This window comes from Paenarthrobacter aurescens, from assembly GCF_041549525.1.
Classification (GTDB): domain Bacteria; phylum Actinomycetota; class Actinomycetes; order Actinomycetales; family Micrococcaceae; genus Arthrobacter; species Arthrobacter aurescens.
The window spans coordinates 679,968-736,523 of sequence record NZ_CP157456.1; the positions used below are offsets into that span (position 1 = coordinate 679,968).

The 56,556-nt window shown below is 62.6% G+C and carries 52 protein-coding genes and 1 pseudogene (2 of these 53 running past the window's edge); 13 read left to right on the forward strand and 40 right to left on the reverse strand.

Annotated features, from left to right (window positions below):
* Both ABI796_RS03345 and ABI796_RS03350 read left to right on the forward strand, forming a co-directional pair.
* Positions 1 to 403, forward strand: partial view of a glycosyltransferase family 4 protein gene (locus ABI796_RS03345; protein ID WP_141283322.1) — the end only. The gene continues 671 nt to the left of window position 1, outside the view; 403 of the gene's 1,074 nt are visible here — the last part of the coding sequence; its start codon lies off the left edge, out of view; it ends in the stop codon at positions 401 to 403.
* A gap of 41 nt (positions 404 to 444) precedes the next feature.
* Positions 445 to 2,580 carry a glycogen debranching N-terminal domain-containing protein gene (locus tag ABI796_RS03350; RefSeq protein WP_141283245.1) on the forward strand — a complete coding sequence of 712 codons (2,136 nt, stop codon included), beginning with the start codon at positions 445 to 447 and terminating at the stop codon, positions 2,578 to 2,580.
* 7 nt (positions 2,581 to 2,587) lie between these two features.
* Here the strand turns inward: ABI796_RS03350 and ABI796_RS03355 are convergent, their stop codons facing one another.
* The 8 genes from ABI796_RS03355 to ABI796_RS03390 form a co-directional block, all read right to left on the reverse strand.
* Positions 2,588 to 3,118 (reverse strand): GNAT family N-acetyltransferase, encoded by a 531-nt coding sequence (locus tag ABI796_RS03355; RefSeq protein WP_141283244.1) that lies wholly within the window; start codon positions 3,116 to 3,118, stop codon positions 2,588 to 2,590.
* Between the two features lie 97 nt (positions 3,119 to 3,215).
* Complete coding sequence (locus tag ABI796_RS03360) at positions 3,216 to 4,718, reverse strand: glycoside hydrolase family 32 protein (protein WP_141283243.1); 1,503 nt, start codon at positions 4,716 to 4,718, stop codon at positions 3,216 to 3,218.
* Entirely contained in the window at positions 4,711 to 5,664 is a 954-nt protein-coding gene (locus ABI796_RS03365) for a carbohydrate kinase (RefSeq protein ID WP_141283242.1), read from the reverse strand. The genes ABI796_RS03360 and ABI796_RS03365 overlap by 8 nt, the downstream gene beginning before the upstream one ends.
* 47 nt (positions 5,665 to 5,711) lie before the next feature.
* Complete coding sequence (locus ABI796_RS03370; protein WP_141283241.1) at positions 5,712 to 6,800, reverse strand: LacI family DNA-binding transcriptional regulator; 1,089 nt, start codon at positions 6,798 to 6,800, stop codon at positions 5,712 to 5,714.
* Positions 6,801 to 6,869: 69 nt separating this feature from the next.
* Positions 6,870 to 8,282, reverse strand: coding sequence for a right-handed parallel beta-helix repeat-containing protein (locus tag ABI796_RS03375; RefSeq protein WP_141283240.1), 1,413 nt, complete (start codon positions 8,280 to 8,282; stop codon positions 6,870 to 6,872).
* A 10-nt stretch (positions 8,283 to 8,292) separates the two neighbouring features.
* On the reverse strand, positions 8,293 to 9,258 hold the full coding sequence (locus ABI796_RS03380) for a carbohydrate ABC transporter permease (RefSeq protein WP_174754510.1): 966 nt from the start codon (positions 9,256 to 9,258) through the stop codon (positions 8,293 to 8,295).
* A complete protein-coding gene (locus tag ABI796_RS03385) occupies positions 9,258 to 10,145 on the reverse strand; it encodes a carbohydrate ABC transporter permease (protein ID WP_141283239.1) in 888 nt (295 codons plus the stop codon). Before ABI796_RS03385 ends, ABI796_RS03380 begins: the two co-directional genes overlap by 1 nt.
* Before the next feature lie 72 nt (positions 10,146 to 10,217).
* The gene (locus ABI796_RS03390; RefSeq protein ID WP_141283238.1) at positions 10,218 to 11,495 is read right to left on the reverse strand and encodes an ABC transporter substrate-binding protein; all 1,278 of its coding nucleotides are present in this window, start codon (positions 11,493 to 11,495) and stop codon (positions 10,218 to 10,220) included.
* A gap of 348 nt (positions 11,496 to 11,843) precedes the next feature.
* On the opposite strand from ABI796_RS03390, the gene ABI796_RS03395 reads away from it, so the two are divergent.
* Positions 11,844 to 13,196, forward strand: coding sequence for a NosD domain-containing protein (locus ABI796_RS03395; RefSeq protein ID WP_141283237.1), 1,353 nt, complete (start codon positions 11,844 to 11,846; stop codon positions 13,194 to 13,196).
* A 110-nt stretch (positions 13,197 to 13,306) separates the two neighbouring features.
* On the opposite strand, the gene ABI796_RS03400 is transcribed toward ABI796_RS03395, so the two are convergent.
* The 4 genes from ABI796_RS03400 to ABI796_RS03415 are packed head-to-tail and all read right to left on the reverse strand — an operon-like array spanning position 13,307 to position 16,777.
* Positions 13,307 to 13,699: a universal stress protein gene (locus ABI796_RS03400; protein WP_011773451.1), complete on the reverse strand. Its 393-nt coding sequence runs from the start codon at positions 13,697 to 13,699 to the stop codon at positions 13,307 to 13,309.
* 32 nt (positions 13,700 to 13,731) lie between these two features.
* Positions 13,732 to 15,270 carry a tripartite tricarboxylate transporter permease gene (locus tag ABI796_RS03405; RefSeq protein WP_141283236.1) on the reverse strand — a complete coding sequence of 513 codons (1,539 nt, stop codon included), beginning with the start codon at positions 15,268 to 15,270 and terminating at the stop codon, positions 13,732 to 13,734.
* A complete protein-coding gene (locus tag ABI796_RS03410) occupies positions 15,270 to 15,773 on the reverse strand; it encodes a tripartite tricarboxylate transporter TctB family protein (RefSeq protein WP_141283235.1) in 504 nt (167 codons plus the stop codon). Before ABI796_RS03410 ends, ABI796_RS03405 begins: the two co-directional genes overlap by 1 nt.
* Positions 15,770 to 16,777 carry a tripartite tricarboxylate transporter substrate binding protein gene (locus ABI796_RS03415; protein ID WP_141283234.1) on the reverse strand — a complete coding sequence of 336 codons (1,008 nt, stop codon included), beginning with the start codon at positions 16,775 to 16,777 and terminating at the stop codon, positions 15,770 to 15,772. Before ABI796_RS03415 ends, ABI796_RS03410 begins: the two co-directional genes overlap by 4 nt.
* 311 nt (positions 16,778 to 17,088) lie before the next feature.
* Between ABI796_RS03415 and ABI796_RS03420 the strand changes: the two genes are divergently transcribed.
* Both ABI796_RS03420 and ABI796_RS03425 read left to right on the forward strand, forming a co-directional pair.
* Positions 17,089 to 18,687: a sensor histidine kinase gene (locus ABI796_RS03420; RefSeq protein WP_141283233.1), complete on the forward strand. Its 1,599-nt coding sequence runs from the start codon at positions 17,089 to 17,091 to the stop codon at positions 18,685 to 18,687.
* Positions 18,684 to 19,352 carry a response regulator gene (locus ABI796_RS03425; protein WP_141283232.1) on the forward strand — a complete coding sequence of 223 codons (669 nt, stop codon included), beginning with the start codon at positions 18,684 to 18,686 and terminating at the stop codon, positions 19,350 to 19,352. The genes ABI796_RS03420 and ABI796_RS03425 overlap by 4 nt, the downstream gene beginning before the upstream one ends.
* A gap of 69 nt (positions 19,353 to 19,421) precedes the next feature.
* Here ABI796_RS03425 and ABI796_RS03430 read toward each other — a convergent pair whose 3' ends face one another.
* The 8 genes from ABI796_RS03430 to ABI796_RS03465 form a co-directional block, all read right to left on the reverse strand.
* Positions 19,422 to 19,964, reverse strand: coding sequence for a hypothetical protein (locus tag ABI796_RS03430; protein WP_246095758.1), 543 nt, complete (start codon positions 19,962 to 19,964; stop codon positions 19,422 to 19,424).
* 368 nt (positions 19,965 to 20,332) lie between these two features.
* Complete coding sequence (locus ABI796_RS03435; RefSeq protein ID WP_141283230.1) at positions 20,333 to 21,379, reverse strand: LLM class flavin-dependent oxidoreductase; 1,047 nt, start codon at positions 21,377 to 21,379, stop codon at positions 20,333 to 20,335.
* 29 nt (positions 21,380 to 21,408) lie between these two features.
* Complete coding sequence (locus tag ABI796_RS03440; RefSeq protein ID WP_141283229.1) at positions 21,409 to 21,879, reverse strand: heme-degrading domain-containing protein; 471 nt, start codon at positions 21,877 to 21,879, stop codon at positions 21,409 to 21,411.
* Complete coding sequence (locus ABI796_RS03445) at positions 21,876 to 22,904, reverse strand: Gfo/Idh/MocA family protein (protein WP_141283228.1); 1,029 nt, start codon at positions 22,902 to 22,904, stop codon at positions 21,876 to 21,878. The genes ABI796_RS03440 and ABI796_RS03445 overlap by 4 nt, the downstream gene beginning before the upstream one ends.
* Before the next feature lie 4 nt (positions 22,905 to 22,908).
* A complete protein-coding gene (locus tag ABI796_RS03450; RefSeq protein ID WP_141283227.1) occupies positions 22,909 to 23,910 on the reverse strand; it encodes a sugar phosphate isomerase/epimerase in 1,002 nt (333 codons plus the stop codon).
* 1 nt (position 23,911) lies between these two features.
* A complete protein-coding gene (locus ABI796_RS03455) occupies positions 23,912 to 25,093 on the reverse strand; it encodes a Gfo/Idh/MocA family protein (RefSeq protein WP_141283226.1) in 1,182 nt (393 codons plus the stop codon).
* A gap of 17 nt (positions 25,094 to 25,110) precedes the next feature.
* Entirely contained in the window at positions 25,111 to 26,232 is a 1,122-nt protein-coding gene (locus ABI796_RS03460; RefSeq protein ID WP_141283225.1) for a Gfo/Idh/MocA family protein, read from the reverse strand.
* Positions 26,229 to 27,005, reverse strand: coding sequence for a sugar phosphate isomerase/epimerase (locus tag ABI796_RS03465; RefSeq protein WP_141283224.1), 777 nt, complete (start codon positions 27,003 to 27,005; stop codon positions 26,229 to 26,231). The genes ABI796_RS03460 and ABI796_RS03465 overlap by 4 nt, the downstream gene beginning before the upstream one ends.
* Before the next feature lie 218 nt (positions 27,006 to 27,223).
* On the opposite strand from ABI796_RS03465, the gene ABI796_RS03470 reads away from it, so the two are divergent.
* The gene (locus ABI796_RS03470; RefSeq protein ID WP_141283223.1) at positions 27,224 to 28,441 is read left to right on the forward strand and encodes an ROK family transcriptional regulator; all 1,218 of its coding nucleotides are present in this window, start codon (positions 27,224 to 27,226) and stop codon (positions 28,439 to 28,441) included.
* 82 nt (positions 28,442 to 28,523) lie between these two features.
* Positions 28,524 to 29,717, forward strand: a complete 1,194-nt coding sequence (locus tag ABI796_RS03475) for a CynX/NimT family MFS transporter (RefSeq protein ID WP_141283222.1) — start codon at positions 28,524 to 28,526, stop codon at positions 29,715 to 29,717.
* Between the two features lie 114 nt (positions 29,718 to 29,831).
* Here the strand turns inward: ABI796_RS03475 and aceB are convergent, their stop codons facing one another.
* Both aceB and aceA read right to left on the reverse strand, forming a co-directional pair.
* Positions 29,832 to 31,484: a malate synthase A gene (gene aceB / locus ABI796_RS03480; RefSeq protein ID WP_141283221.1), complete on the reverse strand. Its 1,653-nt coding sequence runs from the start codon at positions 31,482 to 31,484 to the stop codon at positions 29,832 to 29,834.
* 301 nt (positions 31,485 to 31,785) lie between these two features.
* Entirely contained in the window at positions 31,786 to 33,117 is a 1,332-nt protein-coding gene (aceA, locus tag ABI796_RS03485; RefSeq protein ID WP_141283220.1) for an isocitrate lyase, read from the reverse strand.
* 144 nt (positions 33,118 to 33,261) lie between these two features.
* Here aceA and ABI796_RS03490 point away from each other — a divergent pair, with 144 nt between their 5' ends.
* On the forward strand, positions 33,262 to 34,776 hold the full coding sequence (locus ABI796_RS03490) for an XRE family transcriptional regulator (protein WP_141283219.1): 1,515 nt from the start codon (positions 33,262 to 33,264) through the stop codon (positions 34,774 to 34,776).
* A 145-nt stretch (positions 34,777 to 34,921) separates the two neighbouring features.
* Positions 34,922 to 36,223, forward strand: a complete 1,302-nt coding sequence (locus ABI796_RS03495; protein WP_141283218.1) for a serpin family protein — start codon at positions 34,922 to 34,924, stop codon at positions 36,221 to 36,223.
* A gap of 28 nt (positions 36,224 to 36,251) precedes the next feature.
* Here the strand turns inward: ABI796_RS03495 and ABI796_RS03500 are convergent, their stop codons facing one another.
* The gene (locus ABI796_RS03500) at positions 36,252 to 36,866 is read right to left on the reverse strand and encodes a TetR/AcrR family transcriptional regulator (protein ID WP_141283217.1); all 615 of its coding nucleotides are present in this window, start codon (positions 36,864 to 36,866) and stop codon (positions 36,252 to 36,254) included.
* A 303-nt stretch (positions 36,867 to 37,169) separates the two neighbouring features.
* Here ABI796_RS03500 and ABI796_RS03505 point away from each other — a divergent pair, with 303 nt between their 5' ends.
* The gene (locus ABI796_RS03505; RefSeq protein ID WP_141283216.1) at positions 37,170 to 38,102 is read left to right on the forward strand and encodes a cytochrome b/b6 domain-containing protein; all 933 of its coding nucleotides are present in this window, start codon (positions 37,170 to 37,172) and stop codon (positions 38,100 to 38,102) included.
* On the opposite strand, the gene ABI796_RS03510 is transcribed toward ABI796_RS03505, so the two are convergent.
* The 6 genes from ABI796_RS03510 to ABI796_RS03535 all read right to left on the reverse strand — a co-directional run bounded on the left by ABI796_RS03510 (position 38,099) and on the right by ABI796_RS03535 (position 44,223).
* Complete coding sequence (locus ABI796_RS03510; protein WP_141283215.1) at positions 38,099 to 38,935, reverse strand: hydroxymethylpyrimidine/phosphomethylpyrimidine kinase; 837 nt, start codon at positions 38,933 to 38,935, stop codon at positions 38,099 to 38,101. The two genes, ABI796_RS03505 and ABI796_RS03510, sit on opposite strands and share 4 nt — an antisense overlap.
* Before the next feature lie 43 nt (positions 38,936 to 38,978).
* Positions 38,979 to 39,965, reverse strand: coding sequence for a TAXI family TRAP transporter solute-binding subunit (locus tag ABI796_RS03515; RefSeq protein WP_141283214.1), 987 nt, complete (start codon positions 39,963 to 39,965; stop codon positions 38,979 to 38,981).
* The gene (locus tag ABI796_RS03520; protein WP_141283213.1) at positions 39,958 to 41,370 is read right to left on the reverse strand and encodes a HAMP domain-containing sensor histidine kinase; all 1,413 of its coding nucleotides are present in this window, start codon (positions 41,368 to 41,370) and stop codon (positions 39,958 to 39,960) included. Before ABI796_RS03520 ends, ABI796_RS03515 begins: the two co-directional genes overlap by 8 nt.
* The gene (locus ABI796_RS03525; RefSeq protein ID WP_141283212.1) at positions 41,367 to 42,029 is read right to left on the reverse strand and encodes a response regulator transcription factor; all 663 of its coding nucleotides are present in this window, start codon (positions 42,027 to 42,029) and stop codon (positions 41,367 to 41,369) included. The genes ABI796_RS03520 and ABI796_RS03525 overlap by 4 nt, the downstream gene beginning before the upstream one ends.
* 118 nt (positions 42,030 to 42,147) lie before the next feature.
* On the reverse strand, positions 42,148 to 43,551 hold the full coding sequence (locus tag ABI796_RS03530) for an MFS transporter (protein WP_141283211.1): 1,404 nt from the start codon (positions 43,549 to 43,551) through the stop codon (positions 42,148 to 42,150).
* Positions 43,552 to 43,905: 354 nt separating this feature from the next.
* Positions 43,906 to 44,223, reverse strand: coding sequence for a hypothetical protein (locus ABI796_RS03535; protein WP_246095764.1), 318 nt, complete (start codon positions 44,221 to 44,223; stop codon positions 43,906 to 43,908).
* Here ABI796_RS03535 and ABI796_RS03540 point away from each other — a divergent pair.
* Positions 44,146 to 44,358, forward strand: a pseudogene (locus tag ABI796_RS03540) (methyltransferase family protein); the annotation flags it as partial. The gene ABI796_RS03535 and the pseudogene ABI796_RS03540 sit on opposite strands and share 78 nt — an antisense overlap.
* A gap of 92 nt (positions 44,359 to 44,450) precedes the next feature.
* Here ABI796_RS03540 and ABI796_RS03545 read toward each other — a convergent pair.
* The 3 genes from ABI796_RS03545 to ABI796_RS03555 form a co-directional block, all read right to left on the reverse strand.
* Entirely contained in the window at positions 44,451 to 44,936 is a 486-nt protein-coding gene (locus tag ABI796_RS03545) for a hypothetical protein (RefSeq protein ID WP_246095763.1), read from the reverse strand.
* A 78-nt stretch (positions 44,937 to 45,014) separates the two neighbouring features.
* The gene (locus ABI796_RS03550; RefSeq protein ID WP_141283210.1) at positions 45,015 to 45,926 is read right to left on the reverse strand and encodes a TIGR01777 family oxidoreductase; all 912 of its coding nucleotides are present in this window, start codon (positions 45,924 to 45,926) and stop codon (positions 45,015 to 45,017) included.
* Positions 45,923 to 46,585, reverse strand: coding sequence for a TetR/AcrR family transcriptional regulator (locus ABI796_RS03555; protein ID WP_141283209.1), 663 nt, complete (start codon positions 46,583 to 46,585; stop codon positions 45,923 to 45,925). The genes ABI796_RS03550 and ABI796_RS03555 overlap by 4 nt, the downstream gene beginning before the upstream one ends.
* Positions 46,586 to 46,858: 273 nt before the next feature.
* On the opposite strand from ABI796_RS03555, the gene ABI796_RS03560 reads away from it, so the two are divergent.
* Positions 46,859 to 47,569, forward strand: a complete 711-nt coding sequence (locus ABI796_RS03560; protein ID WP_141283208.1) for a queuosine precursor transporter — start codon at positions 46,859 to 46,861, stop codon at positions 47,567 to 47,569.
* A 27-nt stretch (positions 47,570 to 47,596) separates the two neighbouring features.
* Here ABI796_RS03560 and tgt read toward each other — a convergent pair whose 3' ends face one another.
* From tgt to ABI796_RS03600, 8 genes are all read right to left on the reverse strand, one after another.
* On the reverse strand, positions 47,597 to 48,868 hold the full coding sequence (tgt, locus tag ABI796_RS03565; protein WP_174754518.1) for a tRNA guanosine(34) transglycosylase Tgt: 1,272 nt from the start codon (positions 48,866 to 48,868) through the stop codon (positions 47,597 to 47,599).
* Between the two features lie 107 nt (positions 48,869 to 48,975).
* Complete coding sequence (locus ABI796_RS03570) at positions 48,976 to 49,683, reverse strand: SRPBCC domain-containing protein (protein ID WP_141283206.1); 708 nt, start codon at positions 49,681 to 49,683, stop codon at positions 48,976 to 48,978.
* Between the two features lie 71 nt (positions 49,684 to 49,754).
* The gene (locus ABI796_RS03575; protein WP_141283205.1) at positions 49,755 to 50,741 is read right to left on the reverse strand and encodes a DUF6707 family protein; all 987 of its coding nucleotides are present in this window, start codon (positions 50,739 to 50,741) and stop codon (positions 49,755 to 49,757) included.
* A gap of 73 nt (positions 50,742 to 50,814) precedes the next feature.
* On the reverse strand, positions 50,815 to 51,354 hold the full coding sequence (locus ABI796_RS03580) for an NUDIX hydrolase family protein (RefSeq protein ID WP_091465301.1): 540 nt from the start codon (positions 51,352 to 51,354) through the stop codon (positions 50,815 to 50,817).
* Between the two features lie 77 nt (positions 51,355 to 51,431).
* Positions 51,432 to 52,040, reverse strand: a complete 609-nt coding sequence (locus tag ABI796_RS03585) for an RraA family protein (RefSeq protein ID WP_141283204.1) — start codon at positions 52,038 to 52,040, stop codon at positions 51,432 to 51,434.
* Positions 52,037 to 52,459 carry a RidA family protein gene (locus ABI796_RS03590; protein WP_141283203.1) on the reverse strand — a complete coding sequence of 141 codons (423 nt, stop codon included), beginning with the start codon at positions 52,457 to 52,459 and terminating at the stop codon, positions 52,037 to 52,039. The genes ABI796_RS03585 and ABI796_RS03590 overlap by 4 nt, the downstream gene beginning before the upstream one ends.
* Positions 52,456 to 53,820, reverse strand: a complete 1,365-nt coding sequence (locus ABI796_RS03595; RefSeq protein WP_170224903.1) for an MFS transporter — start codon at positions 53,818 to 53,820, stop codon at positions 52,456 to 52,458. The genes ABI796_RS03590 and ABI796_RS03595 overlap by 4 nt, the downstream gene beginning before the upstream one ends.
* 155 nt (positions 53,821 to 53,975) lie before the next feature.
* Complete coding sequence (locus tag ABI796_RS03600) at positions 53,976 to 55,187, reverse strand: CdaR family transcriptional regulator (RefSeq protein WP_141283202.1); 1,212 nt, start codon at positions 55,185 to 55,187, stop codon at positions 53,976 to 53,978.
* Between the two features lie 137 nt (positions 55,188 to 55,324).
* Here ABI796_RS03600 and ABI796_RS03605 point away from each other — a divergent pair, with 137 nt between their 5' ends.
* On the forward strand, positions 55,325 to 56,556 hold the 5' portion of the coding sequence (locus tag ABI796_RS03605; RefSeq protein ID WP_090824798.1) for an MFS transporter. Its footprint extends 100 nt past the window's final position; only the first 1,232 of its 1,332 coding nucleotides appear in the window; the start codon lies at positions 55,325 to 55,327; the stop codon falls past the right edge of the window.

Genomic DNA, 56,556 nt, shown 5'->3' on the forward strand with positions numbered 1-56,556 from the left:
GGAGTTCCTGGGGGAATTGTCCGATCCCGAAAAGTACGAGCTGATGGGCGATGCCATAGCGCTGCTCAACCCCATCCAATGGGCAGAACCATTCGGGCTGGTGATGATCGAAGCACTTGCCACAGGAACCCCGGTCCTTGCCACGCCCATGGGTGCTGCACCGGAAATCGTCCGGCACGGAATCACCGGCTTCGTGGGCTCAGCCCAGGAGTTGGCCGAGTATGCGGCCCTGGCCCCGGAGCTGAGCCGGGAGGCCTGCAGGCGCTCCGTGGAAGAGTCCTTCAGTGCTCGGCGCATGGCGGCCGATCATGTTCAGCTCTACACCAAAGTGATTGAACAATTCCGGGCAAAATCCCTTCCCGACGACGGCCTGTTGCAAGAGAATCAGAGTCGAACCCTTTAGAGTTCCCACCCTCAAGCAAGACCCGAGGAGGCCTGCCGGCCATGACTGCTTGGAACGAAGACACTGAGGCCGGGGCGTCGGAACTGGGCGCCGTGACGGTCGTCGAAGGTTCGTCTTTCTGCATCTCCGCCCACTCCGGTGACATCCACGGCGGCGGTTCTCAAGGTTCCTACTATCAGGACACACGGATCGTCTCGCGTTGGATCCTGCGGATCAATGGCGCGCTCCGGGAACCACTGGTGGCACGGAACCCCACTGCTTTCCAGGCTGAATATGTGGGGCGTGCATGCTCGGCGGACGGCCGCTTTGACAGTCCTTTGGTAGTCCAGCACCAGCGGAACGTGGGCGCTGGCCTGCGGGATGACATCACTATCAGGAACTACTCAGGCCAGGACGCCCCTTGCGAGATTGAACTGCTGCTCGACGCCGATCTGGCGGACCTTTTTGACGTCAAAGGCGGCAGAACCAGCAAAGCCGGGGTGCCATCCCGGAAAACGCATAAGAAGGAACTTCACCTCGAATCCCTGCATTCCACAGGTCAGCGCAGGGGAGTGTCCTTCCGGGCCTCCGGGGCCAAAGTCTCCGAGGACGGTTTGCGGTTCCACATCACCATCCCCGCACGCAGCCAATGGTCCACCAGCATCATCGCGCTCCCGCTGGTGAATGGAGCGGGCCCCAAGGATCCCTTCACGGAAACCACACCGCTGCATCACACACCCGGCGTACGCCGTCACGTTGCCTGGGAAGAACACGTCCCGCGGATCTCGGTGACGGACAGCAACGTGGAAGAAGTCCTGGAAAGGAGCCAACGGGACCTGGGCTCGCTGCGCATCTTTGACCCCGAACATCCGGACCGTGTGGCAGTAGCGGCCGGAGCGCCCTGGTTCATGGCACTGTTTGGACGGGACTCCCTCCTTTCTTCCTACATGTCCCTCATGGTGGACCCGAGGCTGGCGGCCGGAACCCTGCAGACGCTGGCCGCACTGCAGGGCAGCAAAGTGGATGTTGATTCCGAGGAAGAACCCGGCCGCATTCCCCACGAGGTCAGGCTCGGAGTCACCGCCGGACTCTCCCTGGGCGGAACCGCCTACTACGGGACCGCAGATGCCACGCCACTCTTTGTTTCAACGCTTGGCGAGCTCAGCCGGTGGGGTCTTGGTTCTGACATCATCGAGTCCCTGCTTCCGCACGCTGACCGCGCCATCGAATGGATGGAGCAGTACGGGGACCGCGACGGCGACGGCTTCCTCGAATACCAGCGCCCCAATGAACACGGGCTTCTCAACCAGGGCTGGAAGGACTCCTGGGATGGCGTCAACTTCGCCGATGGTCGGATGGCGGAGGCACCCATTGCCCTCTGCGAGGTGCAGGCCTACGCATACGCGGCCTACGTGGGCCGCTCGCTGCTGGCCCGCGCGGCCGGGGACACCGCCGTCGAACGCCGTTGCGCTGACCGTGCCGAAGCGCTGAAGGCCGCCTTCAACGAGGCCTTTTGGCTCCCGGACCGCGGTTATTTTGCGCTGGCCCTGGACAAGGACAAGAAGCCCGTGGACTCGTGCACCTCCAACATGGGGCACTGCCTGTGGGTGGGCATTGTGGACGAGGACAAGGCACCCCTGGTTGCCGAACGGCTGATGTCCCCGGAAATGTTCACCGGTTGGGGCATCCGCACCCTGGGCTCGGACATGGGCGCGTACAACCCGGTCAGCTACCACAACGGCTCCGTGTGGCCACACGACACCGCCCTGGTTGCCACCGGCCTCATGCGGTACGGATTCGTGAAGGAAGCCAGCCGGGTTGCGAGCGGACTGTTCGACGCCGCCGAACACTTCGGCGGCAGGCTCCCGGAGCTTTTCTGCGGCTTTGATCGGGCCGACTTCGCGGAGCCGGTTCCGTACCCGACGGCGTGTTCGCCCCAAGCATGGGCGGCTGCAGCTCCGGTTCAACTCGCCAGGATCCTGCTGCGGTTCGATCCCGATTTCACCCGGAACGTCCTGCACCTGGCGCCAATTCTGCCCGATGCTTATGGGTCCTTCCGCGCCGACAACGTGCTGTTGGGGCGCTCGCGGATTACGGTGCATGCCTCCGGTTCATCCGGTTCGGTGACCGGGGTACCTGCCGGGCTGGAGCTGCGGAGTGACCCCCGGCCGCCGCTGACGGGAGACCTGTTCGGCTAGCTGTTTTTCAAAGCCGGCGCTCCATTACGTAGTCGTGCTCCACGGTGTTGCCGAGCTTGAAGGACTTTGTGCCTACCCGTTGGAAGCCGCTCTTGTCATAGAAGCGAATGGCCTTGGCGTTCTCGCTGTTGACGCCAAGCCACACACCGGCCGCGCCCTTGTCCGCGGCGTTGGCCAAGGACGCCTGGATGAGCCTTGATGCGGCACCCTTGCCGTGGTGCTCCGGGTGGACGTAGCACTTGCTCAACTCGGTGGAGGGGAGCGCGGACAAGACCGAGGCGACGTCAGGGTCGCTGGCCGGTTTGGCAATCAGCATGGTGTACCCGTTGAGCTGCCCGTCCTGGTCCAGCACCAGGATGGCGATGTTGGCATCGGCGAGGTAGTCCTTGAAGTTCTCTTCGCTCAGCGTTTTCTCCAGATGCGCCTGGATGTCCTCCGGGGAAGAACCGGGCGGGCACGCCAGCGGAAAGGTGATGGCGGCAAGCTCTGCCAGCTTCCCGGCGTCGTGCGTTGTTGCGGTGCGGATGGTTTCAGTCACGTGGCCCCCTTGCGAGTTTTTGTACAGCTAATGCCCCTAAGAACGAATCTTAGGGGCATTAGCTGTACAAAAACTCCCAGGTTCGGGGGGTCCAGGCTCAGGACAAGGCTGTGACCGTCAGTTTCCGCACTGTGGCTGTGCCGCCCTCCGCGCTCAGTTGGGTGCCCACGCTCCCGTTGCTGGGGAACACGAGATCGGTCAACGCAACCTTGCCGCCTTGGGCGAAGACTTCCACGGAGCCATGGTCCACGATCACTTGAAGCTTCAGCACGCCGTCCTCCAGAACCACGGGTGCCGATTCTGCGGAGGCGAACTTTTCGTGGAAAGAGGTGTCACCGGAGTTTCGGCGATCCAGGGTGAGCCGGTGAGCGGCGGCGTCGAAACTCAGGTGAGTGGCCCCGAAAAGTGTCAACGAGACAGCCCGGGCCGTACCCGGCAGGATCTCGGCATTGATCACTTGGGCTGTGTCAAAGTCCGGTAGTGCGAGAGGGGAAGAACCAACCTCCACGTCCTGCACAGTGTGGATGTTCCTCCCGAAACCCGGGGACAGAACAGGGCGCTGGACCAAACGGGGTAGTCCGTCAATCGTGGCCAGTTCCACCTCCCGCGCCAGTGACATGCTTGACCGCCACGGCGATGTTGGGAGGGAGTTGGCGTAATCCCAGTTGTTCATCCATCCGATCATGATCCGGCGGTTGTTGGGAGCGTTGCTGAAAGAGACGGCAGCGTAGTAGTCGCGGCCCCAATCCAGCCAAAGACAATCCGGGAGGTTCACGGTTCCGTCCGCACTGGCTTGCACTAAAGAATCGGGATCAGGGATGAATCGGACGCCATCGAAGTGGCCCACAAAGTACTGCCCTCCCGATCCGCCGGCCACGGCACCGGGATTGATATTGACCACCAGCACCCACTTGAGCTGATGGGGATCCCCATCCACGGGAAGGGCGAACAGATCAGGACATTCCCACTCGCCGCCAGTGGCATTGGCAGGGCCGAAGGTGCTCAGGTACTCCCATTCCTTGAGGTCGGCGGAACGATACAAAACCACTTGCTGATGCTGGGCCTCCACCGCAACCATCACCCAGAAAGCACCGTCGGATCCCTCATGGCGAAATACCTTGGGATCCCTGAAATGGGCTGAGCCCCGGTTCAGTACCGGATTGCCCGAGTATTTATGCCACGTCATACCCGCGTCCGTGGAGAAGGCAAGCGACTGTGCCTGGGTCCCCTGCAGCCCTGAGCCTTCCTTGAAAGCACTGGTGTAGATGGCAATCAGCGGAGGGTTCTCCAGTGTGCCCAAACCGGACGTGTTTTCTTCATCCACCACCACGCTGCCGGAGAACACGTCCTCCTGCTCGTCGCAGGCGATGGCCACCGGGTGTTCGGTCCAGTGCAGTAGATCCTCCGAGGTGGCGTGACCCCAAGACATGTTGCCCCAGACGTTATCGAACGGGTTGCTCTGGTAGAAGAGGTGGTAAACACCCTGGTAGTACACCAGCCCATTGGGATCGTTCAGCCAGGTGCTGTTGGCCGTGTAATGAAGCGCCGGCCGGGTCACAAGGTGGGCAGCACCGGCAGGGTGAGTGGTTGTATCAGTCATTGGAGTTCTTTCGGGAAGTGTGTGCCAGTTCCAGCGATCCGCTCAACTCGGTCCGCGTTGGCGGGTTGGCTCCGTGCCGTCCCACGGTGATGGCCGCAGCGAGGGAAGCGGCCGTTCCCAGCCTGGTGAGTTCGGCGTCGTGGAAAACGGCCTGCGGGTTCTCCACCAGTCCTGCGATCAGGGCGGACATATAGGAATCGCCCGCGCCGACAGTATCTTTAACCACCACAGCTGGCGCCGGCACATGGACCTCGGCGGTCCTGGACCATAGATACGACCCCGACCCGCCATCGGTGATGATGGCCGCTGCCGGCCCCAGGCCAAGAAGGTGGCGCCCGACGGCGGCAGGAGACCACCGTGGGTAGAGCCAGAGGGCATCTTCCGAACTGAGCTTCACAACAGTAGCCAGTGCCGCCGTGCGCTCAAAGGTTTGCAGGGCTGCAGCATGGTCCGGGATGAGCGTGGGGCGGATATTGGGATCGTAGGTGATGGTGCAGCGTCCGGAGAACAGTTCCAGCACGGACCGGACCTGAGTTGCCCCGGGCTCCATGAACGCGGCCAAAGACCCTGTGTGCAGTACCTTCGGGAGGAACGTCGGACTGATATCGGGGAGATCCCACTGGAAGTCGAACTCGTACTCCGCGGAGCCGTCGCTGTCCAGGATCGCCCTGGCAGTTGACGTCCTGGGGAGGTGTTCGGCTCCCGGCATCATGGACACGCCAGCGCTCGCCAAGTGCTCTTGAATCCGCGCGCTGCGGTGGTCCTTGCCCAATGCTGTGAGAAACGAAGTGCTGATACCCAGGAGACCGAGCCCGAAGGCAACGTTGAGCCCGGAACCGCCCGGGAACTCGACGGCCCCTGCCGCTGTGTCAATGACGTCGATGAGGGCTTCGCCAACTACTACGACCTCCGTTTCAGGGCAGGAGGGGACAGGGCGGCTGTGCATTGATGATCCTTCGTGGTGGGCGCGTCCGAGGCCGGACGCGGTGGAAGTCAGGTGGTGGTGCGCGCAATCTGTTCTGCGCTGCCTTCGCGAGGCCCGGGCTGCGGGGGCGCGACGGAATTGCGCAGGACCAACGGGCAGGGAAGAACAGTGGGGTGGGCCGTCAACAGTTGCAGGTCCGTTTTTCCCTCGATCGCGTCAATCAGGTTTTTGGTTGCCCACGCGCCCATTTCATAGTGCGGAAGGGCCACAGTGGTCAGTGATGGGTAAAGATTTTCCGCGATGAGCTGCTGGTTATCGAATCCCACAATGGAGAGGTCCTCCGGTATTCGCAGCCCAAGCTCCCCGGCTGCCCTGTAAGCACCCATGGCCATACGGTCGTTGTAGCAAAAGATGGCCGTGGGGCGGTTGGGCGATTGCAGAACCCGCAGTGCCGCTTCATGGCCGCCTGGTACCTCGGACAATTCCGAGTGGACCAGCTCTTCATGGAACGTCAGCCCGGCGTCGGCCAGCGTGTCTTGGAAAGCCTTGAGCCTGGAGTGCGTGGCCGGCACGTCATCGGTGTTGTTAATCATCCCGATCCGCGTGTGACCGGCGTCGATCAGGGTTTGAACCGCGAGGCGTGCACCGCCGGCTTCGTCGGGGATGACTGCTGAAACGGAGCGGTTGATGTCCTCGGAGTCCACGAGGACCGCCGGAACACCGGTGAGATTCTTGGGAAGGGACAGCTTCCGGTGGTACATGGTGGCGTACAGGATGCCATCAACTTGCCGGTCCAACAGATCAGCGACGTCGCTTTCGCGAGAGTCCTGCGAACCGGTGCTGGTGGAGTTGATGATCATGATGTTGTACCCACGTGCCCGTGCCGTTTCCTCGGCCCCGAGGATGATCCGGCCTGCGTGCGGAGTGGTGGCGATCTCTTCGCTGATGAAACCGATCATCCCCGAACGTTGGGTGCGAAGGGCCTGGGCCAGTCGGTTGGGCCCATAACCCAGCTGTTGAGCCGCTTGGTGGACCCGTTCCCTCGTTTCGGTACCTACGCGGGCGTAGGCAACGTCATTGAGGACGTGGGAGACGGTGGTGACAGAGACACCGGCTGCGGCGGCCACGTCTTTGATACCGACAGATCTTTTGGTCATTGCTTTCCCACGTCCTCAAGGTGTTGATGATTGTTGCTGATCCTACGTCCGCTTACTGGTCTCAGTAGGCTATCGAGGAATACCCGCGCCCTGGCTGCTTTGGGTGGACTCTGCTGCCGCAAAGCCCACGGTGGGCGTGGCCCTCACAGCATTGGCACCCCTGTCCGCGATGACCTGGGCGTCGTTCCCGGAGTCAAGGATGGTATTCCGTGCCGAGGTGGAGTCGACCAGCACCGCCGTTACGGCGAGTCCGTCCGAAGCTCCGGTGGTCAACAAGGCGTCCACTTGGGCCGCGAAGCAGGAGTCACTGGACGCAGAGCGAACGTCCATGGCCACCACGTGGTTGTTGGAGACAAAGTTTCCTGTCCCTTCCGCCAACCGAATGATCACCGGCGTGGCCCCTGACGGCCAGATGCTTTGCGCGTCCACAACCTCGGAGAAGTGGTTGCCGATCACTGAGTTATTGCTTCCACTGATGCGGAGAATCCCGTAAAGGTCATCGCGCCCGTTGTCGACGCCCAGGAACGGCGTCCACGGCTCGTGGTCACGAAGGAAATGGTTGGTGGACACCAAATTCTCCGAGCTGCCCTCCGCAAGAACCACCATTCCGGGGTAAAACGAGTGCAGGCGGTTGTTGGAGACGCTTGATCGAGTGACACCTTCGAAGTGGATGCTGCTGGCACCGCGGGGGAAGATGTTGTTCGCGGTGATCAGGAGACCGCCATGGTTCTGGGCGTAGATCGAGTGACCTTTGAAGCCGGCCCCTATCAAGTTGTCCGTGATCTTGGAGGCTTGACCCCAGCCGCGGAGTTCTATGCAGCTTCCGCATTCAGCAATGAAGTTGTCGTGGACGGACAGGGCGTCTGCCTTGCAGATGGTGAGCGCGTTCTCAAGGTAGACGAAACCCATTCCATTGACCCGGAAAGAGTCATTGGCGCTCGCCACATAAATGCCGGTCTTGCCGTTGACGTAACTGTTCTCCGCAGGCAGCCCGGACCCGTCCGGGGTGAAGTGCAAGCCGTCTATGCAGAAGTTGGAGAACTCAACGGAACTGATCCTTGGGCTTCCGCTTCGTTCAACGTAGAAGGCGGCACCCTTGGATTCCTGGTCCGGCAGTAAGTCACTGGGCCGCTCGTCATCAATGATCGGCAGATCCACCATGACGCGGCTCCCGCCAGGCCACAACTCATGAAGATCGGGCCATTCGGCCTCGGGAGCATTGAAACGGATGCTCGAGGACGTGAAGCCATGACCTGAGCCTTCAATCCTGAGGAAGCTGACGTCGATGACTACCTGTGTCCGGAGGCGATAATCGCCGGGCGGAAGATAAATCACCGCTCCCGGCTTGCCGCCGTCGTTCTCATCCGTGGCCGTTTGCCGGTCCTTGATGTCCGCGATGATGCTGTTGATGACTTCACCAACGTCCGTGAACGGATCCCCGATGGGCCAGGTGGTGACGTTGTAATAGTTGCTGTTGGACATGGTTCCTTCCTTAGCCCTTAACCGCACCGAGCGTCATGCCGGCAACGATCTTGCGCTGCAGCAGCAGTGTCAGGAGGATGACGGGAATGGAGTAGACGGCCGCGAGTGCGGTCATGGAGCCCCAGTCCAGTCCGAACTGGGTTTGGAAGTTGGCGATAACCACGGGCGTTGTTTGCGAGCGGATTGCGGTCATGAGGAGCGCGAACAGGAATTCGTTCCACGACGCCAGGAAGGCGAAGATCGCGGTGACGGCGATGCCGCCGGAGACCACCGGGATGACTACCCGCCAGAGCGCACCCAATCTGCTGCAACCATCCACCGTTGCCGCTTCCTCCAAGTCGCGGGGGACCGCCTCGAAGAAGCTGGACATCAGCCAGATGGACAACGGCAGGGAGATGGTGGTGTGGGCGATGGACAGGGCTATGGGTGTGTCCGCCAGTCCTACGGAGGACATCATGGATGCCAGCGGAATGCCGATTGCTACTGGCGGGACCATCCGTGTTACCAGTGCCGCCATGATGAACACGCGGCCGCTGGGAGTCTTATAGCGGGTGATGCCGTAGGCGGCCGGGACGGCCAGGACCAATGACAACAGGGTGCTGATGACGGCGGTCTGAATACTGTTGATAAACGAGGCCAAAACTCCGCTCCGGCCCAACGCGCTGGCGTAGTTCTCCAGCGTCCATTCCGTGGGAAGGATGGTGGGCGGGACGGCAATGGTATCGATCGGCGTCTTGAAGGACGTGAACAGCAGGTACAGGAACGGGAAGCCATACAGCACCATGGCCACGGCCAGCAGGATCCACAGAATGATCCGGGTGCTTCGGCGCCCTGCTTCCAGGCCCTCGCGGTTGACTCCGCGGCGCTTGCGCGGGCCGTTCAACGCGGCGGCGTTCGACGTCGGCTGTTCGCTTTGGCTTGTCACGTCGCCCTCTGTTGTGGCTTGGTTCCGTTTGATCGCGGTCCGGGAGGTCATCAGTTGTCCTTTCCTGGCCGCCAGATGGTGGCCACCGCGAAGAATGCGACGGCGAGCATCGCCAGCAGGTAGATGGTGCCCATGGCGCTGGCCAGGCCGGGATCGCCGAAGCGGATCATGGTGCGGTAGATCAGCAGGCTCATGGTTTCGGATGCGGACTGTGGGCCGCCGTTGGTTTGGATCAGGATGGTGTCGAAGGCGCGTGCGGCGTCGATCCCGCGAACTACCAACGCCACTGCGATCACCGGGCGGAGGAGCGGAAGAATGATCTGGAACAGGAGGGCGGGGGCCCTGGCACCGTCCAGGCGGGCAGCTTCAATCAGATCACCGGGGATGTTCTGCAGCCCGGCGAACAAGACGAGGCACATGAAGGAGGTAGTGAGCCAGATGTCCGGAATGGCCACTGAGAAAAGCACGATGTTCGGATCTGACAACCAGCCGATCTGGTTCGGATTGGAAAGAATACCCGCCTGATGCAGGAGGGTTCCTATGAGGCCGAAGTTATCGATCATGAGGAACTTCCACAGCAAACCTGCAACGATCGGCGCGATCATCAGCGGGTACAGGAAGACGGTTCGCCAGATTTGGGATTTGCGTCCCAGGGCGGTGAACAGGAGCGCCATTCCCAAACCGAGAGCGAACTCGAGGGTTACCACCACCACGGTGTAAGCCAGGGTCCGCCATCCTGCGCCCATGAAGGCTTCGGAGGCGAAGGCCGTGACGTAGTTCTGGAAACCGACGAAGTCCCGGGGGCCGCCGGCAATGGGGGAGATTTTGTAGAAGCTGTCGGCGATAAGGCGGAACAGCGGGTAAGCCACGAAGACGCCCAGGAACAAAGCCGCCGGTGTCATCAGGTATAGGGCGAAGCGGCGATCGGAGATGCGCACGATTTTCTCTTCTGCTGGTTGGGGCCGCGGCCGGCACGGGGTTTATGGTTCCGGGTGCCGGCCGCGGAGTCTTTACTTGAGGAGGTCCTGGATCTGCTTCTTGGCGTCGGCCAGGAGGGTTGCGGAGTCACCGCCGGCCACTGCCTTCTGCAGGAGCGGCACCAGGACGGTGTCAACGATTTGCTGCCACTTGGCCGTTGCCGGGCGGGTGGCTGTGGCTTTGCCGTTGAGGGTTTCGATCAGCGGCTTGAAGCTCTCGTATCCGGGCTGGTCCTGGTATTTCTCGAACGCGGAGATTCGGGAGGCCAGGCCGAGGCTGGATTCGATGCCCAAAGAGTTGTGGTCATAGGCGCACTTGATGAACTTCTTGGCAGAGTCTGCGTTCTTGGTGGCCTTCGGTACAGACAGGTACCAAGGCCCGGGGACGCCTGCGACGCCGGCGCTGCCGCCAATCATTGCTGCCGTTCCCACTTTTCCTGCCACTGGTGAATCCTTGGGGATCTGGCGGTAAGCGTGGGCCCAGAAGCGGGTCATGGCGGTCTTGCCCTGGTTGAACAGGTTCTGGGCTGCAGCCCAGTCAACCTGTGCTGCACCTGGAGGCGCAGACTTTGTGAGGCTGACGTAGAAGTCGAGAGCTTCCTTGTGGGCTGCGTTGTCGATCACCACGTTGTCGCCATCAAGGACCATGGGGGAACCCGCTTGCAGGACGTGGGCCAGCCATTCGGTTTCCACGGCTCCCTTGACGTCGGTGCCGTACATGCCGTCTCTGGTGAAGAACTCCGAGATGTCCTGGTACTGCTTCCACGTGGTGGGTGCCGCGAGTTCATAGCCGTACTTTGCCTGGAAGTCGGCCTTGTTTTTGGCGTCTTCGAAGAGGTCCTTGCGGTAGAGGATGATCTCGGCGTTGGTCCACGCAGGCAGGCCGATGAAGTGACCATCCACGTTGGCTTCCTTGACCAGGGCGGGGAAGATGTCCTTCTTGGCCTCATCGGTGAAGATTTCGTCGATTGGTTGGACCGCGTCCTTGAAGCTGGGGAGCCACACGGAGTCCAGGGCGGCGACGTCGAAGGAAACGTTGCCGGAGGAAAATTCGCTGGAGAGCCGGTTGAACATGCCGTCGTACGGCAGCTCGACGAAGTTGACGTCGATTCCGGTGTCCTTCTTGCATTGTTCGGCCACGCCGGTGAGTTCGGCGTGACCGCCGGCTTCCACCAGGACGTTGACGGTGCCTGCCGCGCTGCCCGACGTCGGTGCCGGGCCCCCTGCGCCGCATCCGGTAGCTGCGAGTGCGACGGCGGTGCAGATGCCGCCAAGGGTGACGAGCCTGGAGATGGTTTTTCGAGTGGACATCGCTGTCGACTCACTTTCTCTTGAACGGGTGAAAGGAGTGATTGGTTTGAAGAATCGTTTTGCCAAAACGTCTTGGCAACACTGTAGGGCTGAAAGTTTGGACGTGTCAAGAGTCACTTGGAGGGGTGGCCGGTGCCAAAATTGCTGCCCGGATTTTGTCGTTGACAGTGCTCTTCAGCGCAGCTTAGTGTTTCTCTCAGCTTCGGATAAAACGATTTGGCACACTTTTGGCATCAACACCGTGGCATCAACACCGTGGCATAGACGCCAATGCCGGGGCGCCGCCGCATGGACGCCGGAGCGATGCCCCGGACAAACCAATGGACCAAGGATTGGCAGGAGAACCCTATGGGAATTGATACGACGCTTGATATGAACAACACCAGCAGGCGGAAGCTGGTGGGCGCGGGAGCCGTGGGCACGCTGGCAGCTGCCCTGAGCCTGGGGATGTCCCCAAAGGCAGAAGCTGCCGAAGGCGCGAAGGCCAGCCCGTTGAACTCGCCGAATGTCTATGACGTCACGGCCTGGCGAATCAAGGGCCAGCCCAAGGTCACGGCAGAGTCGGATATAGGCGCCGTCATCAACGACATCATCGCGGACATCAAGAAACGCCAATCCACACCGGAAACCAGACCGGGAGCCGTGGTGATCATCCCGCCGGGGGACTACGACCTCCACACTCAAGTGGTGGTGGACGTGGATTACCTCACCATCGCCGGTTTTGGCCATGGTTTCTTCTCCCGCAGCATCAAAGACAACGTGGACACCACGGGCTGGCTGAACCTTCAGCCGGGTGGCAGCCACATCCGCGTCCTCACGCCCCCAACCTCGCCCCAGGCATTCCTTGTGCGGCGGGACGGGAGTCCGCGCCTGTCCGGGATTGTGTTCAAGGACTTCTGCCTTGACGGAGTCAGCTTCGTCCCGGACGGAAACAGCTACAAGAACGGTAAGACCGGTATTGACGTCGCCTCCGACAATGACTCCATCCACATCACCGGAATGGGGTTCGTCTATCTTGAACACGCTCTGATAGTTCGAGGTGCGGACGCCCTCCGGGTCCACGACAACATGGTTGCCGAGTGCGGGAACTGCGTTGAACTGACCGGTGCCGGACAAGCAACAATTGTCAGCGACAACCTGATGGGTGCCGGCCCCGAAGGTGTGACGCTTCTCGCCGAAAACCACGAGGGCCTCCTGGTCACAGGAAACAACTTCTTTCCTCGAGGACGCAGTCTCCTTGAGTTCACCGGCTGCAACCGCTGCAGCGTGACATCAAACAGGTTCCAGGGCTTCTACCCCGGCATGATGCGGCTGCTGAATGGCTGCAAGGAAAACCTCATCACGTCCAACCATTTCCGTCGGGGCACGGAAGGGTTCCCTCCGTTCATTGACCGCACTAACGGCCTGGATGACCTCTACGGTGTCATCCACGCGATGGGGGACAACAACCTGATCTCGAACAACCTGTTTGCCTACGACGTCCCGCCGGGCAAGATTGCCCCCGCCGGAGCCCAGCCCACCATCATGTTGATCGCAGGCGGGGACGGCAACGTCATAGCCACCAATCACGTCATCAGCAACGTGGACACCCAACACGTGGTTCTTGATGGATCGGCAACCCGGTCAAAGGTTTTGGACAGCGGCGCCGCCTCCACCATCACGTCCTACAGCCCGGACACAGCCATCCGGCCTACGCCCTGACGGCCGGTCCTGAGGAGACAGCAGGAAAGCGAAAACAGCAGGAAAGCGCGACGACGGCTGGTCACCCAGGTGACCAGCCGTCGTCGTGCGCTGTTTGCTTTTCAGCCGCGTTAGTCCGCTTTGACCGCCAGCACCGGGCAATCAGCCTCCAGCAGGATTCGCTGGGAGACGCTGCCCATGATGAGTTTGCCCACCGGGCTGCGGCGGCGAAGGCCGATGACAATCAGGCTCGCATCGTTGTCGTCGGCGGCGTCCAGCACCTCGGCGGCAGCATCGTGGCCACGGACCGGTTGCTTGATGATGTGCTGGATACCGTGCTCCGCCAGGCGCTCCTCGATGCTCTGGATATCCGGCTCCTGGGCGTACCGGTTATCAACCAGGGCGTCGCCCTTGGACGAGTTGATGACCAGCAGGGTGTCGTTGCTTTTCTTGGCCTCGGCGATGGCTTGCGTCAGTGCCGCTTCGCCTTCAGGTGTGGGGACGTATCCCACCACGATGGTCATGGTTTCTCCTGTTTGTGCTGGAAGTGGATGGTTCAGTCGCTGTAGTCTGCAGCGCCCGAGTTGGCGGGGAGCAGGGGTTTCTTCGCCGGACGGTTGCGGCGGATGAGCTTGTAGATGAACGGCCATGCCAGGATGATCGCCACGATGATGTAGACCACTATCGCGATGGGTTCGCTGAAGAGGCCGGCGGGATCGCCCGCGCTCAACTGCAGCGTCTTGCGGAGCTGGCCTTCGATGCGCGGCCCCAGGATCACGCCGAGGATCAGCGGCAGGACCGGAAGCCCGAACCGGCGCATCATGAAGCCGAGGGCGCCGAGCACCAGCAGGATCACCAGGTCGAAAGCCTGCAGGTTCACCGAGTAGGCACCCAGGGTGGCAAAGAACAGGATGCCTGCGTAGAGGTAAGGGCGGGGGAGTTGCAGCAGTTTGGCCCAGACCGGCGCCAGGGGCAGGTTGATGAGCAGGAGCAGGAAGTTGCCGATGAACAGGCTGGCGATGAGTGCCCAGACCAGCGGACCTTGGCTCGAGAACAGTTGAGGACCGGGCTGGATGCCGTAGGACGTAAAGGCAGCGAGCATCACGGCGGCCGTTGCGTTGGTGGGCAGGCCCAGGGCAAGCATGGGGGTCAGTGTTCCGGCAGCGGCGGCGTTGTTGGCCGCTTCCGGTCCGGCGACACCTTCAATAGCGCCCTTGCCGAACTCCTCCGGGTGCTTGCTGAGCCGTTTCTCCGTCACGTAGGAGAGGAACGTGGGGATTTCCGCGCCACCGGCGGGCAGTGCACCAAACGGGAATCCGAAGGCAGTTCCGCGAAGCCACGGCTTCCACGAGCGGGACCAGTCCTTCTTGCCCATCCAGGGACGGCCAACGGGAATGACGTGCAGCGGGGTGCGGCGCAGGTGGGCGGCAACCCAGAGTGCTTCACCCACGGCGAAGATGGCCACAGCAACCACCACAATGTCCAGGCCGTCCACCAGCAGGGGCTGGCCGAAGGTCAGGCGGCGCTGGCCGGTCACTGAATCAATGCCCACCAATCCGATGGCCAAACCAAGGGCGAGTGAGGCGAAGCCGCGGAGCCTGGACGAGCCCAGGACGGCGGTCACCGCCAGCAGCGCGAGGACCATGATGGCGAAGTAGCTGGGCGCTCCAAGGCTGACGGCGAACTGCACCACGATGGGGGCGAACACAGCCAGGAGCGCGGTGCCGATGGTACCGGCGATGAACGAGCCGATGGCCGCTGTGGCGAGGGCTTGAGCGGCCCTGCCCGCTTTGGCCATTTTGTTGCCTTCAATGGCCGTCACCACCGACGACGATTCACCCGGAGTATTAAGCAGGATGGACGTGGTGGAGCCGCCGAACATGCCGCCGTAGTAGATGCCGGCAAACATGATGAAGGCGCTGGTGGGCTCCAAAGCGGCGGTCACCGGGAGCAGCAGGGCTACAGTCATGGCCGGACCCAGGCCCGGAAGGACGCCGACGGCGGTGCCCAGGAGGACGCCGATCACGGCGAACAAGAGGTTCATGGGGGTCAGGGCGGTGGCAAAACCGTCCATCAAGGAGGACCAGACGTCCATTAGAGGATTCCTTCCAGGAGCCCGGCAGGCAGTGCGATGCCCAGGCCGAGGTAGAAGCCGTAGAAGGTCAGCAGTGACAATGCGACGGAAATGAGGCCGTCCCGGATGTAGCGGCGGCTGCCGAGTGCCAGCACACTGCCCCAGAAGAGGACCGTTCCGGAGATGACCCAGCCGGCCCAGTCGATGAGCAGGATGTTCAGGATGAAAGCTCCGGCCAGGGGAAGGACGGTCTTCCAATCGGCGGGGTGTGCCAGGTCAACGTCTTCGCCGCCTTCGGCTTCACCTTTGCCGCCACGGAGGACGTTGATGGCAAGGAGGACGGCGCAGATGATCAGCAGCCCGGAAACAATGAACGGAACAGTCTTCGGACCCACGGGGTCTGACTGCGAATATGGGGTCACCAGGCCGTTCGCATCCAGGAAGACCAGGACGCCAACCACGCCGAGCAGGAGGGCTACCCCCAGCTCGGCGCGGCCTTTAAGGCCTGTGGTTGTGGAGCTCACGCCAACCCGAGCTTGGTGAGGACATCCGCAACGCGCTTGTCCTGGTCCGTCAGGAAGGTCTGGAACTCGTCACCGGTGACAAAAGCGTCCGTCCAGCTGTGGGTCTTGAGGGCTTCCTTCCAGCCTTCCGAGGCGTGCATCTTCTCCAAGGCGGCGATCAGGGATTTCTTGTCGTCCTCGCTGATACCAGGAGGGGCCACAACGCCGCGCCAGTTGGTGAAGACCAGGTCAATGTTGGACTCCTTCAGCGTGGGAGCGTCAACACCTTCCAGGCGGTTCTCGCCACTGGTAGCCAGAACCCGGATCTCGCCGGACTTGATCTGCTGAAGGTACTCGCCGGCGCCGGAGGCGGCGAAGCCCAGCTTGTTACCGAGGATGGCGGGCAGAAGGTCGCCACCGCCGTCGTAAGAGACAAAGTTGACCTTGGTGGCGTCAATGCCAACAGCGCCGGCCAACTGCATGGGCAGGAGGTGGTCCGGGCCGCCGGGCGAGGAGCCGCCGCCCACTGCGATGGAAGCGGGGTTGGCCTTCCATGCGGTCACCAGATCATCGATGGTTTTGTACGGGGAGTCCTTGCTGACCATGATGGCGCCGGGTTCCTCGATCAGCTTTGCCAGCGGGGTGGTCTCCGTCAGCTTCGACTCGGACTTGTTGGTGTAGCTGGCCCCAACAACGCCCAGACCCATGAGCATGGTGAGGTCACCGTTGCCCTTTTCGTTGACGATGCGGGCCAAGCCCACGGTGCCGCCGGCGCCGGCAAGGTTGAACACCTCGGTGTTGGTGGAGATCTTCTCATCGTCCAGAACCTTGGCCGCTGCCCGGGCGGTGGTGTCGTAACCGCCACCTGGAGTGTTGGGGACCATGATCTGGAGACCGGTGATGGGCCCCGCGGCTGCGCCGGAGCTTTCAGAACCGGTGGACTTACCTGTGGCACCGCAGCCGGTGGCCATCAGGGCGATGCCGGCTGCGACGGCGGCGACTCGCAATGCGCGGATCTGGCGCATGGTGTTCCTCTTCTCATCATTGAAAATTCGGGTGCAGGGCAATGCCCGTTGATTTGATGCTAGGCGCGTATGTGAGAGGGATCACTCTTGTGTTCGCAGTGATCTTTAAGTTCATTGCGTTCACGGGTTTTGCCCCGTTTTAAGCCGCTTGCAACGGTCTCAGCTGGGCTTCTGCACCTCTGCGGTATAGTTCCGGTACGCCACGGGACGGCTCCTGCCGCCCCCGCCCCACCGGTTCTCCAATGCTCCCCGGCACCACCAAAGGAACCCAGTAAGTGACTCGCCTGACTCGAATGCCTCGAAGAAGAGGAATGTCCTTGGCAGGGCAGTACCTTGTGCTGCAGTTACTCATAGTCCTGGCAGTTCTTGTTGCTGTTGTGGCCATTTCCCTGGCGCAATCCGCGGCTACCTTTGAGCGGACTGAGGGGCGCCGGGCGCTCCTGGCCGCTGAGGCATTGGGCAGCAACCCCACCGTTCGCGCCCTGCTGCCGGAGGCCGAACCACGCGTAGGATCAGCGCTCCCGGCCGTGGCGGAATCCGTCCGCACCGTGTCCGGGTCATCCCAGGTGGCATTGGCCAAACTCGATACCACCGTGGTGGCGTCATCCGATCCCAGCCTTTTGGGCCAGCCCCTGCCGCTGGGTGAAAGCCAAGTGTTGGAAGGTCGCGCCTGGACGGGGGTCCTGCCGGGCAGCAGCGGCGCCGTATTGTCCGCGCACGTCCCGGTCCTGAATGATTCCGGAAAAGTCATCGGCGTTGCATCCGTCAGCAGGAACTACCCCTCCACCATCGAGCGGCTGGGAGACGCCGTTCCCAACCTGCTCACCTACCTCGGTGTTGCCAGCGTCCTGGGCGTGGCGGGATCCTTGCTGCTGTCCCGGCGCGTCAAGCGGCAAACCCTCGGCATGGAACCGCGGGAAATTACAGGCCTCGTGGAAAACCGCGAAGCGATGCTGCAAGGCCTGAAAGAGGGCGTAGTAGCGTTGGATCCGCACGAACGCATCACCGTGGCCAATGAAAGCGCCCGGCGACTCCTTGGCCTGCCCCCGGACTGCGTGGGCAAAAAACTACGCTCCCTCCACGTGGACCCCGCCCTGAAAACAGTCCTCACCCGTGAGCAATCCGACCCCGATCAACTGGTGCTCGTGGGCGAGCGGCTGGTGGTCATGAACCGTGTAGCCCTGCGCTCCCACGGACGGGACATCGGCTCAGTGACAACGCTGAGGGACCGGACGGAATTGTCCTCCCTTGAAAGCGAACTCGGCGCCACCAAGACTGTCACTGACACCTTGAGGGCCCAAGCGCACGAGTTCGCCAACCAGCTCCACGTCATCTCTGGCCTCATCCAGATCGGCGAATACGACTCCGTGGTGCAGTTCGTCAACGGCGCAACCGTGGACCGCACCCGGCTCAACGACGACGTCACCAGCCGCATCCAGGACCCCGCGCTCGCCGCACTCCTCATCGCCAAGGCCAGTTTGGCAACAGAGCGAGGCGTGGAACTGAAGCTGGATCCGAAGTCCGCACTGCCGCGCGTGAACGAGGAACTGTCCCGCGATCTCACCACTGTGGTGGGCAACCTGGTGGATAACGCGTTCGACGCCGTCACGGGACTTCCCGGAGCATCGGTCCAAGTGCTGGTGGTCCACTCCGATGACGAAGTCACAGTCACTGTCCGGGACAACGGCCCTGGGGTGCCGAGCGGCTCCGCAGAGGATATTTTCCGGCAGGGTTTCTCCACCAAAGAGCCCGGAACAGGAGACGCGCGGGGGTTCGGTCTGGCCTTGTCCCGTGTGATCTGCCGGCGTTCCGGCGGTGACCTCGGCTTTTCGAACGATCATGGTGCGGTGTTCACTGCAACGTTCAGTAAAAACGACTCAGACATCAGCAAAGGGGCACACCACCTGTGATCAAGGTACTGATTGTGGACGACGACTTCATGGTGGCCAAAGTCCATGCCGGGTTTATCCAACGGACACCCGGGTTCGCCGTGGTGGGCGTAGCACACACCGGTGGGCAGGCCCTGGTGGAAACCGAACGGTTGCAGCCGGACCTGGTGCTGCTGGATATCCATCTTCCGGACATCAACGGCTTGGAGCTTATGCACCAGCTTCGCGACGTAGCCCCGGACCTTGACGTCCTGGTGATCAGCGCAGCCAGGGAAGTGGAAACCGTTCGGAAGGCCCTGCGCGGCGGGATTGTGCACTATCTCATCAAACCGTTCTCCCAAACCGATCTGCACGAGCGACTGGAGCACTACCTCAGCGCCTACCAAGGCCTGGACGCCTCCAAAGTGGAGGCCGAGCAGTCCGATGTGAACCGTGTCTTCGGGTTGAGTGTTTCTGAGCGGACCCTGCCAAAAGGCTGCAGTGTGGAGACGCTCGAGCTGGTTGAATCAGCCCTGAAAACAGCACCGGGAGACCTCTCCGCAGCGGAGCTGGCCGAGCAGCTCGGCACGTCCCGGGTCAGCGCACGCCGTTACCTGGAGTACCTCCACGACGAGGGGGCGCTGGAGGTCAGACTCAAGTACGGCGTCGGACGTCCTGAAAGGCGCTACGTGCTGAAAGGGCGGTGAACAGTACGTCACCGCCTGAAGCAGGGTGGGTTCCTCACACAGGAACCCACCCTGCTTTATGAGTGGCTCCTAATCTGACGCGTTCGTGCCGGCGCGACGACGTGCCACCACTACGGTTGCAGCGCCTGCCGCGAGCACGCCGGCACCAGCCAGGCCCCACGTAACCATGCCGGAATCGGCCGGAATGGCTGCAGCATCAGCCGCCGTCCCTGCATCGGTAACACTGGAGGCGGCAACGAAATCGGACCCACCCTTGCCCTTGCCGTTATTTCCGCCCCCATGATTGCCGTTGTTTACAGCGACGCGTGCGGAGCGGATATTGCCGGATGTGGCACCGACGGCGGAAATTATGTAGCTGCCCGCGTTTTCGAAGGTGATGTCAGCGGAGATGGTGCCATTGCCGTCGGCGACGACGCTGATGGGGGCCGGAGGGGTTCCCTGCGGGCCACCTCTCTTCTCAAAAGTGATATTCACGGTCTCGCCGGGGATGTATCCGCCGCCGGAAAAGGTGATCGTTTCGCCGCGATTGATGGTGCCGTCCGTAACGGTTCCCTGCTCATCGCCTGGTGCTGGATAGGTGCTGGCCATGGCCGACGAGGCGCTAGCGAACATGACAGTTCCTGCGAGCATAATTGTTGCAATGGTTTTTCTCATTTGTTCCCCTGGGCTAAGTGATGAATTCAAATTTTGATAGCCGCTAAAAGCGTTATACAAATGCTTTGCCGAAGCCCCCATATGCCTAGCCAGCAAGACGCTATCACCCAGGATCCACCCGTACAAGATTCAGGTACGTCAGTTACAAAGAGTTAGCATTCTATTTACCTGACACAGTTGTCTCATTTTGTGACTATTCTACGAGTTTTATGACAGTCTCAACTCACTACGTGACAAGGCCAGTTAGGGGCAATTGTAACCAGAGAGTCAGGGCTCCGAATTGGATCAACCTGCGCTTAGGTGGTTGTGCGTACAGGTTCCAGTGCTCAGGCGGCTGGCGTCCAGCCCAATGCCGGGCCCAACTTTTGCGCGATGTCCGTGAGGATCTGCACGTAGTCCTCGTGTTCGAAGCTGAAGGGCAGCGCGAATGCCACCTCGTCCACTTCCTGGAATCCTTGGTGGGCGTACAGTTGCCCGGCAATTTCATCGCTGGTGCCTATGAGGTCCCGTGCAAACATCATGCCCTTCGGTCCCTGCGGGGACTGTGTGCGGGGAGTGCGTTCGTCCACGTACCGCTGGTACTTCGCCCGTTGGGCGCTGGAAGCAGAATCTGTGGGGATCACTACCAGGCCCTGCGACACCCGGGCACGCGTGCCGGCTGCAGTGTGCCCGGCTGCAGCGGCAGCCTCGCGGTACGCCCTGATCTGGGATTGCTGGACTTTGGCGAAGTCCGGTTCCTGGTCCTTGTCCGGGAAGATCACGCTGCTGGACAACAAATTGAAGTCGTTCGTTCCGGCCCATACGGCAGACTTCATGCTTCCTGCCCCGTACCAAAGACGGCTGCGCAGGCCGGGCGAGTGTGGCTCTACACGGTTGGAGAACTCCTCCACAACGCCTTGCTTACCGGAGAAGTCGCGTACTTTTTCGCCTGCAACCAGACGGGCGAACCGGTCCACGCGGGCATAGGAGAAGTCCTCCGTTTCCGAAGAATCCGGGTACAGATCATGCTTCACGGTGTCGTAGTGCATTGGTTCGCCCACGCTAATCCCGGGATTAATGCGACCCCCGGAGAGCAGATCCACCGTGGCCAGATCCTCCGCCAACCGCAATGGGTTCTCCCATCCAAGCGGAGTGACCGCGGTACCGAGCTCAATCCTTGACGTGCGCTGGCTGGCGGCGGCCATCACCGCCACGGGGGAGGAGATGCCGAACTGCAGGTGCCGGTGCCTCAACCAGGCGCTGTCAAACCCCAGTTGCTCACCGAGCTCAATGATCTCCAGCGTGGACCGGTGGCCGGCAGCCGGATCATCGGGGTGGAACAGGCCGATGGTGAGGAATCCAAGTTTGCGGAGGGGATGTTCGGGAGTGGGCATGGTCTTCCTTCGCGTAGTACCGGCGGCTACTAAACCCCTACCGTCTTCAAGTAATTCCGGATCCCGTCCACCACCATCTGGTGGTCCTCGTCAGAGCTCAGCCCGGAAACAGTGACAGCGCCGATCACGCCGGCGCCTCTCACCCGGATGGGGAAGGAACCGCCCGCCAGGGTGTAGTCCTCCGGAGCCAGCCACCCGCCGCCGAGCGGGTTGCGCGCGGAAAATTGTTCTCCCAGCAAGGCCGTGCTGTGCTCGAACCGCAGCACCGAAGCGGACTTGCGGCGGATCCATTCCTCCTGGTCTGAGGTGGCTCCGGGCAGGACGCAGCGGAACAGCACAACGTTGTGGCGGCGGATATCAATGGCAACGCCAAGCTCCGAGGCGATGGCGTGGTTGGCGATCAATGAACCCAGCCGCCAGGCGTCGTGATGATCGAAGGAAGCGAAGACCAGTTCCTCTTCCTGTTGACGGAGTTCGGCAAGACGCGGTGATTCGGTCATGACTGGTTTCCTTCCACAACGGCATCTGAGTCATAGCGAAGCCCGATCTGCTCACGGATCTCGTCCATGGCAGCCATGATGGCCACGGTCTCAGCGGGAGGCAGCATGGTCCCGGCAGTCTCGCCCGAGCGGATCAGGCGTTCCATCTCAGCGGCCTGGTACTGCATACCCCGGCTGCTGACAGCTTGTTCGTATCGCTCAACAACAGCGCCATCAACGGCAAAAACCGTGAAGGGCACCGGGTTGTACCAAGTGTGCTCGATCTCGATCCAACCTTCGGTCCCTATCACCATGGCACGGTTGGCACTGGCGGCGTCCAGCTCGCAATCAACAATGGCCTGGGCGCCGCCGGCGTATTCGAAGATCGCTGCCGTCTGGCGATCCACGCCCGTTGCGGACATGGAGGCGCTGGCCACGATTGATGCAGGCGTGCCTAGGATGTCAAAGGCAAAGGAGATCGGATAAATACCGAGGTCCAGCAACGCTCCGCCGCCCAAGGCAGGATCATTCAACCGGTGCGCTGGGTCCTTGGGAAGGCTCTGGTTGTGGGTGGCCACTACCTTGCGAACCTCTCCAATGGTGCCGGCAGCGATGAGCTCCCGGATTCGGATCATGTGCGGCAGGAACCGGGTCCACATGGCTTCCAGGGCCACAAGCCCCTTGGCCGCCGCCAGGTCAATAATCTCCTGAGCCTGGCGTGCATTCATGGTGAATGCCTTCTCCACCAGCACGTGCTTGCCGGCGTTCAATGCCAGGAGAGCATTTGCGTGATGGAAAGGGTGTGGCGTGGCGATGTAGACGACGTCCACCAAGGGGTCGGCAACAAGGTCCTCGTAGCTGCCGTGCGCTGTGGCCACGCCGTACTCCTCAGCGAACACCTCACTGGACTCCGCAGAGCGCGAACCCACGGCCTGAACCGTGAACCCGTTCTCCTTCAAGTCCTTGGTCTGGAGTCCGGCAATGAATCCTGTGCCGAGGATGCCCCAGCGGATTGTGCCATCGGAGGTGCCGTTGCTGAGGGTCACGTGATCAGTCCTTGCTGCTGAAAGCGGCGTCGAAGGAAGTTTGCGACGCCGGGAAGTCGAACTTTTTCAGCGCGGCCAAAGCTTCGGGTGCCCCGTGGAGGCGGTCCATGCCGGCGTCCTCCCATTCCACGGAAATGGGTCCGTCGTATCCGATGGCCGTGAGGGCGCGGAAGGAGGATTCCCACGGCACGTCACCGCGTCCGGCGGAGACGAAGTCCCAGCCTCGGCGGGGATCGCCCCAGGGCAGGTGTGAGCCCATGACGGTGTTCCGTCCGGTGGGGCGGAGCTTGGTGTCCTTGCAGTCCACGTGGTAGATCCGGTCCTTGAAGTCCCAGATGAAGGACACAGGATCGATGCCCTGCCACATGAAGTGGGACGGGTCCCAGTTCAGGCCGAAGGCAGGCCGGTGGCCGATCGCTTCGAGGGTCCGGACGGTGGTCCAGTAGTCGTAGGCGATTTCGGAAGGGTGGACTTCGTGGGCGAAGCGGACCCCGCATTCATCAAAAACGTCAAGGATCGGGTTCCAGCGATCAGCGAAGTCCTGGTAGCCGGCCTCGATGACCTTTTCCGGGACCGGCGGGAACATGGCCACGTACTGCCAGATGGAGGAACCGGTAAATCCGACGACCGTGTCCACGCCCAGGGCGCGGGCAAGGCGGGCGGTGTGCTTCATTTCCTCCGCAGCGCGCTGGCGGACACCTTCGGGTTCGCCGTCGCCCCACACCCGCGAGCCAACAATGGCTTCGTGGCGGAAGTCGATGGGGTCATCGCACACAGCCTGGCCCTTGAGGTGGTTGGAGATGGCCCAAACCTTCAGGTTGTACTTCTCCAGGACAGCGAGCTTGGACTCGACGTAGCCGGGCTCGTCCCAGCGCCAGGCGTCCAGGTGGTCTCCGGAGACGGCGATTTCCAGGCCGTCGTAGCCCCAGCCGGAAGCGAGCCGTGCAACTTCCTCGAAGGGAAGATCGGCCCACTGGCCGGTGAACAGGGTGTACGGGCGGGGCATGTCAGGCTCCTTCAATAACAGTGCTGGTTGCCCTTGCAGGCAGCTGGATCAATGAACTCTTGGCGGCAGCGGACTCTTCCACGGCGGCCAGGATGTACTGGACGTTCAGGCCCTCTTCAAACGACGGCGACGGCGACTCTCCGGCCGCGATCGCGGTGAGGAAATCACGGATCTGGTGCGTGAAGGTGTGCTCCCAGCCGATGATGTGACCCTGCGGCCACCAAGCCCCCAAGTAAGGGTGTTCGGGTTCGTTGACCAGGATCCTTCGGAAGCCCTGCTCGCGGACAGGCACTGTGGCGTCCATGAAATAGAGTTCGTTCAGGTTCTCAAGATCGAACGTCAGCGAACCAAGGGAACCGTAGATTTCGATCCTCAGGGAGTTCTTCTGGCCGGTGGCTACCCGGGACGCTTCCACCGAGGCGATTGCTCCTGAGGCGAGCGAGAGGTTAACCCAGGCGGCGTCGTCGACCGTTACATCTTCCAGCGCGCCTGCCGTAGGACCGGGGCGCTGATCCACGAACGTCTGGAGGCGGCCGGAGACCTCGGTGACGGAATCGTCCAGGAGGTACAGGATCTGGTCGATGGCGTGGGAGGCGATGTCTCCCAGCGCGCCGGATCCGGCGGTCTCCTTGCGGAGGCGCCACGTCATGGGGGACTCGGCATCGGTCAGCCAGTCCTGCAGGTACGCGGCGCGAACATGGCGAACGGTGCCAAGGCGCCCCTCGGCAATCAGTTCACGCGCCAGCGCCAGGGCAGGGACGCGGCGGTAGTTGAAGCCGATCATCGACTGCACGCCGCGCGCCCGGGCTTTCGCGGCGGCCGCCGTCATCAGTTCTGCCTCGCCGAGGGTGTTGGCCAAGGGCTTTTCCACCAGGACGTGCTTGCCGGCTTCCAATGCGGCGGTGGCAATCTCAGCGTGCATCCAGCCCGGCGCGCAGATGTCGACAATGTGGATGTCGTCCCGCTCAATGACGGAACGCCAATCGGTGGCGGACTCGGCCCAGCCATACTTTGCAGCTGCTTCGGAGACGGCGTCCGCGTCCCTGCCTACCAGCACTTTCTGCTCGAAGGCCGGAACGTCAAAGAAACTGGCCACGTTCCGCCACGCATTCGAGTGGGCCTTGCCCATGAATGCGTAACCGATTGCGGCAACACCCAACGGCGTGTTTGAAGAGGTAGTCATAGTGTTCCTCGCCGGTTCTAGAGCGTCGCTGTTTCGGGCGCCCAGTCCTCAGGGAGGGCCTCGGAAGCGGGGGCGTTGGAGGTGACGTCCACAAAAGTGCCGGATTCCACCGATTCGGTGATGGAGACCATGGTGTCCAGCACGTGGTAGGCCAGTTCACCGGTAGCGCGGTGCGAACCACCGGAGCGGATGGCGCGGGCCATGTCCAGGGCGCCCATCCCGCGGCCGTTCGCGGGTCCGGTGGCGGGGATGATCTCGGGTTCTTCCTTACCCGGACGCCAGAGCTTGAGGTCGCCGTCAAAGTAGTTGGGGTCCGGGAGGGACAGGGTGGCTTCGGAGCCGGTGATCTCAACAAAGCCCATGCGCTGGCGCGGGGATTCGAAGGAGAAGACGCTGTGTGAGGACTGGCCGCCCTCGAACTGCGCCATCGCGGAGACATGCGTGGGGACCTCGACGGCGAATTCCTCGCCGGCCTTCGGACCGGAACCAATGATGCGCGTTGCCTTTGCCGAGGAGCCGACGGCGGCCACCTTACGGACCGAGCCGAACGTCTGGACCAGTGCGGTGAGGTAGTACGGGCCCATGTCGAACAGGGGGCCGGCACCGTGCTGGAACAGGAAGGCGGGGTTGGGGTGCCATGACTCCGGGCCAGGGGTCTGGAAGGTGGTCATGCCGGTCAGCGGTGTGCCAATATCGCCGCGTTCAATGATGCGGCGTGCGGTCTGAAGGCCGGCGCCAAGGAAGGTATCAGGAGCGGTGCCCAGGCGGATTCCGGCGGCGTCCGCTGCTTTGAGCAGTTCCAGCCCGGATTCGCGGTCCAGGGAGAAGGGCTTCTCGGTCCACACGTGCTTGCCGGCGTTCACCGCTGCGGTGGCAACTTCCACGTGCGCTGCCGGGATGGTGAGGTTGATGATGAGCTCGACGTCGGGATGGTTCAGCGCCAGCTCCGGCGTACCGAACTCGGCGATCCCGTACTCCTTGGCGCGGGCCTCGGCTGTTTCGACGAAGAGGTCCGCGACCACCAGGACTTTCAGGTCAGGGAAGACCGTGAGGTTGTCCAGGTACTGCTTGCTGATGTTTCCCGCGCCAATGACGGCAACGCCCACGGGGCCTTTACGGGTTGAGGGGGAGAAGCTCACGCCTGTACTCCTTCTGCGGTCTGGTTGCCGGCTGCGTCTGCGCTGGCTGCGGCGGTGAGGTACGCCAGGCTCTCGGTGATGCCTTCGAAAATGTCGCCGGAGTAGTCGTCGAATTCCACCACGCCAACTTCAAGGGACTTTGCTGCGGCGATCACGTCCAGGACCGGAACGGTGCCCTGGCCTGCCGGTTGCTGGGCTTTGGTGTCAGTAGTGGCCGGGCCGTCCTTGATGTGGATGAGTTTCACCCGGTCGCCCAAACGGGCCAGCAGCTCCACCGGGTCCTGGCCGCCGACGGCTACCCAGTAGGTGTCCACTTCCAGCACCAGTTCCGGGTCAAGCAAACCTTCGAGGTACTCCAGGGCGGTCTTGCCTTCGATGATGGACTCCAGCTCCCAGGCGTGGTTGTGGTAGCCCACGCGGATGCCGTACTCAGCACCCTTCTTCGCGGCTGCGTTGAGTTTGGCAGCGGTGGCCTGGATGTCCTCGGCGGACTGCCAGTGCTCGGCCGGGAGGAACGGATCAATGACCGTGGTGATGCCCAGTTCCTTGGCTGCGGCGAAAATCTGGTCCTGGTCCTGAGAGAGCAGTGGAGCGTGCCCGGATGGCGCCGTCAGGCCGTTCTCCTTCAAAGCCCGGCCAAGCTCAGAAGCTGTGGCCACAAAGTTGTACGGTTCCACCTGCGTGAAACCGATCTCGGCAACCCTCTTGATTGTTCCCGGCAGGTCCTCTCCGATGGCATCGCGGAGGGTGTACAGCTGGAGTGAGTAAGACATTGGGTTCCTTTTCGGGAGAAGTTTTCCGCAAAATCAGGGCCTTGGCGCCAGTCTAGTGAGCGCCCCTGAGGGGAGCCACAGATTCCACCCATCAATGGGTGAGTCACCAGCTCTTTTCAGCCTAGAGGGACTTTTGCCGAGCGTCCAGCAAAAGTTGAAGAAAAACGCTTAAACTTCCGCTGAGTGACACGCATAAGCAATCGTGCTTCACTGAATGCATGACATCTGAGGCCGGAATCGACGCCGGAATAAGCCCCGCGCCAGAGGCCGGCAATCTTTCACGGGCCGGGAATCTCTTCCAGCTCCTTCGCGACGGCAAAGCCCGTACCCGCGCTGAAATCGCAGAAACCACAGGCCTCGCCCGCTCCACGGTCGCCTCACGCATTGACGCCCTGATCAGTTCCGGGCTGGTTGGCCCCGCAGGTGAGGCCACCTCCACAGGCGGCAGGCCGCCGTCGCGCATTGCCTTCAACCCCGCCGCACGCGTGGTTTTGGCCGTCGACGTCGGAGCTACCCACGTGATTGTTGCCGTCACCGACCTCGGCGGCAACGTTCTGGCCGAGCAACGCCTGCGGCAGGAAGTGGCTGAAGGGCCGGACGTGGTTCTGGGCCGGGTTGTAGCAGCAGGCCGTGAACTTCTGACTGAAGCAGGACGCGAACCGGAAGACCTCGCCGGAATAGGCATCGGCCTGCCCGGTCCCGTGGAGCACGCCAGCGGCAGGCCGGTAAAACCGCCCATCATGCCGGGCTGGGACGGATTCGACGTCGTTTCCCACGTTCAGCGCTCCCTGCCGGTCCCGGTCCTGGTGGATAACGACGTCAACATCATGGCCCTCGGTGAACGCACCGCGTACTGGCCGGATCACCAGAACTTCCTCTTCATCAAGGTGGCCACCGGCATTGGCGCGGGCATCATCAGCAGCGGCCAACTCCAGCGTGGGGCCAACGGCACCGCCGGGGACCTCGGCCACGTCCGCGTGCCACGCGGCGACGACGTCCTGTGCCGCTGCGGCAACCACGGCTGCCTTGAAGCGCTTGCCTCAGGTCCCGCCGTCGCACGTCAGCTGAAGGCGCAGGGGCTGGAAGCTGCCAGCGGTGCGGACGTCCTGAGGCTCGTTGGCGAGGGGAATCTGCAAGCCATCCAGGCGCTGCGGCAGGCCGGGCGGGATGTGGGCGATGTCCTGGCCACCGTGGTCAACCTTCTCAATCCATCCATGATCATCATCGGCGGCAGCGTGGGAGAAGCCGGCGAGCACCTGGTGGCAGGGATCCGCGAAGTGGTCTACCGTAGGTCCCTGCCCCTGGCCACCACGCACCTGCGCATCGGCATCTCCATGGCCGGCCAGCGCGCGGCCATTCTGGGTGCCAGCCATCTGGTGACCCAACACGTTCTCTCGCCTGCAGTGATTGAGGCCACGCTCCACGCAGCGGGATGAGCTCTGCCGGATGCCGGTTGCCGGGTAGCGCCGTGATAGCAATGAAAGTGATGAAAACGCTTCCTGCCTCTCCGTATGCCCCATGAGCCAATTCCTTGCCAGGATTCCCCGCGGTTGGTTGATCCTCGCGTGCATCGGCCTCATTGCGCTGAACATGCGCGGTCCTTTTGTGGCAGTTGCTCCCGTGGTGGATTCATTGCAACAGGACCTTGGGTTCTCGCCCGTTGAGCTGGGACTTCTGACCGGCATTCCCGTGCTGTGCTTCTCGCTCGCCTCGCCCTTGGCTTCTTTGGCGGGCCGCAGGCTGGGTGCCGAATTCGCGGTGATGCTGACGCTTCTGGGTGTCCTGGCCGGGGTAGTGATCCGGTCCAGCGGCGGTGGTGCGCTGGTGATGGCCGGCACGGTGATCATTGGTGTTGCCATAACCATCGGCAACATTGCGGTGCCGCTGATCATCCGGCGCGACTTTGCACCGAGGCGCCAAGCCACCGCCATGGGCGTTTACACTGCGGCGCTGAACGTGGGCTCGTTCCTCACCTCCGTGGCCACCGCGCCACTGGCTGAGTTGGTGGGATGGCGGCTCGCCCTGGCTGCGAGCGCCCTGCTGGCGTTGGCGGCAATCCTGTTCTGGGTGCCTACTGTTGGTGCGCGCCGGGCTTTTGTGCCTGCAGCCGTTCCTTCATCTGCTGCTTCCGGTGCCGGGCGGGTTGCGGGTGTGGGGTGGCTGACTGTTGGCCTGACGCTTGGCTTCGCGGGGCAGGCGTTCTCCTATTACGGGGTCACTGCCTGGCTTCCCAGCTTCCTCTCGGATGAACTCGCCATGGGCACTGCCGAAGCAGGGGCCGGCTCTTCACTGTTCCAGATCTTCGCCATTGTGGGCGGCCTGGGCGTGCCGCTCCTGGCCCGCTTCGCCAGTACGACGGCGGTGGCGGTCACCTTGAGCGCGCTGTGGCTGACGGTTCCCCTTGGCTTGTTGCTGGCACCCTCGTGGTGGTGGATGTGGTCCTCGATGGGCGGTGTGGCTCAGGGCGGTGGAATCACGGTGATCTTCATTGCCATCATCAAATTCGCGCAATCCCAGGCGGCCGCGGGCAAGATGTCCGCCGTGGTACAGGGTGTGGGGTACTGCTTTGCTGCGTTGGCTCCCACGGCCATTGGGTTTGTGCACAGTGTGACTGACGGCTGGACCGTTCCGTTGTTGGTGATTCTTGGCTCGGTGCTTACGTTCTTTGTGAGCACCACGTTGTCTGTGCGCTGGGTGGCCAGGCAGGCTTAACGCCAGAAGCCCCGCTGCTGGGCTGCCTCCCCGACCATCGGGGTCACTTGTTGCGAAGAGTGCAGGCAGCCCGGCGTCGGGGCTTGTGGTGGTCGCTACCTCAGGTCATGAGGCCTAGGCGGCGACGAGTTCCTCCTCCGTGGCCTCTTCACGGGCTTCGGTGAGAAAACGGGCGTACGCGGGGATGGTGAGGAAGGTGGGGAATTCCTCGGCCAGGGTCACTTCTTCGAAGATGGCGCGGGCATCAGCAAAACGGTCTCCGTCGAAGCGTTCCAGGCGGGCGTATTCCTCATCCAGCATGTCCTCCACCCATTCGCGGGTGATGATGTCGCCGTGGTCGGTGATGGCGTGGGAGTGGATCCACTGCCAGAGCTGGGAGCGGGAGATCTCCGCGGTGGCGGCGTCTTCCATGAGGTTGTGGATGGCCACAGCGCCGTTGCCCCGCAGCCAAGACTCGATGTACCGAATGCCCACCTCGATGTTGATCCTGATACCGCCCTCGGTGATGGTTCCTTCCGTGCTGGCGATGTCGATCAGCGCACGGTCATCAGGGGTGACGTCCTCGCGGGAGCGGTCCAGCTGGTTGGGGCGGTCTCCGAGAACTGAGTCAAAAACTTCGCGGCATACCGGCACCAGGTCAGGGTGGGCCACCCACGAGCCGTCAAAACCGTCATTGGCCTCACGGGTCTTGTCCGCACGGACTTTCTCGAACGAAGCGGTGTTGGCTGCCTCGTCCTTGCGGTTGGGAACAGCTGCAGCCATGCCACCAATAGCCATGGCACCGCGGCGGTGGCAAGCCCGGACCAGCTGCTCGGTGTAGGCGCGCATGAACGGCTGGGTCATGGTCACCTGGCCGCGGTCCGGGAGGACAAAACGGGGTCCGCGGGTACGGAAGTTCTTGATCAGGGAGAAGATGTAATCCCAGCGGCCTGCGTTCAAACCTGCGGCGTGGTCCCGCAGTTCGTACAGGATCTCCTCCATCTCGAACGCGGCCGTGATGGTTTCGATCAGCACCGTGGCGCGGATGGTTCCCTGCGGGATGCCCAGCAGGTCCTGAGCCAGGACAAAGATGTCGTTCCACAGGCGGGCTTCGAGGTGGTTCTCGATCTTCGGCAGGTAGAAGTACGGGCCCTTGCCCTGGGCCAGCAGGCGGCGGGCGTTGTGGAAGAAGAACAAACCGAAGTCCACAATGCCGCCGGCAATAGGCTTGCCGTCAATGAGCATGTGCTTCTCCGGCAGGTGCCAACCCCGGGGACGGACCACAATGGTGGGCAGGTCTCCTGCAGGCTTGAGCTTGTATTCCTTGCCCTCAGGGGTGGTGAAATCGATCCGGCGTTCCAGAGCATCGGTCAGGTTCAGCTGGCCCTGGATCACGTTGCGCCACGTCGGAGTGGAGGAGTCTTCCATGTCCGCCAGCCACACCTTCGCCCCCGAGTTCAGGGCATTGATGGTCATCTTCTTATCCACGGGACCGGTGATCTCCACGCGGCGGTCCTCCAAACCCGGGGCCGGGGGAGCCACACGCCAGGACGGGTCATTGCGGATGCCTTCAGTTTCCGGGCGGAAACGCGGATCCTGACCTGCAGCGATCTGCCCACGGCGGGTGTGCCGTGCCTGCATCAGCTCCTGACGACGATCCGCCGTAGCCCTGTGCAACTTGCCAATGAACTCAAGGGCGTCCGGCGTGAGGACCTCGTTCTGCCGGCAAATGGGCTGCGCGGTGATAGTGATGCCATTGATAGTGAAGTTGTCAGTGAAGCTGTTCATGTCAATCTCTCCTATGAGAAGCAAATGTTCGACGGCGGTGCTTGGGCAGCTCGTTTGGTGCCGGGTTGGGTAATCCTCCGCGTGCTATTCCCCATCCCGCCCGCTTGGCCTCGCAGAGCTCGGCCGGCGGCCGGGACAGGGCCCCTTTTACGCACGCTTCCGGATTCCCCCTCCCGGCCGCAGCGGCGAGTGCCGCCGTCGTGCCTTCCGGTGAGCGAAGCGAACAGCTCACCTTGGGCGGAATGGGCCCACGGCCGCCGGGTTCCCTCGCGAGCTTGCGAGCGGAGGGGGCGGCTGGGGATTAGTGGAACTGGCCTTCTTCGGTGGATCCCACCAGGGCCAAAGTGGATGCGTTCGGGTTGAGCGCGGTTGCGATGTCGTCGAAGTAGCCGGTGCCGACTTCGCGCTGGTGCTTGGTGGCGGTGTAGCCGCGGGACTCGGAGGCGAATTCCTTCTCCTGGAGTTCCACGTAGGCGCTCATGCCTTCACGGGCGTAACCGTGGGCGAGATCGAACATGGAGTAGTTCAGGGCGTGGAATCCGGCCAGGGTGATGAACTGGAACGTGAAGCCCATGGCACCGAGTTCGCGCTGGAACTTGGCGATGGTGGCGTCGTCCAGGTGCTTGCGCCAGTTGAAGGACGGGGAGCAGTTGTAGGAGAGCATCTGGTCCGGGAACTCGGCCTTGACCGATTCGGCGAACTTGCGGGCCAGTTCCAGGTCCGGGGTGCCCGTCTCCATCCAGATGAGGTCGGAGTACGGGGCGTAGGCCTTGGCCCGGGCAATGCAGGGTTCGATTCCATTGCGGACCTTGTAGAAGCCCTCGGCGGTGCGAACCGGCTGCCCGCCTTCGCGGAGGATGAATTCCTGGTCGCGCTCGTCAACGTCTGAGGTGATCAGCGTTGCTGCTTCGGCGTCGGTGCGGGCGATGACCACCGTGGGGGTGCCTGCGACGTCGGCTGCCAGGCGGGCTGCGTTCAGGGTCCGGATGTGCTGCTGGGTGGGGATGAGGACCTTGCCGCCCAAGTGGCCGCACTTCTTTTCGGATGCGAGCTGGTCTTCCCAGTGAACACCGGAGGCACCGGCGGTGATCATGGATTTCATGAGCTCGTAGGCGTTCAGCGGGCCACCGAAGCCGGCTTCGGCGTCGGCGACGATCGGAACCAGCCAGTCCTCAACAGTCTTGACGCCCTCGGCATACTCGATCTGGTCCGCACGGAGCAGGGCGTTGTTGATGCGGCGGACAACCTGGGGCACAGAGTTGGCCGGGTACAAGGACTGGTCCGGGTAGGTCTGACCGGAGAGGTTGGCGTCAGCGGCCACCTGCCAGCCGGAAAGGTAGATGGCGCGGAGGCCGGCCTTGACCTGCTGAACGGCCTGGTTGCCGGTCAGGGCACCGAGAGCGTTGGTGTAGCCACCGGTGGGAGCTTCCTCGGTGAGCTGCTTCCAGAGCTTTTCCGAACCACGGCGGGCCAGGGTGTGCTCTTCGGAGACGCGGCCGCGGAGACGGACGACGTCGGTGGCCGAGTAATCACGGGTGACGCCTTCCCAGCGCGGGTTGGCGGACCATTCAAGTTCCAGCGCTGCGGCCTGCTGCTCTGCACTCTGCTCTGCTGGTTCAAATGATGCGGTCATCTTGATCTCCTATGTGGTGCCCGGGCCGGCCTCCGCTGCGCCTTTGCTGCATCGGCCGGCTTGTCCGGGATCTGTATTTCTTTTTCGTAAGACCTACTTTTCTGCACTTCCAAGTGGGTTACTAGAGGAAAAGTATGGAAAGAAATGCACTTCTTCGCGTATTCTCAAGAAATGTCGCCTGTGAGCTGGAATCGCGAAGTAGCATCGCCGTCGTCGACCGCTGCGTCCCCTGAACTGGACGTCATCAGCCTTGGCCGCCGCGTGCGCCATCTGCGCAAGCAGGCCGGGCTGACGCTGGACGACTTGAGTGCCGCCGTCGGGACCGCGCCCAGCCAGCTGAGCCTGATCGAAAACGGCAAGCGCGAACCAAAATTGGGGCTGCTTCAGCAGCTCGCCGCGGCCCTCAACGTCACCATCGATCAACTGCTGGGGGCCGAGCCGCCCAGCCGGCGGGCGGCACTGGAAATCGAACTGGAACGGTACCAGCGCGGGCCGCTCTACGAGTCGCTCAACCTGCCCAAAATCCGCATCAGCTCGCGGCTTCCGCTCGATGTCCTGGAGTCGCAGGTGGGGCTGCTTCAGGAGCTCGAACGCAAACTCAATGAGCAGGTGGCGACGCCGGAGGAAGCCCGCCGCGCGAACGGTGAGTTGCGTGCCATGATGCGTGAGCGCGGTAACTATTTCCCCGAGTATGAGGCTGAGGCGCAGAAGGTCCTCAAAGGGGTGGGTTACACCACCGGGCCGCTGAGCCAGCACGTCATCGCGGACATCGCCGAGAACCTTGGTTTCACGCTGCACCACGTGGGCGATTTGCCGCATTCCACGCGGTCCGTGACCGATCTGAAGAACCGCAGAATTTATCTGACGCAGAACCAGCGGCAGGATCACGATCCTCGGTCTGTTTTGCTCCAGGCTCTGGGCCACTACGTCCTGGGGCACGAAACTCCGCGGAACTACGGGGATTTCCTGGCGCAGCGTGTGGCCACCAACTACTTTGCCGCCGCGCTGCTGCTGCCGGAGCAGGCCACGGTTGAGTTCCTGCAAAAAGCCAAAGCGGCCAAGGAAATCGCCGTGGAGGACATCCGCGATGCCTTCGCTGTGTCCTACGAGACCGCAGCGCACCGCTTCACCAACCTGGCCACCAAACACCTGGGCATCACCACGCACTTCCAGAAAACCCACCAGTCCGGCATCATCTACAAGGCCTACGAGAACGACGGCGTGACGTTCCCCCAGGACCACACCGGAGCCATTGAGGGGCAGCCATCGTGCAAGGCGTGGACCTCGCGTGCCGTGTTCGATGTCCCGGACAAATTCAGCGCCTACAGCCAGTACACGGACACGCCGTCAGGCACGTACTGGTGCACTGCCCGCACCGAGCGCTCGGCAGCGGGGGAGTTTTCCTTGAGCATCGGGGTGCCTTACCAGCACGTCAAATGGTTCCGGGGCCGGGAAACCACGGCCCGCGCAACGTCCAACTGCCCGGACCCCAACTGCTGCAAGCGGCCGCCGGCATCTTTGGCCAATGAGTGGGCAGGTAACGCCTGGCCCTCCGCCCGCGCGCACTCGCACCTGCTGGCCGCCATGCCTCCCGGTGCCTTCCCCGGCGTTGACGAGACCGAGGTGTACAGCTTCCTGGCGGCCCACTCCGAACGGTAACCCCCAGCCCTCTCTCACATCCCGCGTGGTTGGGCCGTTCGCTCTCTCACATTCCGGCAACATTTCGCCAGCCCTCTCGCATATCGCGTGAGTTCGCACCGCACACGGAGCACCATATGAGGACAACACCAACGGGGGATGCGCCATGAATCGAGTCCGTAAAGCGACAACGCTGATCGCGGCAGCCGCACTGGTGACCGGCTCCGCGACAATGAGTGCCTGCGCGCCCCAACCCGCCGACGTCGGGCTCCTCACCGCCGACGGCGTGGCCCGCGTTTCGGTCGAAAGGGCGGACTACTCCGCCGAACTTGAAACCTTCAACGCCTCAGCGCGCAAACTTGGCGTCACTTTGCTGGCCGATGGCGGCGACTCGAGCAACGGCAACGTCGTCTCGTCACCGGCCAGCTTGCTGATTGCGTTGAGCATGCTGAGGGCGGGAGCTTCCGGTGCTACGGCGGCAGAGATGGATACAGCCCTGGGGCTTCCCACCGAAGGGCGCGACCAAGCCATGAACGCGCTGCTCGCCTCCCTTGAAAAGTTCGACGGCGACCCCGGCTCTGTGGACGAAGCCAACCCGCCGCAGAAGCCGGTGATGCATGCTGCCAATGGGCTGTTCGTGGACAAGGGCGTGCCCACTGGCGAGGCTTTTCTGACCACGCTCGGCAAGCATTTTGGCACGGGCGTTTATCCGGTTAGTTTTCGGGACGAGGCCGTGACCAAACCTGCAATCGACCAGTGGGTCAGCAAGAATACCGGCGGCCGGATCAAGGAGGCCCCCGCACAATACAGCCCGGACAACACGTTCAGTCTCCTCAACGCCCTGTACTTCGCCGCCGCCTGGCAGACGCCCTTCGACGCGAACGACACAGAGGATGCGCCATTTACCCTGGCTGGCGGCGAGGCAATCAATGTGCCCACCATGCATTCATCGCTCCGCATGGCCTACGCGGAAGCTCCAGGGTGGAAGGCCGTGGATCTGCCGTACGCCGAAGGCTTCGTGATGCGCCTCGTACTGCCCGACGGCGGGGCGTCGGGGTCCGGCGGGACGGCTGCGGTTTCTTCGGAGGTGCTGACGGACGCGGCGAAGCGGTTGGGAGCGGCCTCCCCGGACATGGTCCAGATCAGCCTGCCCAAGTGGGACCACAAGACCACGTTCGAACTCAGGAAGGTGTTTGAGACGCTGGGCCTGACGGAAATGCTGGCCACGGACAAGGATTTCGACGCGATCCAGCAAGGCATGAAGCTGACCCAGGCCGCCCAGGCAGCCAACATCACCGTGGCGGAGAAGGGGACCATCGCCTCCGCGGTGACCCAGATCAATGCGGAGGCATCAAGTGCACTCACCCCGGAACGGGAGATCATCCTTGACCACCCATTCCACTATCAGATCATTCACGGAGAGACTGGAATGCAGCTGTTCACTGGGTGGGTGGCGGACCCGCGGTAGGCCGGAGGTGCGAGAGGGTTAGGAAGGCTTAGCGGACCACCCGCTCCACCAGGATCGCGGCGGCTTGAACAACCTCGTCGGCCTCGCGTTTGGATGCGGCGAGGGCCACTTCCTGACCTGACACCGTGATGATGTCCGTGATCACCGCGACTGTAAGCCTGCCCAAAGTGTCGTCGCTGGCGCCCAAGAGCACGGAGTTCTGCCTTACCCATTCGCGGCCGCGCTCACGGCGAAGGACTTCGAAGCCCGGAGGAGTATCGCCTTCAATGAACACCAGTTCCAGGTCTCGGTTCTTCCAGGTGTAGTCGAAGTAACTGCGGCTGCCTACGTTGAACAGCGCCAGGGGATCGCTTTCGCCTGCCTTGCGCGCCTTGGCCACAGCCGATGCCACGAGTCGTTCGTGTTCATTTTGATAGTCGTCCCACAAGGCAAGGAAAAGCTCAGTCTTCCCGCCGAAGTGGTGATAGAGGCTGCCGACGCTGGAGCCGGCACGGGCAACGATGTCCGAGATGCTTGCGTCGGTGAAACCGTGTTCCACAAACACCTGGGCGGCCGCGTCCAGCAGATTTCGCCGGGTTACCGCGGTACGCGTCCATTGCCAGGAGCCTGCGGTGGTGGCTGCCTCGGATGTCTTACGGACCACGGTGTGGGCTCCTCTCGCAGGCAGGACGTAGACCGGAGTGTTGACCGGCCATTTTCTGGAATCCTACCCGCGGAATTATCCACATAGCCAGCAGGAAGCCTTGACCAAGCCCTCCAGTGCGGGAAATAATTCCGGAAGTTCGTTCTAGAAACGCATATTGCGGCATATATCCGAATGCTGCGATTTTTGACGCAGGACGCCCCGAAACCCGGGTGCCGTTTTCACCGTCGGGCTGCAACTGGTTGAATCGCTATATAGCGCCAACTGGTCGCAGCCAAACAAGCCAGAGAGGAACGCGGCCTGATGTCCGTTTCAAGCAAGTCGTCCGGGATCACGTCGAACAGGTGGTTCAAGCCCGTCGTCGTCACCGCAGGAGCTTTGGTGGTGGCACTGATCCTGGTGCTCATTGCGCTATGGCTCCGCACCCTGCAGCCCGTGCAGCAGTTCCTCACCGATTACCCCGGGCACTCGGCAATTCCGGAGGGCACTCCCACCGGATTTCCGGCATGGCTTGGTTGGCAGCACTTCCTCAACATGTTCTTCATCGTCCTGATCATCCGCTCCGGTTGGCAGGTGCGCACCACCACCCGCCCGGCGGCCAACTGGACCCGGAACAACAAGGGACTCATCAAAACCAAGAACCCGCCCACCAAGATCAGCCTGGACCTCTGGTTCCACCTGACCCTGGACGCGCTCTGGGTTCTGAACGGCATCATCTTCATTGTGCTGCTCTTTGCCACAGGCCAGTGGCTAAGGATCGTCCCCACCAGCTGGGATGTCTTCCCCAACGCCGTCTCGGCCGGGCTGCAGTACGCCTCGCTGAACTGGCCGGTTGAAAACGGCTGGAACAACTACAACAGCCTCCAGCTCCTGACGTACTTCGTCACGGTCTTCATCGCCGCGCCGTTGGCCATCATCACCGGAATCCGGATGTCCGGGGCATGGCCCAAGAAGGCTGCCATCAACAAGTTCTACCCGATCGAGCTCGCCCGCAAGATCCACTTCCCGGTGATGATCTACTTCGTGGCCTTCGTGATCGTCCACGTCACCCTGGTGCTGGCCACTGGTGCGCTGCGGAACCTCAACCACATGTACGCCGCCAACGACGACAACAACAGCTGGTGGGGTTTCGGGATCTTCGCAGCATCCATCGTCTTCACGGCGGCGGCCTGGTTCCTGGCCCGCCCGTTGTTCCTGCGGCCCATAGCTTCACTCATGGGCAAGGTCTCGCGCTAGGACAAAGCCCCACCCTGCCACAGGGCGTCAAAGGGGGCGCCGGAGGACACTCGGTTCTTGATTCCGGCAGTCACGAAAGCCTTCGCAGTTCGCGCGGCTTCCAGAGGAGTGGCGCCCTTGGCCAGTTCGGCAGTCACAGCAGCGGCCAGCGAGCAACCCGCACCGGACACAGCCACTTCGCCAACTTTCGGCGCGCGCAGGACTTCCAGGGTCTCACCGTCGTAGTAAACGTCGACGGCGTCCGGCCCTTCCAGCCGCACCCCGCCCTTGGCGAGGACTGCTGCGCCGCTGATCTGGTGGATGCGGATGGCGGCGGATTTAAGCGACTCTTCGTCGGTGATGGTCAGCCCGGAAAGGGACTCGGCTTCGAAGTGGTTCGGAGTGACAAAAGTAGCCAGCGGCAGGATCTGCGCCTTCAAAGCCTGATCGGTATCCAGGGCGTGGCCGGGCTCCTGGCCCTTGCAGATCAACACCGGGTCAAGGACCACATGCTTGAAGGAACCATCGGCCAGCGCCTTCTCCACGGTGCTGATGGTTGCAGGGCTTCCCAGCATGCCGATCTTCACGGTGTCCAAAACAGAAGGTGCGCCGGAAGCGGCACCGTAGGCCGCCGTCGTCGCTTCCAGCTGGTCCGCAATGACCTGCTGGTCCACCGGGACGAAACGGTGGTTCCAGTTGTCCTTCGGGTTGAAGGAAACAATGCACGTGAGGTTCGCGATGCCGAACACTCCGAGTTCCTGGAAGGTTTTGAGGTCGGCCTGCGCACCGGCGCCACCGGTCGCTTCGGAGCCGGCAATGGTCAGGGCAATGGCAGGAGCAGCGGCTGAAGTCATGACTCCATTTTGGCAGTTGCTCCGGTTCGACTCCTAAACGAGGCTAGCCGTGCAACGTCTGGTAGGCGGCCTCGGCGGCCGGATGCAGCGGGATGCCCGCGGTGTTGATGAGGGTTTCCGGGCTGAGGAACTGGACGCCGGTGCTCGACGTCGGAACCAGATCCTGAGCCTGCTCCACCAACAACTCCACTGTCCGCCGAACAACATGATCGGCCAGATCCCTGCGGCACAGGAGAAGGTTGGCCACGCCCACGGTCCAGACGGCGGGGGCGTTACCGTAGCTGTTGGCCGGGATCAGCACGCGGTCGTAGAAGAACCCCGACTCTGCGCGCGTTGCCGGGATGTGCTCGGAAATGTCCAGGAGCCGAAGGCCAATGTGCTTCGCTGCGGCCGCGATGGGAGCGGTGGGCACCCCTCCCGATTGGATCATCACGTCAATCGAACCGTCCTGCAGTGAGGCCAGTGCCTGGTTCAAGCCGAGATTCACTTGCTTCAAGGTGCGGGGTGGTTCGGAGAGTCCCGCAGCTGTGATGATCCGTCCAGCGGTCAGGGTGGTTCCCGAGCCCACCTCACCCACGCCCGCGATCTTCCCGGCGAGGTCTGCGAGGGTCCGTATCCCGCTGTCCTCCCGCACGATGCAGTGGACGTAGTTCTGGTACACCTTTCCCAGTGCTACCAGGTCTTCGGGTTTCGCTGGCGTCCTGGCGGGCGCTGCGGCCTGCGCTGCTGCATCGGCCAGCGCGACGGCGAAGGTCACCTCGCCGGACACAACCCGCTGGATGTTCTCCAGACTTCCGCCGGTGACCAGCGCGGCGGTGTTTGCGGCCACACCTTCCCGCTGCAGCAAGTCTGCCAGGAGGGTGGCGAACTCCAGGTAAAAGCCACCGGATTCACCACCGGCAACAGTGAGCTCCTTCGGCTGTTCTTCCGGCGTGCAGGCTGTGGTCGACGCGAGCAGGGCGCCGCCGATGCCCAGTGCCAAGCCTGCTCTGATGGCGTTTCGCCGGGAGATCGTGGGTGCCTTAGACATGAGAGCCATCCCCAGGCCCCGCAAATTCGAGTCGGGCTACCAACCCGTGTGCCTCACGCGTTTGTAGGATCAGTCGCCCACCGTTCGCCTGTGCCAGGCGCTCCACGATGGTCATGCCCAAGCCGTTGCCGGGAATCTTGTTGTGCTGCGGCGCCCGCCAGAACCTGGTGGTGGACTCAGCGAGCTGTTCGGCTGGAAGGCCGGGACCGTCGTCGGAAATTACGACGGCGGTGCCTCCGCTCGTCTGCTGGGTAGCCACCGTGATGCGGGAGCCGGGTGCGTACTTGATGGCGTTGGTGAGGAGTTCGCCCACCATGTGCGCGAGTTCGTCGGGGTCGCACACGATGTGGCTTTCGGACGCAGGGCCCTTCAACGTCAGCTCTGATCCGGCACGGTGAGCGGCCGGCGTCGCCCTTTCCACTTCGCCTTGCAGGACTGGGTAGGGATCGATGACGGCCAGACGCTTGTGCTCGGTGTGCTCCACACGGGATGACCCTTCGAAGGCGCGATGTTCAGCGGTAGCCAGCTTCAGCACGCCGTCGAGCATTTCTTCCACCCGCTCAAGTTCCGCGACGACGCCCGCTGCCGCCTCCTTCTCCGGGGCTGAGCGCAACGCCAGCTGCAGCAGATCGATGCGCAAGCGCAGCGCACCAACAGGGTTTCGGAGCTGGTGCGAGGTGTCGGCGATGAGCCGGCGCTGGGACTCCATGCTCTCCGTCACCGTGCCGGCCATGGCCGTGAAGGAGCGGCTGAGTTCGCGCAGTTCCGGTGGGCCCGCCTCCGGGAGTTGGCTGGTTTTGCCCGTGGTTTCCAACTCGTGGACAGCCTTGCTCAGTCTGTGGACGGGGCGCAGGACCCAGCCGGTGATGCGGGATGCCGCCAGCAGGAGCAGCGCACCCAACGCCACAGCGGCAAGCACGACCACGAGCCACCGCTCCCGTAACTTCTGCCGGGCAGCGTCGAGGTCCACTTCAAGGACCACCTCGCCGAGTACCTGGCTAGCGGTGCCGAAGGACCGGGAGATGATGTCTGTGCCAGATCCGAAGGCGCGGATGGGGTTCAAAGTGGTGTCGCTGAGGTTCAGGCTGGCCCGGTTGAGTGCGTCCCGGGCCTCGGGTTGGTCCTCGCTGAGCCCGCCGGAGTTGATTGTCACTTCTTGGAGCCGGATCAGGATTCCTTCACCATAAAGCTCGGAGTACCGGTCCATTTCCCGTTGCAGTTGGCTGGTGTTGTTGTCCTGCGCTGCGTCGCTGGCCAGCTGGGCGAAGCGATTGAGGGCTGCGACGCGGTTGATCTGCAGTTCCTGGGTGAGCTCCCGGCTGGCTGAAGTGAGGATCACGCTGGACACGGTCACCACGATGATCACCACCAGCAGGCTCAGGATGCCGAGGACGCGGACTTTCACGGTTGCTCGACGCGATAGCCGACGCCGCGGACGTTGATGATGAACCCGGGGAGCTGGAGTTTTGACCTCAGACCTGTGAGGTGAACATCCAAAGATCGGGAGTGCGCAAGAAACGCGTCGCCCCAGAGTGCGTCCAGGATCTGTTCCCTGGTCACCACGGAGCCGGCGTTTCTGACCAGCAGACTGAGGAGGTCGAACTCTGTTGCTGTGAGGGCGAGTTGCCGTTCCCCGACGGTGGCCACGCGGCGATCGAGGTCCACTTCCAGTTCCCCGAGGACGATGTTGTGCGGGGCTTGATGGCCGGAACGGTTGGTTCGCCGGGTCACGGCTTCAATTCTTGCGAGCAATTCCACGAGCTTCACAGGCTTGACCAGATAGTCATCGGCCCCCGAACGAAGGCCCAGAACCACGCTTCGCTCGTCGTCGCGGGCCGTCAGGATCAGGATGGGAATTTGGGTGACCTGGCGGAGTTTTCGCAGGACATCCAAGCCGTCCAAGTCAGGCAGGCCCAGATCCAGGAGGATCACCTCGTGCTGCCTGTGCGCCAGCAACGCATCCTCGCCGCGCGATACCCGGGTGTGCTTATGGCCGGCAGAGGCGACGGCAGCGCTCAAGGCCGACGCCATGGCGTCGTCATCCTCGACGATGAGCACGTGCACAGGCTTTGATTCCTTCGGCTTGGGGCTGGTTCGCTACTAGAGCTTAACGTTGTGAGGCCCGCTCTGCGCCCTTCGGAGTATCCAAAGCGCGCAGAGCGGGCCCAACAAGGCAGGCAGGTCAGGCGTTGACGCGATCCTTCGTGCCGTCGTCGTCGGTTTCCTTCACAGCGCCCTTGGCCACGAAGGCGTTGCCCTGCTCCGCATCCAAGTGCGTGGGCTTCTTGTTCTTCAGCGCGAAGATGTACACCAGCAGCGAGATGAAGATCGCGGCAGTGACGTAGGTGAAGAACATGTCCACCTGACCCGACTTCTGCAGGGCCGCACCGATCAGGGGAACCGTGCCGCCGAACAGTGAGTTGGCAATCGCGTAGCCCAGGCCCACGCCAAGCGCGCGGATGGATGCCGGGAACAGTTCAGCCTTCACCAGTGCGTTGATGGACGTGTAGCCACCCACCATCAACAGGCCGCCGAACATCAGCAGGAACGCCACGAACGGATCCTTGGTTCCAGCAAGCGTGGACAGCAGCGGCCAGGTGAAGAGCACACCCGTTACACCAAACCAGATCAGCAGCGGCTTCCGGCCGATCTTGTCAGAGAGCATGCCGTACACAGGCTGCAGAAGCATGAAGATAAAGAGCGCCCAGAAGTTGATCACGGAGGTATCAGTCTTTGCGATGCCGGAAGTATCGTTCATGAACTTCAGGATGAAGTTGGTGTACGTGTAGAACGCCACCGTGCCGCCAAGCGTGATGCCAATGCAGATGAGCAGCGGCTTCCAGTGCTTGGTGAACAGCAGTTTCATGGTGCCAGGCTGGGCCTCGCCCTCAACCTTGACGTGCGCGGCGCGGAGCTGATCCGCGGAAAGAGTTTCCTCCATGGAACGGCGAAGCCAAAGGACCACCAGCGCAGCGGCGCCACCCAGAGCGAACGGAATCCGCCAGCCCCATGCGGTGAGGTCTTCCTTGCTCATGGTGTTCTGCAGGATCACCAGCACCAGGAGGGCCAGCATCTGCCCGCCGATCAGCGTGACGTACTGGAAGCTCGAGAAGAAGCCGCGGCGCTTGGCCGTGGCGGCCTCGGACATGTACGTAGCGCTGGTACCGTACTCGCCACCCACTGAGAAGCCCTGGATCATGCGGATAAACACCAGCAGAATCAGCGCCCACAGGCCAATGACGTCCTGCGTTGGCAGGATCGCGATGGCAAAAGATCCGGCCGACATCATGGTCACACTGAGTGTCAGCGCAGCTTTGCGGCCCTTGCGGTCCGCATAACGGCCGAAGAACCAGCTGCCGATTGGACGCATAAGGAACGACGTCGAGAACACGGCCATCGCTTCAAGGCCTGCTTGGAGATCGTCCGACGAATTAAAGAAATGCGACTGGAAATACGCCGCGAAAACCGTATAGACGTAGAGGTCGAACCACTCCACGAGGTTGCCCGCGGAGCCCTTGAGGATGTTGCTCACGGCTTTACGTGTCTGGGCGGCTTCGCTCAGAGGTGCAGCTTGTTGGGTGCTCATCAATGAACCTTCCTGGACGGCAGCATGTTGCAGCGGCCGTGTCTTGCATGAGTTCGTTCTGTCCATGAAGCTCGTGCTCATGGCGTCCTTGCGCATGGCTCTTCGTCGACTAAGAAAGGCCCTCCTGGTGAAGAGGACATGTTCCAAACTATGGGTGATGCACGGCACAGCCCTAGCTCGCGGGGGATTTCCTAACACTTCCTTAGGTTTCGGCTTGAGCCGGGCGCGGCCCCGAACCCGTGAACGCCAAGGCTCGGCGGCGGCGGCTCGCTACCCGGCACGAAGCTCTCTCAGGTCCCTCGGGTTTGGCTGCGTCCCTCTCTCAGGTCCCTCGGGTTTGGCTGCGTCCCTCTCTCAGATCCCTCTGGTTTGGCTGGAGCTTTTGCTGTAGCTTTCCGGGACGGCCGGAGCTATCTTCGTGGCATGGGTGCAGTTCGTCTCACAGCTCGCGTAGCGCTGCAGGAGGCAGGGAGGATCCCGCTGCCGCCAGGACAGGTTGTTGGCCTGGTGCTTGATGTAGTCCTCGATCATCTGCGCCCCGTTCGCGTTACCGAGCCCAATGCCCGGCTCAAAGCAGCCGGTGTTGGCCTGGCGTTGGTTGGAACGGGGATCACCGCGTGGGCAGTCGCGGAGCGCCGGCGCAAAACAACCGGAAACTTTTCGCTGGGGCATCCGGAGGACCTGGTCACCAGCGGCCCCTATGCTCTGAGTCGCCACCCGATGTATCTGGGGTGGTGGCTCATCCATGCGGGGGTGGCCTTGGGTAGAGGTTCTGCCTGGGCTTCGGCGACTCTCCCGGCTGGGATCCTCGTGGAGCACCTGGGCGCGCTGTGGGAAGAAAACGTGCTCCGGGAGAGGTTTGGCCAGTCCTACGCCGACTACGAAAAAGTGGTTCCTCGCTACTTAGGTTCGCCGGCGTGGTTGATGCGGACGAGTTTCCACACGGCGAGGCGGCCAACGCCTGCTGCGACGGCTATTGATAAAGGGAAGGCCCACGCGGAGGGGCTCCAAAATCCTCCGAAGGGGACGCAGATGATCGCCCCGGCCGCGAAGAACGCAGCAACGTGAAGCCACTGATTCCGGACGCTTCGTAACGCCACCCCCAAAGGCCATCCGACAGCTGTCCCCACCACGCCGATCGGGATGAGCCCTATGACCATCGCCGTCGCCGTCATGGCAAGGGTGTAGCTGGCATGGTTTGGGTTGAGGCTCCACGACGGAATGGCCCAAAAGAGGAAGAACACCGCATCAGCCACGACGATTCCTACAACTAAACCCTTGCCGCTGAGCACCACCCGGTCCTTGGGCCCGTACCGCCAGCCGCCGGATGGGCGTTTTGTTGCCAGCGCGGACTCATCTTCGTCGGTCCATGGTTCCTGGCTCACGATTACCTCCTGAGGAATGTGAGAGATCGTCCGCCGAAACTCTCGGGGATGTGAGAGATGGTTCGGCGGAAGGGGCGGTTATGTGAGAGAGCGTGTGGGGTTCGCGATGTGGTTGAGGGCACCGGTAAGGCAGGGGTACTCGAATGCGAACCCGGCATCGAGCAGTTTCCGGGGCTCTACCCATCTGCTTTTGAGCACCAGCTCGGTCTGTGTCCGGATCAGCACGGCCCCGGCCTCGAGCAACCATGACGGCGTCGGGATGCCGAACGGGACACGCATGCTTTGCCTGACCAGTGACATCAGCTCGCGGTTGTCCACCGGGTACGGCGACGCCGCGTTCAGGGGCCCAGTCAGCTCACCATGAGCGTGCGCGAACAGCACCACACGGAACAAGTCCTCCACATGAATCCAGCTGAACTTCTGCGTGCCCGGGCCCATATACCCGCCCAAGCCAAGCCGGGCGAGGTTCCGGAACGGACCCATCACGCCACCACCAGGTCCCAGCACAATCGCAATGCGGAGCGGCACCTTGCGGGTAGCAGGCACAACGGCAGCGTCCAGCTCATCCTCCCAAGCACGGGCCACATCCACGGAAAACCCGCTACCCAGCTCACCTGAGTCCTCCGACTGCGGGCGATCTTCCGCATGACGGTAAATGGTGCCCGTACTTGAATTGATCCACGTCCGGGGTGGGTCCTCACACGCAGAAACCGCCCGTCCCAGCTCCCGTGTGGTCAATACCCGGGAGTCCATGATTTCGCGCCGGTTCCGGACGTTGTAACGGCAATTCACGGACCGTCCGGCGAGGTTGACCAGCAGTTCGGCGCCGTCCAGGGCTGTGGTGATGGCGCCGTCGTCGTTCCATTGAGCGTCAGCTGAAGCGCCCCGCCCAACGGTCCGGACCTGCCACCCCTCCTCAACAAACCGCTCCCTGAAGTATCTGCCGATGAACCCGGATGCGCCCGCGAGAACCACTGTCCGCGGCTTCACGCGTCTTCCTTTACGCTGCGCACCAAGCCCAGGACGTCGTCGAACACTTTGCTCACGCCCGGAATTTTTGCCAGCGAGAGGCCGCGGGCCACGAGTGGGGCCGCGCCGTCGATCAGTTTCCGTGTGCGTCGCTGGCCTTCGGAATGGTCGTACACCCAAAACAGCGCCACCCCCATGTACGCCAGCCACAGCAGCTCGGGCAGATCGCCGCGTAACTTTTTGGCGACCGAAGGGGAGGAACCTTCGACGGCGGACCGGAAGATCGCGAGAGAAGCCTCACGGGCGGTGGTGGACGCCTCGCCAAACGGGTTGACGGGCGACGACGGCCGGATCGCCGTGGCAATGAAGTCGGAACCGAACTGGTGGTAAGGAGCCATGACGTCGATCCCGGTATGCAGCACTGCCTTCAGCCGCCCTGCCAGATCCTGGACTCCTTCGAGAGCCTCCGCTGCGACGACTGCGTGCTCGTCCTGCACCTGGATGTAGAGCTCTTGGACCAGCTCGTCCTTGGAGGCGAAGTAGTAGTACGCGTTGCCCACCGAGACGCCGGCTTCCTGTGCGATGGCGCGCATAGTGGTCTTCTCAAAGCCCACTTCGCGGAACATCTTCAGTGCGACGTCGGCAACGAGTTGCCGGGTCTGCTCGCTTTTTGCTGCCATCCGCTGCTCCTGACTCCGATTTGAACGTGTTCAAGAACGAGTATGGCACGATTTCTGAACGTGTTCAAAAAGAGGGATGTGAGAGAGGGTCGGCCGGAAGCGCCCGGGATGTGAGAGAGGGACGGCCGGAAGCGCCCGGGATGTGAGAGAAGGGCGGGGCAGGAGTGGGAGAATGGAACCGGTGCCGGGCCGGATGCCCCACCAACCACAGTGCTAATACAGCGGGGCCCTTGGAGAAGGAGCCTGCGCGAACCACTACGAAATGGATGACCCATGCCCTCGCCCTCAGGCTCCAGTACTTTGAGCAAGCCCGCGCCGCGCTTCGCTTCGATCGGCTCTCCCTACTTCGGCATCATGCTGGCCATCATGGCCGTGGTGCTGATCCTGTCCAACATCGGCGCCTCCAAGGGCGTTGTGCTGGGCCCGATCATCACGGACGGCGGATTTTTCCTCTTCCCCATCGCCTACATTCTTGGCGACGTGATGAGCGAGGTGTACGGCTTCAAAGTTGCACGCAAAGCGATCATCACCTCGTTCGCGCTCTCAGTGTTCGCGTCCCTCTGCTACTGGATCATCATTGTGCTGCCCGGCTTCACTGACGACTACGGCACCAGCAAACAGGCGGCTATCGAAGGCGCACTCGGCCCCGTGCCGTTGATCGTCCTTGGTTCGCTGCTGGCCTTCCTTGCCGGGCAAACCATCAATTCCTGGATCCTGGTCAAGATGAAGGCCCGCACCGGTGAGAAATCCCTGTGGGCACGGCTCATGGGCTCGTCCGTGGTGGGCGAATTGGTGGACACCTTGATCTTCTGCAGCATCGCGGCGTCGGTCATTGGCATCACGGACTTCGGCTCGTTCCTGAACTACGCCTTGGCAGGCTTCGTCTACAAGACCGCCGTGGAGTTCCTGTTCGTCCCGGTCACCGTGCTGGTAGTTGGTTGGATCAAGAAGCGCGAGCCAAGCTACGGCACAGTCGCAGCTTAGGCCTCCGTCCAGCGGAGCGGCAACAAGCTAGGAGTAGTACCGGCCCAGCGTCTCGGCCTTGAACTCGAAGAAGTCCCCGGATTCGATGGCCAGGCGGGCGTCGTCCACCATCTTCACCACGAAGCGCTCGTTGTGGATGGAGATGAGCGTTGCCGAGAGCATTTCCTTGGCCTTGAACAGGTGGTGGATGTACGCCCGGGAGTAATTCACGCAGGTGTAGCAGTCGCAGCCGTCCTGCAACGGGCCGAAGTCGGTCTTGTAGCGGGCCCCGGACAAGTTGAAGCGTCCAAACGGGGTGTAGAACGCCGAGTTCCGGGCAACGCGGGTAGGGGAGACACAGTCGAAGGTATCGGCTCCGTTCTCGATCGCCGTGAAGATGTCGTCCGGCTCTGAGATACCCAACAGGTGGCGGGGCTTGTTCTCAGGCAGCTCTTCATTGCACCAGCGCACAATGGTGCCAAGGTTTTCCTTCTCCAGCGCACCGCCAATCCCGTACCCGTCAAAGGGCATGGCGCCCAGGTCCTGGCAGGCTTTGCGGCGCAGGTCCTCGTACTGGGCGCCTTGAATGACCCCGAACAGTGCTTGGTATGGCTTAGCCGCGCGCGAGGACGTCAGGGACGCGTGCTCCTCCAAGCACCTCAGCGCCCAAAGCCGGGTCCGCTCCAGCGACTCCTCCTGGTAGGCCCGGGAGTTCTGCAGCGTGGTGAGCTCATCGAACGCGAACATGATGTCCGCGCCGATCTGGTGCTGTACCTGCATGGAAATTTCGGGGGAGAAGCGGTGCCGGTCCCCGTTCAGGTGCGATTTGAACCAGACGCCGTCGTCATCGATGTGGGCGAGCCGCTCCTTGCCCGGCGCCACGGCGTCGTCCGGCCCGGAATTGTCCACATTCTTCATATCGATCACTTTTTTGAACCCCGAGCCCAGGCTCATCACCTGGAATCCGCCCGAGTCCGTAAAAGTGGGTCCGGACCAGTTCATGAACGCTCCCAGCCCGCCCGCTGCGTCGAGGATTTCTGGCCCCGGCTGCAGATACAGGTGGTAGGCGTTGGCCAGGACCGCTTGAGCTCCGAGCTGGGCTATGGACTCCGGCAGTACTGCCTTCACGGTTGCTTTGGTTCCGACGGCGATGAACGCGGGCGTCTGGATGGTCCCGTGCGGTGTGGTGATGGTGCCGGTCCGGCCCAGAAAAGCGCCGCCGTTGGCGTCCACTTGCGCGTCCGACGGCGAGCACGTTTCAGTCAGGCGGGTGCCCACCGAAAAGGAGAACTCGGATTGCCGGTGGGACAAACCGGGCAGCGCGGGGGAGGATGCTGACGCGGGGGAGGATGCTGGGGCAGAGGAGGAAGCTGGCACGCTATCAAGTGTGCCAGCTTTACCGCGGGTAACCCGCCGAAAAACCTCCGCTACCCGTAGTTCTCAGCCTTCCAGTTGTCCCACGAGGACCGGATGTCTGCCAAGGTGTGGGCCCCCAAATCGTAGGTGGAGGCAATCACCATTGACCCGCCGTCGGGCCTTTTCTCCGGGATGGGCAGCTGCTCAGCCACAATCAGCAGCCCTTCGCCGTGCTCGGCGTAGCTGTGGACGGTGAGGCCAACCTGGTGCCGGCTCTTGAACCAGACTTTGCCCGAGATCTTCTCGCCGGTGGCAAGCGTGAGCGAGTACTCCTCCCCAACGGGCGGCAGATCCCCGAGCCCCAGTTTTTCAATGGCCGGACCGCCTTTGCCGGAGACGGAGACGAAGTGCGTCCGCCGGTGCCCGTGCGGGTGCCGCTCCAGGGCAAAGCGCAGTTGATGAAGGAAAGTGAGCCAACCCTGGGTGATGTCCTCGTCCCAGTCGGCCCACTCGGAGTCGTGATCCAGGGCAACCCTGGTGACTCTCACTTCGGTGCCGCCGGAGACGGGGTGGAGCTCAAAGACATCGCCGCCGTTGACGGTCAGGCTCGTATGATCGGGCCCTTCCACGACGTCCGTATTGAAGTAGATCTGTTTGATTTCGTCGGTGAGGTCGTCAGCTTCCCAGCCGTGCCATTGAGCGACCAGGGACGGTTCACGCAGCATTGTCCAAACCTGCTGCGCGTCGGCATTAATCACAACGCTCAGATTGTTCGTCATGGCCCCGAATCTACCGCCGTTCGCGCCCATAAAACAGGCCTTGAATTCCGGGAATCCGCGGGACAGGAAACCTAGGCGCGCACCGATTCCAGTTCATTGCCGATCCGGCGCGCCAACTCTTCTTCGCCGATGGTCTTCGAACCGCCGTGGGCACGCAGGAACATCAGCGCCTCGAGGCGCAGGAAACGCCATTCGCGTTCGGCTTCGTGGTTGCCGTTGTCGATCGCGCGGAAGATTTCCTTGTCGTACAAGTTGGGTTCGTTGAGTGAGCGCTGGCGTACCCGGGCATTGATCCGGGCCTTGAACGGATCCTCTTCCTGGGACTCGGGGGCGCGCAGCAGTTTCTCGTAGACCGCTGCACGTTCACTTTGTCCGGCCTCGCGGCAGATGAAACTGGACAGCGCCAGCGCCCGTTCAATGGACGCCCACCGGTCCAGGTTTCCGTCAAAGGGCAGAACGTTCAGGAGGTCAGCAACAGCCAACGCGTGATCCGGATCCCGCAGCACAATGCACAGATCGAACGCGAGGTCGCTGAGGTCGCGGAGGCAGCTTCCGGACTTGGTGTTGATGCCCTTCGCCAGCCGTTCGGACAGTACCTGCACGCCGTTCTTGCCCTTGTGGTCGGCAGCCGCGGCGCGCACCACGGCTTCCGGGGTGCCGTCCGGCTCCGGGATGAGGGCCAGTTCTTCGGCACTGGGGCCGATATGCGCCGGGGGTGTCTCCGGGCGGGGAGGCACGACGACGGCGGGACCGGCTTGCGCTTCGGCGTCGGGTTCCGCGGGCGTGCTGGAGTCAGGGTTGCCGGGGTCAGAAGCATCACCAGAGCCGGCCGCAACGCCGTCGCCCACAGGAACACTGGACCCGACAGCGATCCGCACCGTGCCGCCGTCGACCATGGTCACCAGCAGTAACGCCGCCACGCCGAAGTCGTCGTTCTGCACTTCGATGGTGCTGATTTCCTCGGCCGGCCCGTCACCGGGCGGGAACACAAAATCTCCGGGCTGCAGGTCCCCAGCCTGCTTTTCCATGTACTGCTGTGTGGCTGGGCTGTGAGTCATCGGAAGTCCTTTGGTTCTCGTGGGGTCCGCCGTCCAGTCTACAAAGACCAGCCGACGCAAGGGCCGGGACCCGCTAGAGAACGATGCCCGAGAAAGCCAGCGCTTGCCGGACGAGGTTCCCGCGGCCGCCGTCGAATTCCTGCTGCACGTTCTCGCTCAGCACCTCTTGGGGCGTCATCCACGTAAGTTCCAGGGCGTCCTGGCGGGGTTCGCATTCGCCGGTCACAGGAATGATGTACGCCAGCGACACCGCGTGTTGACGGTCATCGGTGAAACCTGTTTGCGATGGAGCGGGGAAGTATTCGGCCACCGTGAAAGGGACGGGGCTGATGGGCAGCTGCGGGAACGCCAGGGGACCGAGGTCCTTTTCCATGTGCCGCAGGAGGGCAGCGCGGATGGTCTCGCGGTAGAGAACGCGGCCGGAGACGAGGTAGCGGACCATGTTCCCGTCAGCGTCGCCCTGCAGGAGGGTGCCTACCTCGTTGACATAGCCGAGCGGGTCCAGCCTGACCGGAACGGCCTCCACGTAAACCATGGGGAGTCGGCCGCGGGCTTCGAAGAGGTCCTCATCTGAAAGCCAGCCTGGATACGGGTCGGGTGTACGTACGCTCATGGTTAAGTTCTACCGCATCACCTGCCGAACTTCCTTGGAGGCGTTCCGATGGCTGCGTGGTTACGCTCTCGGCGGCATTAGAGGGCCAGAATGGACTCGAGCGGCTCCCCGGATGTTATGCGGGCAAGGATCGCGGGCTCCGCCGCGTCGGATCCGAGCGCTTTTTCCAGCACGTTGCCTGCCGCTTCGGGGGAGAGGATGATCAGCCCGTTATCGTCGCCCAGGACCAGGTGTCCGGGGTTGACCTGCACGCCTCCGCAGTGCACCGGGACATTGACGGCGGAGCCGGTTCCGTACAGGCGCTTGGTGGTCAGGCACGATGTTCCGCGGGCGAACACGGGCAGGCCGGTCTCGCGGAGTTCCAGGACGTCGGTGGCCACGCCATCAACCACCACGCCGGCTGCTCCTTGGGCGAGCGCTGCGGCCGCCGTGACGGCCCCCACGGGCGCATGCTGGTGGTCGCCGCCCATGTCCACCACCAGCACATCGCCGGGACGGAGTGCCAAGAGTGCGTGGTTCATGGCAATGGCGTCGTGGTCTGCGATGCGGACTGTGACGGCGGGGCCGGCAATTTTCACGTTTGCCAGCAACGACTGGATGGCGGGGGAGACGAAGCCATCCTCAAGGAAGTGCCCGATGGTGGGGTAGCTGACATCGCTCAGGTCCTGCAGGAGTGTTGGGCTCACGGGGTTACCTCCGGTTTCTGTGCGGGGACCTTCTGGGCAAGGACAGCTATGCATTCGATTTCCAGGGACACGCCCCAAAGGCTCACGCATACGGTAGTCCGAGCCGGTTTGGCGGTGCCGAAGTACTCCACATACACGCGGTTGTACTCCTCGAGCTGGTCCTGGCTAGTCAGGTAGGTGTTGACCTTGACCACGTGTTCAAGGCTGGAACCTGCGGCTTCCAACACTCCCGCGAGGTTCTGGATGGTTTGCCGGACTTGCCCTTCAAAGGTGTCCGGCTGATGGTCCAGTCCGGTGATCGCGGGGATCTGGCCGGAGGTGAAGACAAAACCGTTGGCAATGACCGCCGGGGAAAAGGGCCCGACGGCGGGCGCCTGGCCGGGGATGCCGGCCAGGCGCTCGATGGTGCGTGGGTTCACTTGGCTGCCGCGGTTTCCGTTGCTGCTTCTGCGGGTGCCTCATCGACGGCGTCAATGTTGCCGTACCGGGTTTCGGTCAGCAGGAAGAGAGCCACCAAGGACAGGCCGGCTGCGGCCATGATGTACCAGGCGATCGAGGAACTCTGGCCCGTCATTCCCAGAAGCCATGTGGTGACGAACGGGGTGGCGGCGCTGCCCAGGAGGCCCGACAGCATGTAAGCCACGGACAGGCCGGAGTAGCGGACCTTGGATCCGAAGAGCTCGGCAAGGAACGTGGCGATGGGTCCGTAGTTGGCGCAGAACGCGGTCATCATGGCCAGGTAGGCGACGAACAGCAGTGCCACCGATTTAGTGTCCATGAGCCAGAACATGGGGAACGCGAGTAGCGCCTCGGCTGCTACGCCGGCGAAGATGATGGGCTTGCGGCCAAACTTGTCGGAGAGCTTGCCGAAGAACGGGATGAGGAACAGTCCCAGGATGCAGGACGCCAAGACCACCCAGAGCATCAGGCTTTCGGAGTGGCCGAGTTCCTTCTTGCCGTAGGAGACGCCGGAGGCCACCAGCAGGGTGAACGTGCTGCCAGTGGACAGGGTAGCTACGCCGCCCAGGACAACCTGCTTCCAGTACTTGGCCATCAATGCTGCGAACGGCATCTTGGCCTTGGCCCCGGCGGTCTTGACTGCCTGGAATGACGGGGTTTCTTCAATGTTCAGGCGAATGTAGATGCCCACCGTGACCAAGAGGACTGAGGCGAGGAACGGGATACGCCAGCCCCACGAATACAGAGCTTCGGTGCTGACTGTGGAGGCCACAATCAGGAAGGCCACATTGGCTATCAGTGTGCCTGCGGGAACGCCAACCTGCACCAGTGAACCATAGAAGCCGCGACGCGATGGAGGGGCGTGTTCGACGGTCATGAGCACGGCGCCGCCCCATTCGCCGCCGAGGGCCAGGCCTTGGATGACGCGGAGGAAGAGCAACAGAAGTGGCGCCATGATGCCGATGCTGTTGTAGTCCGGCAGCAGGCCAATGGCGAAGGTTGCCGCTCCCATGGTCAGGAGGGAGACCAGCAGCATGGATTTGCGCCCCAGCCGGTCACCGAAGTGGCCGAAGATGATTGCGCCCAACATGCGGGCAATGTAGGCGGAAGCGAACGTGCCGAAGGCCAGCATGGTGCCGACGATTGGATCAAAGCTGGGGAAGAAGATCTTGTTGAAGACGAGGGCCGACGCTGTTCCGAACACGAAAAGGTCGTACCACTCGACGGTGGTGCCAATAACGCTGGCAAGGGCAATCTTGCGCATCTTGGTCAGGTCCAACCTGGCTGTGGATGCGGAGGAAGTATCTACCGTGGGGGCCATCTGATTCTCCGGATGGGGTGCGGGGACGAATGTCCGGTGCAAGGTAGCTACAACTATGGTGTGTGCCGGATCACACCATCAATGGCATAATCTCCAGCAAACCGCGGCCAGGAATGTGAGAACACACACCGGTGTGCAGCTTCGCCTGCTGAAGCCTAGGCCCACGCCACCACCAGCCGTGCCGTTTTTGCTGGGACGGCGAGGTCGATTCCCGTCAGCTCCTGGAAGCGGTTGAGCCGGTTGAGGATGGTGTTGCGGTGGCAAAACAACTGCTCGGACGTGACGGTGACATTGCCGGTGACCAGGTAGTTCCGGACCGTTTCCAGCAGGCGTTCGCGCTCGCCGCCACGGCACTCGGCCAGGGCCTCTTCGAGTTCCGCGGCGAGGTCCAGGCCTGCGTCTTGCAGGTTTTGCTGGGCCAGCCGCGCCCAGGCTGAATCAGCTGACAAGGGTCCAGAGTCGCGTGGCCGCAGCAGAGCGGCGAGGCTCTCGGCGGTGCGGGCGGCCCCTGGAAGGGCCCGCAGTCCAAGGACCTCGGGCACGTAGCCACACGGGACATCGACGACGCCGGGCGGCAACTGCCGGCCTTCGGCTTCAGGGCTGCGCGTCTCGCCAAGGGGCTCAGCACCCCGCGTCCGAACAGCTGGCAGCGCCCAGAAAACGTACGTGTTGCCGCCGGACTCGTGCAGGAACAAGCGTTGCCGGGTGTGCTGCCCCGATCCGAACTGGGACGTAGCTGCTCGCAGCCGTGCCCCCGGTTCGCCGCTGGCCGCTACCAAGGCGAAGCGTTGCTCGGGGTTGATGCCCAGTGCCGCAGCTACCTGGGAGGAGGTTTCCAAGGATGGGCTGCTCTGGTTGAACAGGCGTGCGATGAACTCCCGTTGGATACTGGATTCTTCCTGCGCCATCTTGACACGCTCGGTCAGGTAACTGGTGTGCGTCCGGGTGGCGAACTCGTCCACGACGCTCCACACCTGGTCCACCCGGGTGGCCAGCAGCGCGGCATCCTCGGTGTGGGCGATCTCCAGCAATTCGGCCCAGAGGATGCTGAAGTCCAGGCGAACAGCAGAGGTGAGGGATTCCGGAGGGATGCCGGCCCGGGCGCGCTTGGAGCCGAGGTCTGAGGCGAAGTCGAGCAGGCCATCGCGGCTGTCCGTCTTGCCGTTCCGGAGGCCGCTGATCAGTCGCCTGAAGGTCTCCCGTGCGGTCTCCTGAATTTCCAGGACCGTCACTTGGCTTTCGCCGTATTCGGGGATTTCCCGGACCCTGGTGGTGAAGGCCTGGGCCAGGGTGTCCAGCCTGCCTTCAAGCTCGTCCACCAACTCGGCCCAGCGAACGGAATGCCCGGATGTTTCGGAATTGTGCATTTACACATTCTAACGCCCTGATTCCGTGGTGGATTGCTAGTCTTTTTGGGAAAAACTACTGGCACTATGGATTGAGTCACACAAATATGCCCGGGCAAACCCCAACGTCCGGTCCCGTTCGCACTCATGGAGCAACTATGGCAAGCACCGTCAGCGGAGCCACGGACGCCAGTCCCACGGCAGCACGCGTCGTCGATGAAAGCGTCACCAAGAAGGTGGCCCTGGCCGCCCTCGTAGGGACGGCGCTGGAATGGTACGACTTCTTCCTTTTCACCACAGCCGCTGCGCTGGTGTTCAACGCACAGTTCTTCGTGTCCCAGGACCCCTTCGTGGCGGCCATGGGATCCTTCGCCACTCTCGCGGTGGGCTTCGTTGCCCGCCCGATCGGTGGCTTCATCTTCGGTGCCCTTGGAGACAAGGTTGGCCGCAAGAAGATCCTCATGGTCACCATCGTGGGCATCGGTATTGTCACCGGCCTCATCGGTCTCCTGCCGAACTACATGACCATCGGCCTGGCAGCTCCCATCCTGCTGGTTGCCTTGCGCATCGTCCAAGGCCTCGCCGTGGGTGGTGAGTGGAGCGGCGCGGTGATTATCGCCGTCGAGAATGCTCCGGTGGAGAAGCGCGCACGTTACGCCGCCCTGCCGCAGATCGGTTCCCCGATCGGCACCATCCTGTCCTCCGGTGGCTTCTTCGGCATGCTGTTCCTGGTGGGCCAGAGCAACTTTGACGCCTGGGGCTGGCGCATCCCCTTCATCGCAGCCATCCCGCTGCTTGCCATCTCCCTGTGGATCCGCAGCCGGCTCAGCGAATCACCCGAATTCGAAGCCCTCATGGAGTCCGGCGAGACCGAACACGCTCCCATCCGCGGCGTCCTGAAGAACAGCTGGCGCCAGATCCTGGTGGGCATGTGCTCGGCGTTGCTAGGCATCGGTGGCTTCTACCTCATCACCAGCTTTGTGGTCTTCTACGGCACCAAGGTCCTCAAGCTGCCCTCTGAACTCTTGCTCCTGGGCACCTTGCTTGCTGCAGCGCTGGAGATCGGCGCCCTCATCTGGGCCGGACGCCTGGGCGAGAAGTTCGGCGCCAGCAAGGTCATCCTGTGGGGCGGCGTGGCCTCGGCCATCATCGCGGTCCCGGTCTTCCTGGCCATCGACAGCCGCAACCCCGTGCTGGTTGTCCTGGGCATGATGATTGGCGTCGCAGTTCTCTCCATCCCGTACGCCGTGTCCGGCACCGCGCTGACTGCCCTGTTCGCTACGAAAGTCCGGTACACCGGCGTCGCCATCACCTCCAACACCGCAGGCGTCATCTCCGGCTTCGTGCCGCTGATCGCCACCGCGCTGGTGGCCGCCAACAACTCCTTCTG

What these genes read in the sequence shown, in the direction of transcription:
- ABI796_RS03560 (WP_141283208.1), top strand. Translation starts at nt 46,859, where the DNA reads ATGCCCTCGCCCTCAGGCTCCAGTACTTTGAGCAAGCCCGCGCCGCGC.
- ABI796_RS03475 (WP_141283222.1), top strand. Translation starts at nt 28,524, where the DNA reads ATGAGCCAATTCCTTGCCAGGATTCCCCGCGGTTGGTTGATCCTCGCG.
- ABI796_RS03350 (WP_141283245.1), top strand. Translation starts at nt 445, where the DNA reads ATGACTGCTTGGAACGAAGACACTGAGGCCGGGGCGTCGGAACTGGGC.
- ABI796_RS03530 (WP_141283211.1), bottom strand. Translation starts at nt 43,551, where the DNA reads ATGAGCACCCAACAAGCTGCACCTCTGAGCGAAGCCGCCCAGACACGT.
- ABI796_RS03450 (WP_141283227.1), bottom strand. Translation starts at nt 23,910, where the DNA reads ATGCCCCGCCCGTACACCCTGTTCACCGGCCAGTGGGCCGATCTTCCC.
- ABI796_RS03595 (WP_170224903.1), bottom strand. Translation starts at nt 53,820, where the DNA reads ATGGCCCCCACGGTAGATACTTCCTCCGCATCCACAGCCAGGTTGGAC.
- aceB (WP_141283221.1), bottom strand. Translation starts at nt 31,484, where the DNA reads ATGAACAGCTTCACTGACAACTTCACTATCAATGGCATCACTATCACC.
- ABI796_RS03600 (WP_141283202.1), bottom strand. Translation starts at nt 55,187, where the DNA reads ATGCACAATTCCGAAACATCCGGGCATTCCGTTCGCTGGGCCGAGTTG.
- ABI796_RS03440 (WP_141283229.1), bottom strand. Translation starts at nt 21,879, where the DNA reads ATGACCGAATCACCGCGTCTTGCCGAACTCCGTCAACAGGAAGAGGAA.
- ABI796_RS03435 (WP_141283230.1), bottom strand. Translation starts at nt 21,379, where the DNA reads ATGCCCACTCCCGAACATCCCCTCCGCAAACTTGGATTCCTCACCATC.
- ABI796_RS03370 (WP_141283241.1), bottom strand. Translation starts at nt 6,800, where the DNA reads ATGACCAAAAGATCTGTCGGTATCAAAGACGTGGCCGCCGCAGCCGGT.
- ABI796_RS03535 (WP_246095764.1), bottom strand. Translation starts at nt 44,223, where the DNA reads ATGCCCCAGCGAAAAGTTTCCGGTTGTTTTGCGCCGGCGCTCCGCGAC.
- ABI796_RS03400 (WP_011773451.1), bottom strand. Translation starts at nt 13,699, where the DNA reads ATGACCATCGTGGTGGGATACGTCCCCACACCTGAAGGCGAAGCGGCA.
- ABI796_RS03405 (WP_141283236.1), bottom strand. Translation starts at nt 15,270, where the DNA reads ATGGACGTCTGGTCCTCCTTGATGGACGGTTTTGCCACCGCCCTGACC.
- aceA (WP_141283220.1), bottom strand. Translation starts at nt 33,117, where the DNA reads ATGACCGCATCATTTGAACCAGCAGAGCAGAGTGCAGAGCAGCAGGCC.
- ABI796_RS03360 (WP_141283243.1), bottom strand. Translation starts at nt 4,718, where the DNA reads ATGACTGATACAACCACTCACCCTGCCGGTGCTGCCCACCTTGTGACC.
- ABI796_RS03395 (WP_141283237.1), top strand. Translation starts at nt 11,844, where the DNA reads ATGGGAATTGATACGACGCTTGATATGAACAACACCAGCAGGCGGAAG.
- ABI796_RS03470 (WP_141283223.1), top strand. Translation starts at nt 27,224, where the DNA reads ATGACATCTGAGGCCGGAATCGACGCCGGAATAAGCCCCGCGCCAGAG.
- ABI796_RS03390 (WP_141283238.1), bottom strand. Translation starts at nt 11,495, where the DNA reads ATGTCCACTCGAAAAACCATCTCCAGGCTCGTCACCCTTGGCGGCATC.
- ABI796_RS03415 (WP_141283234.1), bottom strand. Translation starts at nt 16,777, where the DNA reads ATGCGCCAGATCCGCGCATTGCGAGTCGCCGCCGTCGCAGCCGGCATC.
- ABI796_RS03455 (WP_141283226.1), bottom strand. Translation starts at nt 25,093, where the DNA reads ATGACTACCTCTTCAAACACGCCGTTGGGTGTTGCCGCAATCGGTTAC.
- ABI796_RS03555 (WP_141283209.1), bottom strand. Translation starts at nt 46,585, where the DNA reads ATGGCAGCAAAAAGCGAGCAGACCCGGCAACTCGTTGCCGACGTCGCA.
- ABI796_RS03465 (WP_141283224.1), bottom strand. Translation starts at nt 27,005, where the DNA reads ATGTCTTACTCACTCCAGCTGTACACCCTCCGCGATGCCATCGGAGAG.
- ABI796_RS03515 (WP_141283214.1), bottom strand. Translation starts at nt 39,965, where the DNA reads ATGTCTAAGGCACCCACGATCTCCCGGCGAAACGCCATCAGAGCAGGC.
- ABI796_RS03495 (WP_141283218.1), top strand. Translation starts at nt 34,922, where the DNA reads ATGAATCGAGTCCGTAAAGCGACAACGCTGATCGCGGCAGCCGCACTG.
- ABI796_RS03570 (WP_141283206.1), bottom strand. Translation starts at nt 49,683, where the DNA reads ATGACGAACAATCTGAGCGTTGTGATTAATGCCGACGCGCAGCAGGTT.
- ABI796_RS03380 (WP_174754510.1), bottom strand. Translation starts at nt 9,258, where the DNA reads ATGACCTCCCGGACCGCGATCAAACGGAACCAAGCCACAACAGAGGGC.
- ABI796_RS03505 (WP_141283216.1), top strand. Translation starts at nt 37,170, where the DNA reads ATGTCCGTTTCAAGCAAGTCGTCCGGGATCACGTCGAACAGGTGGTTC.
- ABI796_RS03375 (WP_141283240.1), bottom strand. Translation starts at nt 8,282, where the DNA reads ATGTCCAACAGCAACTATTACAACGTCACCACCTGGCCCATCGGGGAT.
- ABI796_RS03490 (WP_141283219.1), top strand. Translation starts at nt 33,262, where the DNA reads ATGCACTTCTTCGCGTATTCTCAAGAAATGTCGCCTGTGAGCTGGAAT.
- ABI796_RS03430 (WP_246095758.1), bottom strand. Translation starts at nt 19,964, where the DNA reads ATGTTCGCTAGCGCCTCGTCGGCCATGGCCAGCACCTATCCAGCACCA.
- ABI796_RS03365 (WP_141283242.1), bottom strand. Translation starts at nt 5,664, where the DNA reads ATGCACAGCCGCCCTGTCCCCTCCTGCCCTGAAACGGAGGTCGTAGTA.
- ABI796_RS03420 (WP_141283233.1), top strand. Translation starts at nt 17,089, where the DNA reads ATGTCCTTGGCAGGGCAGTACCTTGTGCTGCAGTTACTCATAGTCCTG.
- ABI796_RS03510 (WP_141283215.1), bottom strand. Translation starts at nt 38,935, where the DNA reads ATGACTTCAGCCGCTGCTCCTGCCATTGCCCTGACCATTGCCGGCTCC.
- ABI796_RS03575 (WP_141283205.1), bottom strand. Translation starts at nt 50,741, where the DNA reads ATGACTCACAGCCCAGCCACACAGCAGTACATGGAAAAGCAGGCTGGG.
- ABI796_RS03580 (WP_091465301.1), bottom strand. Translation starts at nt 51,354, where the DNA reads ATGAGCGTACGTACACCCGACCCGTATCCAGGCTGGCTTTCAGATGAG.